53 protein-coding genes (1 of these 53 running past the window's edge) are annotated in these 55,186 nt (G+C 72.3%); 27 read left to right on the forward strand and 26 right to left on the reverse strand.

Translation table 11 applies throughout. From position 1 onward, the window contains the following. Both ACLJPY_RS40955 and ACLJPY_RS40960 read right to left on the reverse strand, forming a co-directional pair. Window positions 1-468: the 5' portion of an NAD-dependent epimerase/dehydratase family protein gene (locus ACLJPY_RS40955; RefSeq protein ID WP_410596352.1), read on the reverse strand. The gene continues 339 nt to the left of window position 1, outside the view; the window shows 468 of its 807 coding nt (coding positions 1-468); it begins with the start codon at window positions 466-468; the stop codon falls past the left edge of the window. Between the two features lie 41 nt (window positions 469-509). Further along, window positions 510-1,319: an IclR family transcriptional regulator gene (locus ACLJPY_RS40960; RefSeq protein ID WP_410596353.1), complete on the reverse strand. Its 810-nt coding sequence runs from the start codon at window positions 1,317-1,319 to the stop codon at window positions 510-512. Window positions 1,320-1,471: 152 nt separating this feature from the next. On the opposite strand from ACLJPY_RS40960, the gene ACLJPY_RS40965 reads away from it, so the two are divergent. The 7 genes from ACLJPY_RS40965 (at window position 1,472) to ACLJPY_RS40995 (ending at window position 12,018) form a co-directional block, all read left to right on the forward strand. Further along, window positions 1,472-2,983 (forward strand): sodium:solute symporter family protein, encoded by a 1,512-nt coding sequence (locus ACLJPY_RS40965; RefSeq protein ID WP_410596354.1) that lies wholly within the window; start codon window positions 1,472-1,474, stop codon window positions 2,981-2,983. A gap of 50 nt (window positions 2,984-3,033) precedes the next feature. Further along, the gene (locus ACLJPY_RS40970; protein WP_410596355.1) at window positions 3,034-3,969 is read left to right on the forward strand and encodes a 5-dehydro-4-deoxyglucarate dehydratase; all 936 of its coding nucleotides are present in this window, start codon (window positions 3,034-3,036) and stop codon (window positions 3,967-3,969) included. Further along, on the forward strand, window positions 3,969-5,225 hold the full coding sequence (locus ACLJPY_RS40975; protein ID WP_410596356.1) for a glucarate dehydratase family protein: 1,257 nt from the start codon (window positions 3,969-3,971) through the stop codon (window positions 5,223-5,225). The genes ACLJPY_RS40970 and ACLJPY_RS40975 overlap by 1 nt, the downstream gene beginning before the upstream one ends. A 4-nt stretch (window positions 5,226-5,229) precedes the next feature. Further along, window positions 5,230-6,357, forward strand: a complete 1,128-nt coding sequence (locus ACLJPY_RS40980) for a hypothetical protein (RefSeq protein WP_410596357.1) — start codon at window positions 5,230-5,232, stop codon at window positions 6,355-6,357. 15 nt (window positions 6,358-6,372) lie between these two features. Further along, window positions 6,373-7,818: an aldehyde dehydrogenase (NADP(+)) gene (locus ACLJPY_RS40985; protein ID WP_410596358.1), complete on the forward strand. Its 1,446-nt coding sequence runs from the start codon at window positions 6,373-6,375 to the stop codon at window positions 7,816-7,818. A gap of 275 nt (window positions 7,819-8,093) precedes the next feature. Beyond that, window positions 8,094-10,472 carry a polysaccharide lyase 8 family protein gene (locus ACLJPY_RS40990; RefSeq protein ID WP_410596359.1) on the forward strand — a complete coding sequence of 793 codons (2,379 nt, stop codon included), beginning with the start codon at window positions 8,094-8,096 and terminating at the stop codon, window positions 10,470-10,472. Window positions 10,473-10,542: 70 nt separating this feature from the next. Then, a complete protein-coding gene (locus ACLJPY_RS40995) occupies window positions 10,543-12,018 on the forward strand; it encodes a flavin-containing monooxygenase (protein WP_410596360.1) in 1,476 nt (491 codons plus the stop codon). A 7-nt stretch (window positions 12,019-12,025) separates the two neighbouring features. Here the strand turns inward: ACLJPY_RS40995 and ACLJPY_RS41000 are convergent, their stop codons facing one another. After that, window positions 12,026-12,661, reverse strand: a complete 636-nt coding sequence (locus ACLJPY_RS41000) for a winged helix-turn-helix transcriptional regulator (protein ID WP_410596361.1) — start codon at window positions 12,659-12,661, stop codon at window positions 12,026-12,028. 88 nt (window positions 12,662-12,749) lie between these two features. On the opposite strand from ACLJPY_RS41000, the gene ACLJPY_RS41005 reads away from it, so the two are divergent. Then, window positions 12,750-13,118: a VOC family protein gene (locus ACLJPY_RS41005; protein ID WP_410596362.1), complete on the forward strand. Its 369-nt coding sequence runs from the start codon at window positions 12,750-12,752 to the stop codon at window positions 13,116-13,118. Window positions 13,119-13,418: 300 nt separating this feature from the next. On the opposite strand, the gene ACLJPY_RS41010 is transcribed toward ACLJPY_RS41005, so the two are convergent. The 6 genes from ACLJPY_RS41010 to ACLJPY_RS41035 form a co-directional block, all read right to left on the reverse strand. Further along, window positions 13,419-13,541, reverse strand: a complete 123-nt coding sequence (locus tag ACLJPY_RS41010) for a 50S ribosomal protein L36 (RefSeq protein WP_410596363.1) — start codon at window positions 13,539-13,541, stop codon at window positions 13,419-13,421. Window positions 13,542-13,616: 75 nt separating this feature from the next. Next, entirely contained in the window at window positions 13,617-14,786 is a 1,170-nt protein-coding gene (locus ACLJPY_RS41015; protein WP_410596364.1) for a VWA domain-containing protein, read from the reverse strand. Beyond that, window positions 14,783-16,966: a DUF5682 family protein gene (locus ACLJPY_RS41020; protein WP_410596365.1), complete on the reverse strand. Its 2,184-nt coding sequence runs from the start codon at window positions 16,964-16,966 to the stop codon at window positions 14,783-14,785. The genes ACLJPY_RS41015 and ACLJPY_RS41020 overlap by 4 nt, the downstream gene beginning before the upstream one ends. Further along, on the reverse strand, window positions 16,963-18,048 hold the full coding sequence (locus tag ACLJPY_RS41025; RefSeq protein WP_410596366.1) for an ATP-binding protein: 1,086 nt from the start codon (window positions 18,046-18,048) through the stop codon (window positions 16,963-16,965). Before ACLJPY_RS41025 ends, ACLJPY_RS41020 begins: the two co-directional genes overlap by 4 nt. Beyond that, window positions 18,045-19,430, reverse strand: a complete 1,386-nt coding sequence (locus ACLJPY_RS41030) for a DUF5691 domain-containing protein (protein ID WP_410596367.1) — start codon at window positions 19,428-19,430, stop codon at window positions 18,045-18,047. The genes ACLJPY_RS41025 and ACLJPY_RS41030 overlap by 4 nt, the downstream gene beginning before the upstream one ends. 292 nt (window positions 19,431-19,722) lie before the next feature. Further along, window positions 19,723-21,030, reverse strand: coding sequence for an SWIM zinc finger family protein (locus ACLJPY_RS41035; protein ID WP_410596537.1), 1,308 nt, complete (start codon window positions 21,028-21,030; stop codon window positions 19,723-19,725). 103 nt (window positions 21,031-21,133) lie between these two features. Here ACLJPY_RS41035 and ACLJPY_RS41040 point away from each other — a divergent pair, with 103 nt between their 5' ends. Both ACLJPY_RS41040 and ACLJPY_RS41045 read left to right on the forward strand, forming a co-directional pair. After that, entirely contained in the window at window positions 21,134-21,643 is a 510-nt protein-coding gene (locus tag ACLJPY_RS41040; RefSeq protein WP_410596368.1) for a PadR family transcriptional regulator, read from the forward strand. Beyond that, window positions 21,643-22,242, forward strand: a complete 600-nt coding sequence (locus ACLJPY_RS41045) for a GyrI-like domain-containing protein (protein ID WP_410596369.1) — start codon at window positions 21,643-21,645, stop codon at window positions 22,240-22,242. The genes ACLJPY_RS41040 and ACLJPY_RS41045 overlap by 1 nt, the downstream gene beginning before the upstream one ends. Here ACLJPY_RS41045 and ACLJPY_RS41050 read toward each other — a convergent pair. The 3 genes from ACLJPY_RS41050 to ACLJPY_RS41060 form a co-directional block, all read right to left on the reverse strand. Continuing rightward, on the reverse strand, window positions 22,227-22,490 hold the full coding sequence (locus ACLJPY_RS41050) for a hypothetical protein (protein ID WP_410596370.1): 264 nt from the start codon (window positions 22,488-22,490) through the stop codon (window positions 22,227-22,229). The two genes, ACLJPY_RS41045 and ACLJPY_RS41050, sit on opposite strands and share 16 nt — an antisense overlap. Further along, window positions 22,490-24,556: an AMP-binding protein gene (locus tag ACLJPY_RS41055; RefSeq protein ID WP_410596371.1), complete on the reverse strand. Its 2,067-nt coding sequence runs from the start codon at window positions 24,554-24,556 to the stop codon at window positions 22,490-22,492. Before ACLJPY_RS41055 ends, ACLJPY_RS41050 begins: the two co-directional genes overlap by 1 nt. 304 nt (window positions 24,557-24,860) lie before the next feature. Beyond that, on the reverse strand, window positions 24,861-25,799 hold the full coding sequence (locus ACLJPY_RS41060) for a helix-turn-helix transcriptional regulator (protein WP_410596372.1): 939 nt from the start codon (window positions 25,797-25,799) through the stop codon (window positions 24,861-24,863). An 83-nt stretch (window positions 25,800-25,882) separates the two neighbouring features. Between ACLJPY_RS41060 and ACLJPY_RS41065 the strand changes: the two genes are divergently transcribed. Beyond that, complete coding sequence (locus tag ACLJPY_RS41065; protein ID WP_410596373.1) at window positions 25,883-26,275, forward strand: VOC family protein; 393 nt, start codon at window positions 25,883-25,885, stop codon at window positions 26,273-26,275. On the opposite strand, the gene ACLJPY_RS41070 is transcribed toward ACLJPY_RS41065, so the two are convergent. Continuing rightward, on the reverse strand, window positions 26,229-26,669 hold the full coding sequence (locus tag ACLJPY_RS41070; RefSeq protein ID WP_410596374.1) for a hypothetical protein: 441 nt from the start codon (window positions 26,667-26,669) through the stop codon (window positions 26,229-26,231). The two genes, ACLJPY_RS41065 and ACLJPY_RS41070, sit on opposite strands and share 47 nt — an antisense overlap. An 87-nt stretch (window positions 26,670-26,756) precedes the next feature. On the opposite strand from ACLJPY_RS41070, the gene ACLJPY_RS41075 reads away from it, so the two are divergent. From ACLJPY_RS41075 to ACLJPY_RS41095, 5 genes are read left to right on the forward strand one after another with little or no spacing between them, the layout of a single operon-like run. Next, a complete protein-coding gene (locus ACLJPY_RS41075; RefSeq protein ID WP_410596375.1) occupies window positions 26,757-27,602 on the forward strand; it encodes a helix-turn-helix domain-containing protein in 846 nt (281 codons plus the stop codon). After that, complete coding sequence (locus ACLJPY_RS41080) at window positions 27,599-27,787, forward strand: DUF397 domain-containing protein (protein ID WP_410596376.1); 189 nt, start codon at window positions 27,599-27,601, stop codon at window positions 27,785-27,787. The genes ACLJPY_RS41075 and ACLJPY_RS41080 overlap by 4 nt, the downstream gene beginning before the upstream one ends. Window positions 27,788-27,836: 49 nt before the next feature. Further along, window positions 27,837-28,586 (forward strand): 3-hydroxybutyrate dehydrogenase, encoded by a 750-nt coding sequence (locus ACLJPY_RS41085; protein ID WP_410596377.1) that lies wholly within the window; start codon window positions 27,837-27,839, stop codon window positions 28,584-28,586. A 46-nt stretch (window positions 28,587-28,632) separates the two neighbouring features. Next, complete coding sequence (locus tag ACLJPY_RS41090) at window positions 28,633-29,958, forward strand: MFS transporter (protein WP_410596378.1); 1,326 nt, start codon at window positions 28,633-28,635, stop codon at window positions 29,956-29,958. A gap of 1 nt (window position 29,959) precedes the next feature. Continuing rightward, on the forward strand, window positions 29,960-31,816 hold the full coding sequence (locus ACLJPY_RS41095) for a helix-turn-helix domain-containing protein (protein WP_410596379.1): 1,857 nt from the start codon (window positions 29,960-29,962) through the stop codon (window positions 31,814-31,816). 3 nt (window positions 31,817-31,819) lie between these two features. Here ACLJPY_RS41095 and ACLJPY_RS41100 read toward each other — a convergent pair whose 3' ends face one another. Together ACLJPY_RS41100 and ACLJPY_RS41105 are read right to left on the reverse strand one after the other, a co-directional pair. Beyond that, window positions 31,820-32,902 (reverse strand): hypothetical protein, encoded by a 1,083-nt coding sequence (locus ACLJPY_RS41100; protein ID WP_410596380.1) that lies wholly within the window; start codon window positions 32,900-32,902, stop codon window positions 31,820-31,822. Window positions 32,903-33,061: 159 nt separating this feature from the next. Beyond that, on the reverse strand, window positions 33,062-34,267 hold the full coding sequence (locus tag ACLJPY_RS41105) for an alpha/beta hydrolase family esterase (RefSeq protein ID WP_410596381.1): 1,206 nt from the start codon (window positions 34,265-34,267) through the stop codon (window positions 33,062-33,064). A gap of 192 nt (window positions 34,268-34,459) precedes the next feature. Here ACLJPY_RS41105 and ACLJPY_RS41110 point away from each other — a divergent pair, with 192 nt between their 5' ends. Continuing rightward, window positions 34,460-35,788, forward strand: coding sequence for a tannase/feruloyl esterase family alpha/beta hydrolase (locus tag ACLJPY_RS41110; RefSeq protein ID WP_410596538.1), 1,329 nt, complete (start codon window positions 34,460-34,462; stop codon window positions 35,786-35,788). A gap of 456 nt (window positions 35,789-36,244) precedes the next feature. Beyond that, a complete protein-coding gene (locus ACLJPY_RS41115) occupies window positions 36,245-36,649 on the forward strand; it encodes a hypothetical protein (RefSeq protein ID WP_410596382.1) in 405 nt (134 codons plus the stop codon). 21 nt (window positions 36,650-36,670) lie between these two features. Here ACLJPY_RS41115 and ACLJPY_RS41120 read toward each other — a convergent pair whose 3' ends face one another. From ACLJPY_RS41120 to ACLJPY_RS41135, 4 genes are read right to left on the reverse strand one after another with little or no spacing between them, the layout of a single operon-like run. After that, window positions 36,671-37,465 carry an aminotransferase class IV family protein gene (locus tag ACLJPY_RS41120; RefSeq protein WP_410596383.1) on the reverse strand — a complete coding sequence of 265 codons (795 nt, stop codon included), beginning with the start codon at window positions 37,463-37,465 and terminating at the stop codon, window positions 36,671-36,673. Between the two features lie 49 nt (window positions 37,466-37,514). Continuing rightward, on the reverse strand, window positions 37,515-38,489 hold the full coding sequence (locus ACLJPY_RS41125) for a TolB family protein (RefSeq protein ID WP_410596384.1): 975 nt from the start codon (window positions 38,487-38,489) through the stop codon (window positions 37,515-37,517). Further along, complete coding sequence (locus ACLJPY_RS41130) at window positions 38,486-39,733, reverse strand: MFS transporter (protein WP_410596385.1); 1,248 nt, start codon at window positions 39,731-39,733, stop codon at window positions 38,486-38,488. Before ACLJPY_RS41130 ends, ACLJPY_RS41125 begins: the two co-directional genes overlap by 4 nt. A gap of 4 nt (window positions 39,734-39,737) precedes the next feature. Then, window positions 39,738-40,613: an alkaline phosphatase family protein gene (locus ACLJPY_RS41135; protein WP_410596386.1), complete on the reverse strand. Its 876-nt coding sequence runs from the start codon at window positions 40,611-40,613 to the stop codon at window positions 39,738-39,740. Between the two features lie 223 nt (window positions 40,614-40,836). Here ACLJPY_RS41135 and ACLJPY_RS41140 point away from each other — a divergent pair, with 223 nt between their 5' ends. From ACLJPY_RS41140 to ACLJPY_RS41170, 7 genes are all read left to right on the forward strand, one after another. Then, on the forward strand, window positions 40,837-41,067 hold the full coding sequence (locus ACLJPY_RS41140; protein ID WP_410596387.1) for a hypothetical protein: 231 nt from the start codon (window positions 40,837-40,839) through the stop codon (window positions 41,065-41,067). After that, window positions 41,064-42,293, forward strand: coding sequence for an FAD:protein FMN transferase (locus ACLJPY_RS41145; RefSeq protein WP_410596388.1), 1,230 nt, complete (start codon window positions 41,064-41,066; stop codon window positions 42,291-42,293). The genes ACLJPY_RS41140 and ACLJPY_RS41145 overlap by 4 nt, the downstream gene beginning before the upstream one ends. Continuing rightward, the gene (locus ACLJPY_RS41150) at window positions 42,290-42,823 is read left to right on the forward strand and encodes a ferric reductase-like transmembrane domain-containing protein (RefSeq protein WP_410596389.1); all 534 of its coding nucleotides are present in this window, start codon (window positions 42,290-42,292) and stop codon (window positions 42,821-42,823) included. The genes ACLJPY_RS41145 and ACLJPY_RS41150 overlap by 4 nt, the downstream gene beginning before the upstream one ends. Continuing rightward, on the forward strand, window positions 42,820-43,950 hold the full coding sequence (locus tag ACLJPY_RS41155) for an NADH-ubiquinone oxidoreductase-F iron-sulfur binding region domain-containing protein (RefSeq protein WP_410596390.1): 1,131 nt from the start codon (window positions 42,820-42,822) through the stop codon (window positions 43,948-43,950). The genes ACLJPY_RS41150 and ACLJPY_RS41155 overlap by 4 nt, the downstream gene beginning before the upstream one ends. After that, entirely contained in the window at window positions 43,947-44,141 is a 195-nt protein-coding gene (locus ACLJPY_RS41160) for a ferredoxin (RefSeq protein WP_410596391.1), read from the forward strand. The genes ACLJPY_RS41155 and ACLJPY_RS41160 overlap by 4 nt, the downstream gene beginning before the upstream one ends. A 69-nt stretch (window positions 44,142-44,210) precedes the next feature. Then, window positions 44,211-44,963 carry an SIR2 family NAD-dependent protein deacylase gene (locus ACLJPY_RS41165; RefSeq protein ID WP_410596392.1) on the forward strand — a complete coding sequence of 251 codons (753 nt, stop codon included), beginning with the start codon at window positions 44,211-44,213 and terminating at the stop codon, window positions 44,961-44,963. After that, window positions 44,960-45,457: a GNAT family N-acetyltransferase gene (locus ACLJPY_RS41170; RefSeq protein WP_410596393.1), complete on the forward strand. Its 498-nt coding sequence runs from the start codon at window positions 44,960-44,962 to the stop codon at window positions 45,455-45,457. Before ACLJPY_RS41165 ends, ACLJPY_RS41170 begins: the two co-directional genes overlap by 4 nt. Before the next feature lie 10 nt (window positions 45,458-45,467). On the opposite strand, the gene ACLJPY_RS41175 is transcribed toward ACLJPY_RS41170, so the two are convergent. From ACLJPY_RS41175 to ACLJPY_RS41185, 3 genes are all read right to left on the reverse strand, one after another. Further along, complete coding sequence (locus ACLJPY_RS41175) at window positions 45,468-45,743, reverse strand: hypothetical protein (protein ID WP_410596394.1); 276 nt, start codon at window positions 45,741-45,743, stop codon at window positions 45,468-45,470. A 213-nt stretch (window positions 45,744-45,956) separates the two neighbouring features. Next, the gene (locus ACLJPY_RS41180) at window positions 45,957-47,942 is read right to left on the reverse strand and encodes a protein kinase domain-containing protein (RefSeq protein WP_410596395.1); all 1,986 of its coding nucleotides are present in this window, start codon (window positions 47,940-47,942) and stop codon (window positions 45,957-45,959) included. Between the two features lie 37 nt (window positions 47,943-47,979). Then, window positions 47,980-48,945, reverse strand: coding sequence for an SDR family NAD(P)-dependent oxidoreductase (locus tag ACLJPY_RS41185; protein ID WP_410596396.1), 966 nt, complete (start codon window positions 48,943-48,945; stop codon window positions 47,980-47,982). Window positions 48,946-49,064: 119 nt separating this feature from the next. Here ACLJPY_RS41185 and ACLJPY_RS41190 point away from each other — a divergent pair, with 119 nt between their 5' ends. Both ACLJPY_RS41190 and ACLJPY_RS41195 read left to right on the forward strand, forming a co-directional pair. Continuing rightward, window positions 49,065-49,613, forward strand: a complete 549-nt coding sequence (locus ACLJPY_RS41190) for a DUF6069 family protein (RefSeq protein ID WP_410596397.1) — start codon at window positions 49,065-49,067, stop codon at window positions 49,611-49,613. A gap of 2 nt (window positions 49,614-49,615) precedes the next feature. Next, window positions 49,616-50,032, forward strand: a complete 417-nt coding sequence (locus ACLJPY_RS41195) for a nitroreductase/quinone reductase family protein (RefSeq protein WP_410596539.1) — start codon at window positions 49,616-49,618, stop codon at window positions 50,030-50,032. A 20-nt stretch (window positions 50,033-50,052) separates the two neighbouring features. Here the strand turns inward: ACLJPY_RS41195 and ACLJPY_RS41200 are convergent, their stop codons facing one another. The 4 genes from ACLJPY_RS41200 to msrA all read right to left on the reverse strand — a co-directional run bounded on the left by ACLJPY_RS41200 (window position 50,053) and on the right by msrA (window position 55,096). Then, window positions 50,053-50,856, reverse strand: coding sequence for an ABC transporter permease (locus tag ACLJPY_RS41200; protein ID WP_410596398.1), 804 nt, complete (start codon window positions 50,854-50,856; stop codon window positions 50,053-50,055). Next, window positions 50,853-51,830, reverse strand: a complete 978-nt coding sequence (locus ACLJPY_RS41205; protein WP_410596399.1) for an ATP-binding cassette domain-containing protein — start codon at window positions 51,828-51,830, stop codon at window positions 50,853-50,855. The genes ACLJPY_RS41200 and ACLJPY_RS41205 overlap by 4 nt, the downstream gene beginning before the upstream one ends. A gap of 150 nt (window positions 51,831-51,980) precedes the next feature. Next, window positions 51,981-54,266: a M4 family metallopeptidase gene (locus ACLJPY_RS41210; protein ID WP_410596400.1), complete on the reverse strand. Its 2,286-nt coding sequence runs from the start codon at window positions 54,264-54,266 to the stop codon at window positions 51,981-51,983. Window positions 54,267-54,580: 314 nt separating this feature from the next. Beyond that, entirely contained in the window at window positions 54,581-55,096 is a 516-nt protein-coding gene (msrA, locus tag ACLJPY_RS41215) for a peptide-methionine (S)-S-oxide reductase MsrA (protein ID WP_410596401.1), read from the reverse strand. Between the last annotated feature and the right edge of the window lie 90 nt (window positions 55,097-55,186).

Here is a 55,186-nt window from a genome sequence, read left to right on the forward strand (position 1 = left end):
CATGCCGAAGCGGGAGTGGTACAGGCTGCCCAGTGCCTCGATCGCCGCCTTGCTGACGCCGTAGTACGTGTCCGGGCGCGGGGACGAGTCCGCCGGGAGGTCCTCGTCCACCCGGCGGAAGCCCACCGCGTGGTTGCTCGACGCCAGGATCACCCGCCGGATCCCCGCGGCCTGCGCCGCCGCCAGGACCGTCTGCGTCCCGTTGATGTTGACGTCCAGCGTCGCTTCCCACGTGTTCTCGCGGCTGTGGCCGCCCAAGTGGATCAGCGCGTCGACGCCTTCGCACGCTTTCGCCATCGCCGCCGGGTCGGTCACCGACGCCGTCACGATCTCTTCGGAGGCGTTCGACGCCGTCTGGGGGGCCAGGTCGAGCAGGCGCAGCAGCCGCCCGGGACGCTGCAGGCGGGGCCGCATCAGGGTGCCGACGACACCCGCCGACCCGGTGATGAGCACACGCTGGTCCGTCATGGAGGTCCTCTCCTAACAGGGAATGGCGGCGGACTGGGGTGTTACCGGATGCCGGCCCGGCGCAGCTGCTGGCCGAGCTCGGTGGTGGTCTCGGCGAGCAGCTCGCCGACGCGGCGGGCGTCGTCGTCACTCACCTGGGCGATCGGCATCGAGCAGCTGATCGCGTCGGTGCCGGGAATGCGGTACGGGATCACCGCGGCGACGCAGCGGACGCCGAGCGTGCCTTCTTCGACCTCCGCGGCGTACCCGCGCTCGCGCGTCGCGGCGCACTCGGCGTGCAGGCCTTCGAGCGTGGTGATGGTGTTCGGCGTCAACGCGGTCAGCGCCGACGGCATCAGCGCCTCGATCTCGTCGTGCGTGAGCTCGGCCAGCAGGGCCTTGCCCAGCGCGGTCGCGTGCGCGGGCAGCGTGCGCCCGACGCGCGAGACCAGGTGCGTCGAGCGCTGCGACTCCCGCGTCTCCAGGTAGACGACCTCGGTGCCGTTGCGGCGTGCGAAGTGCGCCGTGAAGCCGGTCTTCTCCCGGATGCGCTCCAGAGCTTCGGTGGCGAACGGGACGACGGCGTCGCGGTCCAGGTACGCCGTGCCGCAGATCAGCGCACGGACACCGAGGCGGTAGCGGGCGGTGTTCGTGTCCGCCTCCAGCCAGCCCGCCTCCAGCAGCGTCCGCAGCAGGCCGTGCAGGGACGAGCGCGGAAACCCCGTGCGCGCGTGCAGGTCCGACAGCGACAGCCAGACGTCGTTCGCCGCGAAGGTCTCGATGAGGTCGACGGCCCGGCGCGCGGACTTGACTCCCGAGCTCTCCGCGGGAGCGCCCTCGGCCGCTGCCGGGTTGTCCACCTTCTGCGGCATTTGCGTGCCTCCGTCCGGCCGTTGACTTGTGACCCCGGCCATATTAGCGTCCCGAACAACGTTCTTATGGATGAACATAATCACTATAACAGACTCCGTTCATAGATGTGAACAGTGACCCACATCGACGTGGACGCGGAAGGGAGCCTGCGGTGCACGCACTCGACTGGACGATGGTCTGCGCGTACTTCGCGCTGATGATCGTGATCGGCTGGTGGTCGCACAAGAGAGTCAGCGACGTGAAGGACTTCTTCACCGCGGGCGGCCGGATGCCGTGGTGGCTGGCCGGCATCTCGCACCACATGTCCGGCTACAGCGCCGTGCTCTTCGTCGCGTACGCGGGCGTGGCGTACACCACGGGCGTCACCGTCTACTTCTGGGGCTTCGCCAGCATCGGCATCGGCGTGGGCATCGGCAGCTGGCTGTTCGCCGCCCGCTGGAACCGGTTGCGCTCCAAGCTCGGCGTCGCTTCGCCGCTGGAGTACCTGGCCAAGCGCTACAACGTGCCGACGCAGCAGGCGCTGGCCTGGAGCGGCAGCCTGCTGAAGATCTTCGACATCGCGGCCAAGTGGTTCGCCGTCGCGACCCTGCTGCACGTCTTCGCCGGGCTGGACTACAACCTCGGCATCCTCATCACCGGCGCGGTCACCCTGGTCTACTGCACCATCGGCGGCCTGTGGGCCGACGCGCTCACCGACTTCGGCCAGTTCGTCATCCAGGCCATCGCCGCGGTCGTGATGATCGTCGTCGTCCTGGGCAAGCTGGGCGGGATCTCCGCGCTCTGGACGATGTGGGACAAGCTGCCCGAAGGGCACGTCGACCCGGTGACGTCCAAGTACACCACCATCTTCCTGCTCGTCTACGTGCTGGTGAAGACGCTGGAGTACAACGGAGGCATGTGGAACCTGGCGCAGCGGTACATGGCCGCGCCGAACACCCAGGAGGCCAAGCGGGGTGCGCGGCTTTCGTCCGCGCTGTACCTGGTGTGGCCCCTGGTGCTGATGTTCCCGATGTTCGCCGCGCCGCTGCTCATCCCCGGCGTCAAGGACCCGACGCAGTCCTACGCGATCATGACGACGACGTTCCTGCCGCCGGGCCTGATCGGGCTGGTGCTGGCCGGCATCTTCTCGCACACGATGGCGATGGTCTCCTCCGACGCCAACGCGATCTCCGCGGTGATCACCCGCGACATGATCCCGGCGATGTTCCGCCGCACCCGGCAGTGGACCGACGTCCAGGGCCTGAAGGCGGCCCGGATCACCACGGTGATCTTCGTCGCCCTCACCATGCTCGTGGCCACCCAGGCCCAGAACCTCGGCGGCGTCCTGCAGATCGTCGTCAACTGGGTCGCCGCGCTGATGGGCCCGATCTCGATCCCGCTGCTGCTGGGCATGCTGCCGTGGTTCCGCAAGTGCGGCCCGCGCGCGGCGCTGATCTCCTGGGCGGGCGGCCTGGTCGACTACGCGCTGGTGTACTACGTCTTCAAGGCGAACCAGACCGTGCTCGTCGCGACGCCGATCCTGGTCTCGCTCGCGCTCTACGTCGGTCTCGGGCTGCTCGCCCCCGAGCGCAGCGCGGCCGCCGATGAGATCGTCGACACCGTGAACACCGCCGACGGCGACGACGCCGACCGCACGCAGGAAGGCACGACCGTGCCCGCCTGACGCAGGCCACACCCGGCCGCAACCGAAGAAGGACGAGAGAGCGGAAACTGATGGCACAGAACGAGATCGAGCTGGACGGCCTGCTGGCGTTCCCCCTCACCCCGTTCACCGAGGACCTCGAGGTCAACCTCGACGCGCTCGCGGAGAACGTGGAGAGCCACATCGCGGCGGGCGCCGGTGCGCTGTTCGTCGCGTGCGGCACCGGCGAGTTCAGCTCGCTCTCGCCCGCCGAGGTCGCCTCGGTGCTCGCCCGGGCCCGGGAGGTGGCCGACGGCCGCGTCCCGGTCTGGGTGGGCGCCGGCGGCGGGGCGGCGGCGGCGCGGGCCGGGATCGCGGCGGCACAGGACGGCGGCGCGGACGGCGTCCTGCTGCTGCCGCCGTACCTGGTCACCGGGCCGTCGGCGGGGCTGGTCGACTTCGTGCGGTACGCCGTCGGGGACTCGTCGGTGCCGGTCATCGTCTACCACCGCGGCACCGGCGTGTACACCGCGCCAGCCGCGGCTTCGCTGCTGGACATCCCGTCGGTCGTCGGCCTCAAGGACGGCTACGGCGACGTCGAGGTGATGACCCGGATCGTCACCACGATCCGGTCGCTGGACACCGAGCGGGCGCGGAACTTCCTGTTCTTCAACGGCTTGCCGACCGCGGAGGTCTCGGCCAAGGCGTACGCCGCGATCGGCGTCGCCCGGTACTCCTCGGCGGTGCACTGCTTCGCCCCGGAGATCGCCCACCGCTTCCACCGCGCGCTCGGCGAAGGCGACACGCGGGTGATGGACGCGCTGCTGACCGGCTTCTACCTGCCGCTGGTGGCGCTGCGGGACGAGACGCCCGGCTTCGCCGTCTCGCTGGTCAAGGCCGCCGCCCGGCTGCGCGGGGACAAGGTCGGCCCGGTGCGGCCGCCGCTGGTCGAGCCGACGCCGGAGCAGGTCCACCGGCTCGAGAAGGTCGTGGAGGACGGCTTCGTGACGCTGAAGGGGCTCGGCTGATGCAGATCCTCGACGTGGTGCTGACCCCGGTCGCGTTCGCCGACCCGCCGCTGCTCAACGTCATGGGCGTGCACGAGCCGTTCGCCCTGCGCAGCGTCGTGCAGGTCAAGTGCGATGACGGCGTAGTCGGGCTCGGCGAGTCCTACGGCGACGAAGCGTTCCTGGGCGAGGTGCGCAAGGTGCTGCCGCGGCTGCGCGGCCACGACGTGTTCGACCTGCCCGGCCTGCGGCGGCTGGTCGCGGAGGCGCTGTCGGACACGGTGCTGACCGACGCGCACGGCCTGATCGGCGGGTTCTCGATCCGCAAGACCATCGCGAGCGTCTTCTCGCTGTTCGAGGTGGCCTGCCTGGACGCGCAGGGGCACTACCTGGGCCGTCCGGTGACCGACCTGCTCGGCGGCAAGGCGCGCGACGCCGTCGAGTTCTCCGCCTACCTGTTCTACAAGTACGGCAAGCACGTCGACGGCCGCGAGGACTCCTGGGGCGAGATCACCACGTCGGAAACCCTGGTGGGCTCGGCGAAGCGGATGATCGACGAGTACGGGTTCCGCTCGATCAAGCTCAAGGGCGGGGTCTACGAGCCCGCGCAGGAGGTCGACGGCGTCCGCGCGCTGGCCGAGGCGTTCCCCGGGCACCCGCTGCGGATCGACCCGAACGGCGCCTGGACGGTCGAGACGGGCATCCGCGTGGCCGGCGAGCTCGAAGGTGTCCTGGAGTACCTCGAAGACCCGACGCCGGGCATCGAGGGCATGGCGCGGGTGGCCGCGGAAGCGTCGATGCCCTTGGCCACCAACATGTGCGTGGTGAACCACGGCGACATCGAGCCGGGGTTCCGGGCACGCGCGATCGGCGTGCTGCTGTCGGACCACCACTTCTGGGGCGGCCTGCGCGCCACGCAGGCGTTGTCGGTGACGTGCGAGAGCTTCGGCGTCGGCCTGTCGATGCACTCCAACAGCCACCTCGGGATCAGCCTGGCCGCGATGGTGCAGGTCGCCGCGGCGACGCCGCACCTGACCTACGCGTGCGACACGCACTGGCCGTGGAAGGTCGAGGACGTCATCGAGCCGGGCGTGCTGGAATTCCGCGAAGGTGCCGTCGCGGTGCCGACGACACCGGGCCTCGGGATCACCCTCGACGAGGACGCGCTGGCCCGCCTGCACGAGAACTACGTCCGATGTGGACTGACGAAACGGGACGACGTGACCTACATGCGCCAGTACGTGCCCGGGTTCGAACCCAACACGGCGAGGTGGTGAGCCGGTGAAGGTGACCGGGTACGCCTACCCGTGGGACGTCCTGGAACCCGGTTTCGCCGCGCGGGTTCAGGCGCTCGGCGTGGACGAAGTGGCGGTGGCGCTGTCCTACCACAGCGCGCGGGCGGCGACGCCGTGGTCGCCGTCCCGGACGGCGGTCGTGGCGCGGCACGCGGCGTTCTACCGCCCGGTGTCCGGGGACTGGGGCGCGCTGCGTCCGTCCACTCCGGACTGGATGGCGGCTCCGGATGCCGGGGGCGACGCCGTCCGGCTGCTCAACGCGGCCGGCGTCCCGGCCGCCGCGTGGATCGTCCTGACCCACAACTCCCAGCTCGGGTACGAGCACCCCGGCGTCGTCGTGCGCAACTGCTTCGGCGAAACCTACCCGTGGGCGCTGTGCCCTTCGCGGCCCGAGGTGCGCGAGTACGCCGCCGCCGTGGTCGCGAATTCGGTCGCCGGGCTGGAGCTGTCGTCGGTGATCCTCGAGGCGTGCGGCCCGCTCGGCGCGGTGCACCAGCACCAGCACGAGAAGACCGACGGCGTGTGGGCGCCCGCGGTCGCGCGGCTGCTGTCCATCTGCTGCTGCGACGCCTGCGCCGCAGCCTGGGACATCGACGCGGAGACCGTCCGGGCGCAGCTCGTCGAAGAGGTCCGGCGGCTGATCGCCACCGCTGACCTCGGCGTCACCGGCGACCGGTTGCCGCCGGAGCTGACGCAAATGCTGCTGCGGGTCCGGCAGCGGGCGACCGACGAGCTGCGGGCCGCGGTTTTGGCCGTCCTGCCGCCGGGCACCCGGACCGTGCTGCACGGCGCGCTCGACCCGTGGGTCACCGGCGCGCTGCCCGGCCTGACGCCGTCGGCTCCCGACGACGTCGACGCGGTCGTATTGTTCGGGTGGGCCCCGGCCACGGGAGCCGAGGCCGTCGCGGCGGCCCGGGACGCCCTGCCCGAGCGGGTCGCGATCGGCAGTTACATCACGGCGGTCGCCGCCGCGCCGGTGCCGGACATCGCCGCGTACGTCGGCGAGCTGGCCAAGGCGGGGGCCGCCGAGCTGCACCTGTACCACCTCGGCTTGGCCGGTCCGGGTCGCTGGCCCGACCTGGAAACGGCCACCGCCGCCGCCCATGACAACTGAGGAGCTGTTCCACCGATGAGCCAGGCCACCGACGCTGCCACGCTCGAGAAGATCCTGGCGGGAGCCGCGGAAGCTGCCCGCCCCGCCGCCGAAGCGACCCCGGCCGAACGCGCCGGCTGGCTGACCGCCGTCGCCGACGCCCTCGACGCCGCCGCGGGCGAACTGGTCCCGCTGGCGCACGCCGAGACGCACCTGCCGGAGACGCCGCGGCTGGCGGGCGAGCTGAAGCGCACGACGTTCCAGCTGCGCCTGTTCGCGGAGGTCCTCGCGGACGGCGAGTACCTCGGGGCCACCGTCGACCACGCCGACCCGGACTGGCCGATGGGCCCGCGCCCCGACATCCGCCGCGTCAAGACCGCGATCGGGCCGGTGCTGGTGTTCGCGGCCAGCAACTTCCCGTTCGCGTTCAGCGTCGCGGGCGGCGACACGGCGTCCGCGCTGGCCGCGGGCTGCCCGGTGGTCCTCAAGGCCCACCCCGGCCACCCGGAGCTGTCCGCGCAGACCGGGTCGATCGTGCGGGAGGCGCTGATCAAGGCGGGCGCGCCGGCGGCGCTGTTCAACGTGATCTTCGGCCAGGACGAAGGCGTCACGGCACTGAAGGACCCGCGGATCGCGGCGGCGTCGTTCACCGGCTCGATCCCCGGCGGCCGGGCGCTGTTCGACATCGCGAACGCGCGGCCGCGGCCGATCCCGTTCTACGGCGAGCTGGGCAGCGTCAACCCGGTCGTGGTGACCGAGGCCGCGATCGCCGCGCGCGGGGAGGCCGTGGCGAAGGGCTACGCCGGGTCGTTCTCCCTCGGTGCGGGCCAGTTCTGCACCAAGCCGGGCCTGCTGTTCCTGCCGTCGGACCACGGCCTGACGGACGCACTGCGGGCGGCGTTGGCCGGGGCACCGGCCCAGCCGATGCTGAACGACCGCATCGCCTCCGGGTACACCTCGCGGTTGTCCGAGCTGCGCAAGGTCGCGGGCGTGGAGGTGGTGTCTTCGGCGGATTCCCCGTTCGCCCCGACTCTGCTGGCGACCACGGGCAAGCAGTTCCTCGAGGGCGGTGACACCGTGCGCGAGGAGTGCTTCGGCCCGGCGTCGCTGATCGTCACGTACACCGACCAGGCCGAGCTGCTGCGCCTGCTGGAGGCGATCGAACCGGGGCTGACGGCCACGATCCACGGCGAGGAGTCCGACGCGGACTGGCTCCGCCCGGTGCTGCCGGCGCTGGCCCGCATCGCCGGCCGCCTGCTGTGGAACGACTGGCCGACGGGCGTGACGGTGAGCTGGGCCCAGCAGCACGGCGGCCCGTACCCGGCCACCACGGCCCCGACGACGACGTCGGTCGGCACCGCGGCGATCGAGCGGTTCCTGCGGCCGATCGCCTGGCAGGGTTTCCCGGACGCGTTGTTGCCGGAGCCGTTGCAGGAAGCCAACCCCTGGCGGCTGCCCCGGCGCACCGACGGCGCCCGCTGATGCGCTGAGCCGCTGACCCGCCCGCGGGGGCGCCCCCCGAATTCCACTCTACCGTTCGGCACCGACAGTTTCCGGCGCCACGACGTTGACGCCACGGACCCGCGGGGGCGCCCCCCCGGTTCCAGTTTATCGCTCGGCACCGACAATTCCGGGGCCGTGAGCCGCGCGGGTCACCTACAGGGCCACTCCTGTAGGTGACCCCCGGACAACTGAATCCGCCGCCGCACAACTGAATTCCCCCGTAAGCCGAGGATGTCTTCCTGGGAGGCATTGCCATGCCCGTGAACCGGAGAAATGCCCTGCGCGGCGGTGCCCTGGCGGCCGCTTCCACCGTGCTCCTGACCCGACCCGCCTTCGCCGCCGCCGGCGGAGCGACCGCCCGCGCGGCAACAGCCGCGAGCCCAGTGCCCGCCGCGACCGCGCCGATCGTCGCCGCGTACCGGCAGCTGCAGACCGGCATCAACCGGCCGTCGCCGGAACGGACCAAGGCGCTGGCCAACCTCGGCCGCGTTGCCAAGGCCTACAACGCAAGCCTGTCCGTCGCCGGCGGCGGCGCTCCACTGTGGACGGACCTCCCGCTCGGGCCGGGCAGTGACTACACCACGTCGATGTACGCGCGGCTGCGCGCGATCGCCGTCGACTGGGGCACCCCGGGCGGGGCGCTCTCCGGCGACGCGAACGTCCTCGACCGCATCAAAGCCGCCCTGGAACTGATTTACGCCAGCCAGTACAACGAGAACGTCGGCGAGATCGGCAACTGGTACACCTACGAAATCGGCATCCCGTACTACCTGCTGCACACGCTGTCCGTGGTCGCCGACCGGCTGACCGCCGAGCAGCTCGCGCGGTACCTCAAGCCGGTCAAGCGGTTCGTCGGCAACCCGAACCTGCGCGCCAACAACGCGTCCGTGGTCGAAACCGGCGCCAACCGCGCGGACAAGGCGCTCATCTCGATCGTCGCCGGGGCGATGCTCGGCGACACCGCCTGGATCAAAACCGGCATCGACGCGCTCACCGACGTCGCCGGTGGGGGCGCGGCGAGCGTCGTCGCGAAGCTGGATCGCGCGGCGGGCGACGGCTTCCACGTCGACGGCTCCTTCATCCAGCACGACACCATCCCGTACCCCGGCCACTACGGCACCGTGCTGCTGACCGCGCTCGCCGGCGCCATCCACGTCACGCAGGGCACCGAGTTCGCGCTTCCGCAGCCGCTCAAGGACAAGATCTACGCGCTGGTCGCGGACAGCTTCGCGCCGTTCGTCTACGCGGGCGCGCTGATGGAGCCCGTGCGCGGCCGGATGCTGTCGCGGCAGGGCGAAACCGGGCACGACATCGGCCACCAGCTCACCGTCGCGACGCTGGTGCTGGCCCGGACGGCGGCCGGCAAGACGAAGACCGACCTCAACGCCCTCGCCGCCAAGTGGCTCAAGGAGGGCACCTACCTGCCGTTCCTCGAGATCCCGGACCCCGAACGGTTCGCGCCCGGCCCGGACCTGGTGGCGACGCCGGGCATCGAGTTCGCGCAGGACATGCTGGCCTCGGGGGCGCGCCCGGCCCGGGTCGAAGCCACCCACCGCGTGTTCGGCCAGCAGGACCGGCTGGTGCACGTCACCGAGGGCTGGTCGGCGTCCCTGGGCGTCAGCTCGACGCGGATTTCGCGCTACGAAGCCATCAACGGCCAGAACCTCAAGGGCTACCACGTCGGCGACGGCGTGCTCTACACGTTCCTGCCGAACGCCAAGGGCCACTACACCGACGCCTACTGGCCGACCGTCGACCCGCTGCTGCTGCCCGGCACGACCGAGCACGACGGCCCGGTCGACCCCAAGTTCGGCGGGGTGCCGGTCGGCCCGAACCCGCACACGGGCGGAGTTCGCTGGGACGCGCGCCACGGCGCTTACGCGTTCGACTTCAAGAACTGGGACGGCTCGCTGGTCGCGAAGAAGTCGTGGTTCTTCACCCCGGCCGGGATCGTCTGCCTGGGCGCGGGGATCACCGGCACGGCCGAGCACGCGGTGCGCACGACGATCGAGAACCGCAACCTCGGCGAGGGCGGCCGCGGCACGCTGCTGGCCGACGGCCGCCGAGTGGCCACCGACCCCGGGAAGGCCGCCGTGCTGCAGCGGCCGCGCTGGGCGCACCTGGCGGACGTCGGTGGGTACGTGCTCCTCGACGACGCTTCCGTGACGGCCCTGCGCGAGGACCGGACGGGTGCGTGGCGCGACATCGACACGGGCGCCAACACCAAGGGCACCACGACGCCGAACACGCGCCGCTACCAGAAGCTGATCCTGGAGCACGGGGTCAAGCCGACGAACGCGAAGTACGCGTACGCGGTGCTGCCGGGCGCGTCGGTGATCGACACGCTGACCGCGTCCTGGGCGTGGCGGGTGCTGGCGAACACGCCGGTGGTGCAGGCGATCCGGGTGGCCGGCGGCACGGTGCTGGCGAACTTCTTCGCCGCGGGTTCGGTCGGCGACGTCACCGTGTCGGGTCCGGCGTCGGTCGCGGTCGGTCGCTGCGGGGCGCGGACCCAGCTCGCGGTGTCGGATCCGACGCAGCTGCAGGACAGCATCACGGTGACGGTCCGCGGCCGGTCGGTCAAGGTGCCGTTGAAGGGCACGTTCGGCGCCACGAAGGTGGTCGCGTTGTAGGCAGGCTTCCTCGCCGGGCCGGTGCCCCGACCCGGTCCGGCGGGGTCCCCACCTCGGTAGGCTGCCGGACATGACTGCCGCCGAGCACGTGGACGTCCTGATCGTGGGCGCCGGCCTGTCCGGTGTCGGCGCGGCCTGCCGGCTGCAGGAGCGCTTGCCCGGCAAGACGTACGCCGTGCTGGAGGCGCGTGACACGATCGGCGGAACGTGGGACCTCTTCCGGTACCCGGGCATCCGGTCGGATTCGGACATGTTCACCGTCGGTTACCCGTTCCGGCCGTGGAAGGACCCGAAGGCGATCGCCGACGGGCCGTCGATCCTGAGCTACATCCGCTCGACGGCCGAGACCTTCGGGGTGACCGAACACATCCGGTTCGGCCACCGGGTGGCGCAGGCGTCCTGGTCGTCGCCGGACGCGCGGTGGACGGTCTCGACCGCGCACGGGGCGACCTTCACCTGCCGGTTCCTTTACCTGTGCAGTGGTTACTACTCGTACGAGTCGGGGCACGTCGTCGACTTCCCGGGCCGGGACGAGTTCGCCGGCGAGATCGTGCACCCGCAGCACTGGCCGGATTCGCTTGACTACACGGGCCGGCGGGTCGTGGTGATCGGCAGCGGTGCGACGGCGGTGACGCTGGTCCCGGCCCTCGCCGCCCGCGCTTCGCACGTGACGATGCTGCAGCGGTCGCCGTCGTACATCGTGGCGCGGCCGGGCCGGGACGCGCTCGCCGACCGGATCCGCGCGCGCCTGCCCGAGAAGCTCGCGCACCGCGTGGTCCGCGGCAAGAACGTCGTGCTCGGGACGCTGTTCTTCCAGCTGATGCGGCGGCTGCCGCGCCGGGCGGCACTGGTGTTGCGAAAGCGCGTGGCGGCGCAGCTGCCGGCGTCGATCCCGGTGGACCCGCACTTCGTGCCGTCGTACGACCCGTGGGACCAGCGGTTGTGCCTGGTCCCGGACGCGGACCTGTTCCAGGCGCTGCGGTCCGGCAAAGCGGACATCGTGACGGACCGGATCACGCGGTTCACGCCGTCCGGTGTGGCGCTGGAATCGGGTCGCTCGCTCCCGGCGGACCTCATCGTGACGGCGACGGGCCTGCGCCTGGTGGCGTTCGGCGGGATTTCGCTGACGGTCGACGGCCGGGCGATCGAGCCGGGGGAGCAGCGCGCGTACAAGGGCACGATGTTCGGCGGGGTGCCGAACCTGGCGTGGTGCGTGGGGTACACGAACAGTTCGTGGACGCTGCGGGCGGACCTGGCGTCGCAGTACGTCTGCCGCCTGCTGGCGCACCTGGACCGCAACGGCTACGCGTATTGCATGCCGGACCCGGCCTCGGCGGCGGGCGCGGGCCGGCCGCGGCCCATCGTGGACCTGCAGTCGGGGTACATCAAGCGGGCCGCGGCGGGCCTGCCGAAGCAGGGCGGGCGGCGGCCCTGGATGATGCGGCAGAACTATCTGTTGGACCTGGCGGACATGCGGTTCAGCCGCGTGGATGACGGCGTGCTGCGGTTCGGCCGCGCGGAGGACCGGGCACCCGCGGCTGGCTGAGTCGCGGTCAGCTCTCGCTTTCGCGTTCGCGCAGCAGGCGGCCGATGGTGACCCGGTCGCCGTCGACCGTGACCCGGCCGTTCTCGATGGCGTCGGCGAGGTGGGCCGGGCGGTCGAGCAGGGCGTTCAACGTCGCCGGATCGGTGCGGATCGTGGCGTCCGGGGCGGCGGGCTCGCCCGGTTCGACAGTGAGGCGGCCCGGCTCGGTGCGGACCGTCCACACGCGAGGGTCGAGTTCGACGTGGTAGCAGGCGGTGCCGCGCGGGCGGGCGGATCCGCGGAGGAACAGCAGCACGGACGTGACACTGAGCGACGCGGGCCGGGGACGCGGGACCCGCGCGCCCCACGCACCCAGCGCCAGCACGACCGGTTCCAGCTCGCGGCCCCATTCGGTGAGCTCGTAGACGGTCGACGCGGCCGGCGGCGGCAGCTTCCGGCGCGTGACGACGCCGTGGTTTTCGAGCTCGCGGAGCCGGTCGGTGACCAGGTTCGAGCTGGCGCCCGGCAGCGCGCGGCGGACGTCGGAGAACCGCTGCGGCCCGAGCAGCAGCTCGCGCACGACGAGCAGGGCCCACCGTTCCCCGACGACGTCCAGTGCGCGGGCGATCGTGCAGGCGTCCCCGTAGCTGCGGCTCGTCGGCATGGTCTGAATGTACAACTTCGTGGTTGTTTTTAACAACTGTCGGCGCGTACGGTGGGCCGCATCCGGACGTCGAGCGGAAGGAACGGTCATGGGCCGACCGGTCGTGCACTTCGAAATCATCGGCACCGACCCGGCGCGCCTGCGCGGGTACTACGGCGAGCTGTTCGGCTGGCGGTTCGACACGTCGGGCCCGGTGTCGGACCAGGTGTCGGAGCCGGGCGAGTACGGCTTCACGGAGCCCGGCGGCATCCCGGGCGGTGTCGGCGGCGGCGCGGGTCATGAGAGCCACGTGGTGTTCTACGTGGGTGTTCCGGACGTCGCGGCGGCGTTGGCGGAGGCCGAGCGCCTCGGCGGAACCCGCCGGATGGGCCCGGACCGCGCCCCGGGCCGGGACCTGGTGGTCGCCCACTTCACGGACCCGGAAGGCAACCTGGTCGGCCTCGCCGGCCCAGCCTGATCGCCCGCCCGCACCTCAAGCGCCGCCGAGGGGTATCACCCGTGATCAGGAAGGCATCTCGCGTGATTGAAGAGGCATCTCGCGTGATCCGGCAGGCATCACGCGTGATTGGAGGGGCATCAGGACGATGCCCCTCCAATCACGGGTGATGCCCCGCTAATCACACGAGATGCCCGGTCAATCACGGGTGATGCCCTCCTAATCACGGGTGATACCCCGGCGATCACGGTGATGCCCGCCGATCACGGGCGGGCCCCGGAACCGCTGCTGGGTTCCGGGGCCCGGTTGGTCTGTTGCGCGTCAGCCTTGGCGGGCCTTCGAGCGCGGGTTGTTCCTGTTGATCACCAGCACCTTCGTCCCGCGGCGGATGACCTGGGCACCCGGCTGGCGGGCGAGCGAGCGGAGCGAGCTGCGGACCTTCATGGCGAGCCGTCCTTCCTGCGGGACCTGCCGTCCCACACCCCTCTCAACCGCCGATCGGTCAGTTCATTCCGCAACTCAGCTGCTCTCGCGGGCCACCCAGCCCTGGAGGTCGTCGCCGCGGATGGCTGCGGCCATCAGGTCCGGGAACTGGTCCGGGGTGCACGCGAAGGCCGGGATGCCCAGCTCGGCCAGGGCCGCCGCGTTCTCGTGGTCGTACGAGGGCGCGCCCGAGTCCGAAAGCGCCAGCAGCGTCACCACCTGGACCCCCGCGCCGGCCAGCTCCGCCATCCGGTGCAGCAGCTCCTCTTCGTCGCCGCCCTCGTAGAGGTCGCTGATCAGCACCAGCAGCGTCCGCTCCGGGCGCTCGACCAGGCCCTGGCAGTACGCGATCGCGCGGTTGATGTCCGTGCCGCCGCCGAGCTGGGTGCCGAACAGGACGTCGACCGGGTCGGCGAGGTGCTCGGTGAGGTCCGCGACCTCCGTGTCGAACGCCACGAACGACGTCTTCAACGCCCGCATCGACGCCAGCACCGCGCCGAACAGCCCCGAGTACACCACCGACTCCGCCATCGAGCCCGACTGGTCGACGGCCAGGATCACGTCCCGCTGCACCGCCTGCTGCCGCCGTCCGAAGCCGATCAGCCTCTCCGGGACGATCGTGCGCAGGTCGGGGGAGTAGTGCTTGAGGTTGGCGTGGATCGTGCGTGCCCAGTCGACGTCGCCCGGGCGCGGCCGGTGCGTGCGCGACGCCTTGTCCAGCGCGCCCCGGATCGCCGCGCGGGTGCGCTCGGCGAGCCGTTCCTCCAGCTCGGTGACGACCTTGCGGACGACCTCGCGCGCGGTCTCCTTCGTCTCCTCCGGCAGCACGCCGTTCAGCGACAGCAGCGTGCCGACCAGGTGGACGTCCGGCTCGACCGCCGACAGCAGCTCCTTCTCCAGCAGCATCCGGGTGAGCCCGAGCCGGTCGACGGCGTCGCGCTGCATCACCTGCACGACGGTGCTCGGGAAGTACCGCCGGATGTCGCCCAGCCAGCGCGCGACCCGCGGCGCGGACGCGCCCAGGTTCGCACTGCGCGGCCCGCCCGTGGCTTCTTCGTCGGGTTTGTCGTAGAGGGCGGCCAGCACCGCGTCCACCCCACTGTCCTCATCGGACAGCTGAGCGTCCTCCAGCCCCGAGCCGGGCCCGGCGCCGTCGCCGCCCAGCACGAGCCGCCAGCGCCGCACCCGGTCGGTATCGGCAGTCACACTCCCACCCCCAGCAGCGTCGCCAGGACCGGGAGCACGCGCTCGGCCCGGTCCTCGTCCAGTTCGTCGGCCACCGCCACCACTCGCGCGGCGCCGGGGAGCCCGGCCGCGCGCTGCCCGATCGCCCGCTTCTCGGGCCCGCTGAACGCGCCGAAAGTGCGGCGTAACAACGGAAGCACCTCGGTGAAGACGTCGGCGGGGATCGCCGCCAGCCACGCGTCGATCACCCGCAGCAGGCCCTCGTCGTGCACCAGCAGCAGTGCACCGCCGTCGAAGAAGCCCTCGACGTACGCCGCGCCCGCGGACGGGACGACGCCCGGCGTGAGCGCCCGGCCCAGCCGCAGTTCGATGTCGAGCGCGTCGAACAGCCCGGCGTCGTGCAGGATCCGGGTGAGCCGCCCGGCCAGCAGCGGGGGCAGCGACGGCCGTTCCGCCAGCCGGGCCAGCGCCGCCAGCCAGCGTTCCTTCGGCTCGTCGCCGAGCAGGGAGGTCGCGTCGTGCACGCCGTCGACGAGCTGGGCCAGCCGGGCCGCGGCGTCGTCGTCGATGCCGTGGGCGGCCGGGGGCAGGCCGGCGCAGATCCGGTCCAGCATCCGGTCGGCGACCGCCCGCAGCGCCCCGGTGTCGGTGCCGCGGACGTTCCCGTACCGCGTCGCCCTGGCCAGCGCGGGCAGCGCGGACATCAGCCGCGCGACGTCCGCGTCCGCCGCCGCCCGGGCGTCGAGCGCCGCGAGCGCCTCCGGCAACGCCTCGGGCAGGTCGGCGAGCAGGCAGTTTTCGACCGCCGTGGTGACCTCGTCCAGCGGCGGTGTGCCCTCGACGGTGCCGCGCACCGCGGCCGTGGCCGCCGACGGCACGGTGGTGCCGTACACCGCCGCCGCGACCAGGTCGACCTCGAACGACGGCTCCCACGCCAGCGCCCACGTCTCGCGGAAGGTGCCCTTGTTCCGCCGCGCCGACCCCTCCCGGCTGCCCCACTCGATGCCGAGGATCCGCAGCCGGTGCAGCAGCTTCGACCGGTCGAGCCCGCCCGGCGTCCGCAGGTCGAGGTCGAGTTCCTTGACGACCGGGTCCTTCTTGAGCCGCAGGCGTTTCGCCGTCGCGGTCAGGTCCGCGGCCAGCGGCGGCTGCGGGACGCTGTCCGGGACCTCGCCGAGCCGCTCGCCGACCACCAGCCGCCGGGTGACGAGCTCGACCTGCACCTCGTCCCCGCCGCACAGCACCGATCGGGTCGCCTCGGTGACCTCGGCGAGCCCCGCCGACGAGCGGCCGCGCAGCGTCGCGAGGGTTTCGGCGAGGCGGACCGCCTCGATGACGTGCGCGGTCGAGACCGGCAGGTCCTCTTCCCGCAGCACCGCGGCGACCTGGGTCAGCCAGCGCGCGGTGACGTCGCCGGCCGTCGTGAAGAGGTGGTGGTACCAGCCGGGCGACCGGACGCCGGCCCCGTAGCCGCTGGCCGTCGCGAGCCGTCCGTGCGTCCACGGCACCCAGGTGCACACGACCTTCCGCTTCGGCAGTCCTTTGAGGACGGCCTGGTCGTGCGACGCCGGCGGCAGCGGGTCGGCCAGCGCGGGCACGTGCCAGGCGCCGCAGACGACGGCGATGTTCTCGAAACCGTCCTTGCGGGTGCGGCGCAGCACCGACCGCATGTACGCCTCGCGGCGGGCTTCGTTGCCCTGCGGCGGTTTTTCGTCCTCGCGCACCGCCGTCATCGCCTCGGCGATCACCTCGAACGGGCTTTCGGCGTCCCGCCGCGACTCGACGACGTCGTCCCACCAGCGTTCCGGGTCGTCGTAACCGCCTGCCGAGGCTAGCAGCGCCAGCGGATCGACCGGCGGCCCGGTGTGCTCGTCCGGCGGGGCGGCGAACGTGTGCGCGGCCGGGAGGTCGCAGAACCGCACCGGAATCCCGGCCTCGCGGGCGTAGGTGAGGGCCTGCCACTCCGGGCTGAAGACGGCGAACGGCCAGAACGCGGCGCGCGAGACGTCGTCGGTCGCGTACGCCAGCAGCGCGACCGGAGGCTGCATCGCCGGGTCTTCGGTCAGCTCGACCAGGGCGTCGGCTTCCGGTGGACCTTCGATCAGCACGACGTCCGGTTCGAGTTCGGCGAGCCGCGTCGCCACGGCCCGGGCGGACCCCGGGCCGTGGTGGCGGATGCCGAGCAGGTGGGTGGCCGTCACGAGATCTCCTGGCCCGCCCGGTAGAAGTCGGCCCAGCCGTTGCGCTCGCGCACCACGGTCTCGAGGTATTCGAGCCAGATCGCGCGGTCGGCCACCGGGTCCTTGACCACCGCGCCGTGGATGCCCGCCGCGACGTCGTGCGGGCGCAGCACGCCGTCACCGAAGTGGGCGGCCAGGGCGAGCCCGCCGGTGAGCACGCTGATCGCCTCGGCGGTCGACAGCGTGCCGGACGGCGACTTCACCGCCGTGCGGCCGTCTTCGGTGCGGCCCGAGCGCAGCTCGCGGAACACCGTGACGACGCGGCGGATCTCGGCCAGCTCCGCGGCTTCGGCGGGCAGCTCCAGCGACGCGCCGAGCTCGGCGACCCGCCTGCTGACGATCTCCACTTCGGCCTCGGCGCTGTCCGGCAGCGGCAGCACGACCGTGTTGAACCGCCGCCGCAGCGCGCTCGACAGCTCGTTGACGCCCTTGTCGCGGTTGTTCGCCGTCGCGATCAGGTTGAAGCCGGGCCGCGCCTGCACCTCGGTGCCCAGCTCCGGGATTGGCAGGGTCTTCTCGGAGAGGATGGTGATCAGCGAGTCCTGGACGTCGGCCGGGATGCGGGTCAGCTCTTCGAGGCGGGCCAGCTTGCCGTCGCGCATCGCGCGCAGCACCGGGCTTTCGACGAGCGCGGCGGCGCTCGGGCCCTCGGCGATCAGGCGGGCGTAGTTCCAGCCGTAGCGGATCGACTCCTCGGACGTACCCGCGGTGCCCTGCACCAGCAACGTCGAATCCCCGCTGATGGCGGCCGAGAGGTGTTCCGAGACCCACGTCTTCGCCGTGCCGGGCACGCCGAGCAGCAGCAGCGCGCGATCGGTCGCCAGCGTGGCGACGGCGACCTCGATCAACCGTCGCGGGCCGACGTACTTCGGGGTGATCACGGTGCCGTCGGGCAGGGTGCCGCCGAGCAGGTACTCGACGACGGCCCACGGCGAGAGGTTCCAGTTCGGCGGCTTGGCCCGCTCGTCGGCGGCGGCCAGCGCGGCGAGCTCGGCGGCGTGGTCCTGTTCGGCGTGCGGCCGGAGGACGGTGGGGGCGGTCATGCGAGCTCCTCGTACATTTCGCGGCGGAAGTTCAGCGTTTCGGTGAGCGCCCGGCGCCACGGACCGGCGTCCATGGTCAGGCGGGTGGTGGCGAGCGGGTGGCGGAGGCACGCGGCGGGGACCGCGCGGGCGATCACGACGGCGGCGTGCGAGACCAGCCGGTGGTCGTCCTGGCGGGCGATCCAGTCGAGCAGGGCGGTGCCGAGCTCCTTCGTCCACGGCCGGGGCAGTTCGTGCACCAGCCGGGCGAAGGATTCGACGGGCAGCCTGCCGATCAGGTGCCCGACGGTGGCGGCCTGGCTCCCCGGGCTCAGCACACCGAGCAGCGGTGGCGTGGTGCGCCCGCCGGGGTCGGCGCCGATGAGGGCCTGCGCCCAGGTTTCGTCGCGCTGCCGCAGGGCCGCGGTGGCCCAGGAGTCCCGCAGCACGGCGGCCGGGCAGCCTTCGACGGTCATCCGCACGACCTCGGCCGGCGGGCCGAACTCGGCCCAGAAGGACAGCGGCGCGGCCGCGACGAGCGTGCGCAGCCGGACCGTGCCGTCGCCGCGTTCGCCGGCCGGCAGGGCGACGGTGAGGACCCGGTTCCGGCGGTGGACCAGTGGCCGAAGGCGTTCGGCCATGCTTTCGCCGTAGCGCGTGCCCGGCAGCCGGCCGAGCAGCTCGGCGGCCTGTTCGCGCACGGCGGCGGCCCGGTCGGTGAGGGCGGCTTCGAGGAAGGCTTCGTCCTGGGGCCGCACGTGCCCGGCGAGTACGCCGAGGAAGTCGGCCCGGACGTCAGCGGGTTCGGTCTTCCAGGAGGCGGCGAGGGCTTCCCGGGCGGCCTCGGGGTCTTCGGCGAGTTTGCCGGCGAGCCAGCGGCGGCGCTGGGCGAGGCTGCCGTACTGCCAGACGTCCCCGGCTTCGTTCGCGGGCGCGGCGAGGAAGGCCCAGTCCGGGTTCCGCTGCCCGAGCCAGGCCCCGACCGGCCCGGCGACGGCGACGAGCGGCCCCCGCAGCGCGGCCTTGGTGCGCGCGGCTTCGGCGAGCAGCGGCAGGGCTTCGGGCGGGACGCGGTACTCGGTGCCGGCGACGATGCCCAGCCACTCGAGCAGGAGATCGGGGTGACTGGCGGCGAGCAGCCGCCCGAGCCGTTCCCGCGCGAGCGGAGGAACGAAGGCGCGTTCATCGGCGGCGGCGACGGGAAGTGGCCGCACGTCGTGCAGCGGCTGCCGTCCGGCCCGCCGGTAGGTGGCGAGCACGGCCGCGGCGGCGAGCAGCTGCTCGGCGGGTTCGGCCCGATCGGCGATGAGGTCCCGGACGGCGGGTGGCTGGGCCGCGGGGTCGAGGGTGCGCCGCCGGGTGCCGAGGAGGGCGGTGCCGACGAGATCTTCCCAGGCTTTCACGGCTTCACCGCCTTCCTGAGTGGGTGGACGGAGGGCGGAACGGTGGTGCGGAGTCGGCTGGAGAAGGCGGGTCGGTGGGGCCGGGTTGCGCGAGCGGTGGTTGAGAGAGCGGTCGCGCGCTGGGGCGGCTGCGCATGGATCGGCGGGGCGCTCCTGCGGCCTCGGCTGATGGGTGGCTGGGTGTGTGGATTGAGTTGGCTGGGCCCGGGTCGACGGACGTGCACCGGCGCGGGCTCTCCTGCCACACCCTCCGGCCTCGGGCCCTCGGGGCGGCCGTGCATCGAGGCGTGGTTCACAGGCGCACCGCCCGGCCTTCGTGCCAGCACGTCAACGGCCGCAAGCCCGCCGCGCTCCACTCGCCCGCCACCGTCAACGGGCGGCCTGCCGACAGGGCCAGCAGCGACCACGGGAACGCGTACGGGACCAGCGGCATCGCCGTTCCGTCCTTTTCGGACAGACACCAGCCGCCCGCGTGCTCCGCCGGGGTCACGCCCGACAGCAGCACCGGCCAGCGCTCCAGCCACGGGTCCGCCGCCATCGCCTGCGAAAACCTCGCCAGCGCCTCCGAAATCGAGCCGCCCTCGGTCGTCGGGGCCGCCAGGGGGATGCCGCGCTCGGCCACCAGGGCTCGCAGCGGGGCCGCACCCGGGTAGAACGCCAGTTCCGCCGTCAACCGGTGGCCCGGCGGCAACGATCCGTCCAGGGGACGGCCCGGTGGCGCGAACGACAGCACCAGCGCCTCCCGGCCCGTCGCGAGGCCGCGCAGCCACGTGCGGCGGGTGAGCAGCCGGTCGTTCTCCTCGTCCGCCGCGCCCGTGATCAGCCAGTCGTCCGCGACGCGCTCGCCGCTCTCCAGCACGCGGGCCGTCTCCACCGAGAACCCCAGCCGCGTGCGCACCGTCTCCGCCAGCGCCGGCGGCAGCGACTCCAGGCGCGTGGCCGCGTCCGCGAGCAAGTACAGCTGGGAGAGCTCGGCCAGCAGCGTCTCCGGCCAGTCGCGGCGGCCGACGACGCCCGCGGCTCGGCGCAGGCCGCCCGCGAGGCCCGGTGCCTGGGCGTCGACCATCCGGGCGGCCACCGTGCGCAGTTCCTCGTCGCCGGTGCGCTCGAAGCCCGCGAACCCGGCGCCGATCCGGTCGGTGAGCCAGGCCTTCAGCTCCGCGACGCCGCCTTCGACGCGCGCCGCCCGCTCGGCAGCGCGCCGCGCGGCCGCCTCCTCGTCCTTCGGGCCGGCCGCCTCCGCGCGTTTCTCCGCGCGACGGGCCCGGTCGGCTCGCTCGGCCAGCCACGTGTGCACCCATTCGGGTGCCTCGGCCGGGGAAACGCGCCCCGCCGCCCACAGCAACAGCAGCCCCAGTGCGTGCTTGCACGGGAACTTCCGGCTGGGACAGGAACACCGGAACGCGGGCTCGGCGAGCTCGACGCACGTCTGGTACGGCTTCTTGCCACTGCCCTGGCAGAAGCCCCACACGGCGTCTTCGGACGCACCCGCGCCCGACCACCTCGCCGGCGCGGCCAGCGCCCGGCCCGCCTTCTCCGAAGCGGGATCCGGCGCCAGCCCGGCCACGCGTTCCGCGGTCCACGGCACCGCCGTCACCACCTGTCCCCCCACTGTTCTCCCTCGCTTTCCGGTTCGAGGTGAAGCATGCCAGCACCCACCGACAATTTCCGGAAGCCGAGTATTCTAGTGCTAGAGTACGAGCGTGCTGACCGACGCGGAACTGACGGTGCTGGGCCTGGTGGCCGAGCGGCCGAGGCACGGCTACGAGCTGGACGAGGTCGTCTCGGAGCGCGGCATGCGCGACTGGACGGCGCTCGGCTTCAGCTCGATCTACTACGTCCTGGGCAAACTCCGCGACCGCGGGCTGGTCGCCGAGGTCGAGGGGGAGCGGGCGCACGCCAAGGCCAAGAAGACGTTCACGGCCACCGAAGCGGGCCGCCAAGCGTGTGCGGCGGCTGCGGAAGTGGCCATCGCCCAGTTGCGGCCGATGCACCAACCGGTGCTGGTCGGGCTGGCCAACAGCCCGGCCATTTCACCCGAACGGCTGGCGGCGGCGCTGGCCCAGCGCGCCGAAGCGGTCGCGGAACGGCTGGCCGAGGTCCGGCAGGCCGCCGAGGCCCAGAAGCACGCCCCGCCGTTCGTCCGGGCGATCTTCGACTACTCCATCGCGCAGCTCGAGGCGGAAGCCCGGTGGCTGGAAGGGATGATCTGATGCCGTACGACATCAAGAAGGAACTGAAGGAGCTCTACGCCCCGAAGAACCGGGACTGGGCGCTGATCGACGTGCCCGAGCAGCGGTTCCTCGCCATCGACGGCCGCGGCAACCCGAACACGGCGGAGAGCTACAAGAAAGCCGTCGAAGCGCTCTACGCCTTCGCGTACACGATCAAGTTCGCGGCGAAGGAACGCGGTGAGGACTTCGTCGTGGGTCCGTTGGAAGGGCTGTGGTGGGCGGACGACTACACGGCCTTCACCGTGCGCGCCAAGGATTCCTGGCAGTGGACGATGCTCATCGCGCAGCCGCCGTGGATCGGCGAGGACGCGGTCGAGGAAGCCCGGGAAACCGTGCGGCGCAAGAAGAAACTCGACGCACCGGTGCGGTTGGAGAAGCTGCACGAGGGCCGGTGCGCGCAGGCGCTCCACATCGGCTCGTACGACGACGAGGGGCCGATCCTCGCCCGCCTGCACGACGAATACGTTGTGGCGCAAGGGCTGAAGCTGACCGGCCTGCACCACGAGGTCTACTTGGGCGACCCGAGGCGGACCGAACCGGCCAAGCTCAAGACCGTACTGCGTCAGCCGGTCGGCTGATCCAGCTCGGCGAGGCCGCGTTCCCACCGCGCCCGGCGTTGGGCGGACGACTGCTCCCACCAGGGCTCACCGCGTTCGCCCAACGCCACCTTCGCGATCTGGGTGCGCGCCCGGTCCTGCACGCGCCGAGCGGCCATCAGGTGCTTCTGCAGGCGGTCTCGGACGTCGTCGGGGATTTCGGGGTCCGTCGCGCGCCAGCGGCGGCCCTTCACGATGATGTACCGGCCGTCCGGGGTGTGCTCGGGCATCAGTACTCGCTGGTCGCCGGCCAGGTGTCGTCGTGCAGGAGGCGCTTGAGGATCTTGCCCGTCGCGTTCCGCGGGAGGTCGGGGACGAAATACACGTCCCGCGGCACCGCGAACCGGGCCAGGCGCTGGTGGATGTACTGGCGGATGTCCTCCGCGTGCAGGGACGCGCCCCGGCGCGGGACGACGTACGCCGCCAGGCGCTGACCCCATTCCGCGTCCGCCACGCCGACCACCGCCGCGTCGTGCACTCCCGGCAGCGCGACCAGCGCCTCCTCGACCGGCCGCGGGAACACGTTTTCGCCGCCCGAGACGATCATCTCGTCGGCCCGGCCGGTGACGAACAGGCGGCCCGCCGCGTCCAGGTAGCCGACGTCGCCGCTGGCCATCATGTCCGCCGCGCGGGCCGGGTCGGTGCCGCTCGTGTAGCCCTCGAACAGCATGTCGTTGCCGACGAAGATCTGGCCTTCGCCGCCCGGCGGGACCGGCTTGCGGTCCTCGTCCAGGATCGCCAGCCGGGTGCCGAGCGGGCAGCGGCCGGCCGTCGTCGGGGCCGCGCGCAGGTCGGCCGGGTCCGCGATGCTCGCCCAGGACACCTCGGTCGAGCCGTAGAAGTTGTAGAGGACGTCGCCGAAGGTGTCCATGAACGACGTCACGAACGACCCGGACATCGCCGAGCCGCTGCTGGCCACGATCCGCAGCGACGACAGGTCGTAGCGCGAGCGGATCCGCTCGGGCAGGTCCATGATCCGCTGCAGCATGATCGGCACGGCGAACAGCGCGTCGCACCTCTGCTCGGCGATCGTCCGCAACGTCTCTTCGGCGTCGAACTTGCGGGTCAGCGCGAGCGACGCCCGCAGCGCCATGCCGATCTGCATCGCGGCGAGACCCCACGTGTGGAACAGCGGCGCCGCGACCAGCAGCCGGTCGCCGGCGCGCAGCGGGATCCGGTCGAGGATCGCCGCGGCCGTGCCGAGACCCTTCGGCGTGGGACGGCGGGCGCCCTTCGGCGTCCCGGTGGTGCCGGAGGTCAGCACGATCAGCCGGCCGGGCCGCTCGACCGGCTTCGGGCGGTCGGCGGGTGCGGCGGCGATCAGCTCGTCGACGGTCGGGTATCCGGCGTCGGCGTCCGGCCAGGTGCTGATCCGCGCGAAGTCGCCGGGCACGTTCGCGATGGTCTGCGCGAACTCGTCGTCGGCCAGCACGGCGGACGGCTGGTGCTCGGCGAGGACGTCCTTGACCGAGGCGGCGGACAGGCCGGTGTTCAGCAGGATGACGTCGGCCCCGAGCTTGCTGGCGGCGACGAACGACTCGATCATCGCCGCGTGGTTGCGGCACATCAGCGCGATCCGGTCGCGTTCGACGACGCCGAGCTCGCTCAGCGCGTTGGCGAGCCGGTCACTGCGCTCCTGGACCTGGCGGAAGGTGCGGAGGTTGCGCTCGTCGTGCAGGGCGGGCTCGTCCGGGACGCGGGCCGCCGCGGCCTGGTAGCCGCCCGCGACCGTGGCGCCCCACTGCGCGAGGGAGTTCAGCTGGCGCGCCAGCTTGTCCGGCCGCCCGGCGCTCAGCACACCGGCGCGCAGCAGGATGCTCGTGGTGCGCAGCTTGGTGGCCTTGCTGGCTTCGCCGTCGGCGTCGGGGTCGGCTTTCCCGGCCAGGTGCAGGTCGAGGCGCCGGGCGAGGGCGCGGACGTCCTTCTTGATCGACGAGACCAGGTCCAGGTGCGCCGGCGGCAGCATCATCCGCACGAACAGCTCGGTCTTGCCGCCCGCCAGCGGTCTCAGTTCCAGCGAGACCCAGGTGCCCTCGTCGGGGACCCCGCACCACACGACGTGCTCGCCCGGCCGGTGGACGACGGCCTGCATCTGCGTCTCCAGCATCGGTCCCCGCGCGGGGACGATCCGGATCGCGCCCTTCGGGCCGCGCCCGCGCGCGGCCGGCTCCTGGATCTCGCACCAGCTGATCTCCGGCACGAACCGCGAATACCACTCCGGCGATCCGACGATCTGCCAGACCACGTCCGGCGGGTGCCCGACCACGGCACTCGCTTCGACCACATCGTCACGCATTGTCTGCCCTCACCGAAGTGTCACCGAACGCACGTTCAGGTCACGGAGGCGTCACAATAGCAGCAAACGGGTGATTAAGGATACTCCGAACGGCCAGATACCGGTGGGTAACGGACACTCCGAGTAGGTCCACGGAGAGTCCACTGTAGACTGATCAACGGCGTTGATCAGGCATTGTGGCGAGCGGGTCGTTCGACGCGATCGACCGGGGAGTTGTGCAGGGCGCGTCGTCGGAGCCGGCCACGCCGGGCCGCCGGATGGGGCATTTGCGACAAAAGGTGTCAAGCGAGCGCGCGGTTGATGATCACGTTCCGTAGCGAGCGACCAGCTCCGCGCCGAGCCGGGCCAGCTCGGCCCGCACCGGCTCCGGGCCCTCCACCTCGACCAGCGCACCCCAGCCGGCCAGCTCCTGGGCGATCATGACCGGCGCCGGCGCGGCGACCCGCGCGCGAACCCGGTTCCCGGGCAGTTCGGCGAGCAGTTCGCAGTGCCGGCCGAACCGGTCGCGGAGCACCCCGAAGTGCCGTCGGTCGAGCACGACGACCGCGCTGAGCAGCGAGCGGCGCTTCTCCACCTCCTCGACGACGTCCTGCCACACCGCCGCGAGTTCGAGGTCCGACGGCCGGTCCGCGGGCTCGCCGGTCGGGGTGGCCGAGACGATCCGGTCGACGCGGAACGTGCGACGCCCCTTCGCCGTCCCCGCGACCAGGTACCAGACGTCGTCTTTGTCGACCAGGCCCCACGGGTCCACGAGCCGCTCGGACTGCTCGCGCCCGGAGTAGGTGAGGCGTACCCGCTGCCGCGCGATGACGGCATCCCGCAGCAAGGAGACCATCGGCGGCTGCGCCTTCGGGCGCTCACCCCAGCCCGTCTGGTCGACGACGACCGCGTCCGCCGCCGCCTCGGCGTCCGCCCGGAACGTGCCGGGCAGCGCACCCATCAGCTTCCGCAGGGCCGACTTGACCTCCGGCGCGCCCGCCGCGGCTGGGCCCGCCAGGAGGAAGAGCGCCTGGGCTTCGCGGGCGCTCAGGCCGGAGAGGTCGGTGCGCGCGCCGCCGACGAGCTGCCAGCCGCCGCCGCGCCCCGGCTGCGGGTAGACCGGCACCCCGGCGGCCGAGAGCGCTTCGAGGTCACGGCGGGCCGTGGCGACGGAGATTTCCAGCTCGGCCGCCAGTTCGGCCGCCGTGACGCGGCCGCGCGTCTGCATCAGCAGGAGGGTGGCCACGAGACGGTCGGCGCGCATGGGGCCAGTGTCGCAAACAAAGTAGTCACTGGATGAGCACTTTTCCTCCGCATGCTGAGCCCACCCGTTGAGAGGAGCAGGACATGCTGCGAGGAATGGCCACCGTCACCTACTACGCCGAGGACCACGCCGCCGCGAAGGCCTGGTACACCGCGTTCCTCGGCCTGGAGCCGTACTTCGACGTGCCGGGGTACTCGGAGTTCCGGATCGGCGACTACCGGCACGAACTGGGCATCATCGACCGTCAGTACGCCCCCGCGGCGCCGGACGGGCCGGGCGGCGAGATCGTCTTCTGGCACGTCGACGACCTCGAAGCGACTTTCGCGCGCCTGCTGGAGCTGGGCGCGAAGGAGTACGAGCCGATCACCGAGCGGGGGCCGGGGTTCGTGACGGCGTCGGTCGTCGATCCGTTCGGGAACGTCTTCGGGATCATGACGAACGCGCACTATCTCGCGGTGCTGGCGGAACGCTCATGAGCCGGTACGCCTCCTCGACGCACTTCTCGCACCGCTCGTGCCGCTCGGTCTTGCCCGCGGGATCGGTGCCGTAGAAGGGAAAGCAGCCCGCGCCGCAGCTCGCGAAGTAGATCAGGCCGAGGCGCACCTCGCCGCGGCCGACGTAGTGGGTGAGCCGGCGGCGGGGCTCCGGGCCGCACTCGGGGATCCAGCCGTGGGCGGGCAGGCGGGCGGCGGCGATCTCGTCGAGGACGCCCGCGCGGCTGATCAGGTCCGCGCCGAGGCAGCTCAGGCGCTCGCCGAGGTCGCGCAGGCCGTCCGCGCGCAGGGGCGGGCCGGTCAGCCAGGCGAGGTCGCCCGGGAGGGTTTCGGCGAGGTCGCGAAGACGGGTCAAAAGGGCGTGGTCCGGGTCCATGACCAGCAGCGAACCTGACGCGGATCCGCGACACCAGCGGGCGGGCGGGGCGGCGGAATTGTCGGACCCCGGTGACACAATGCGCTCATGGCAACACCCTTCGCGACACCCCGGGCCCGCGCGCTCGGGTTCGGGCTGCGCACCTGCCGGGAGGCGCGGAACCTCGGCGTGCGGCAGCTGGCCCGGAAGATCGGCGTGCATGCGCAGGAACTGTCCAACTGGGAGTACGGGAAGCGGATCCCCAAGGTGGAGCAGGTGGCGCTGCTGATGGGGGCGCTGGTCGTGGAGCCGGAGGAGCGGAAACGGTTGCTAGACCTGGCCCGCTCGGCCCACGAGGTGAGCTGGCTGGAGAAGCGGGTGCCCGGTGTGGCGCGGAGTGTTTCGAGCTACGCCGAGCACGAGCGCGCGGCAACCGCGATCTTCGATTGGGAACCCGCGGTGATCCCGGGACTTTTCCAGACCCCGGACTACATCCGGGCGTTGCTGAGTGACCAGGAGCAGCCTGATCAGGTCGACCGGGTCGTGCATGCGCGGATGGCGCGGCGGGAAGTGCTGGGGAGGTACCACCCGCTCGATTACCACGTGGTGGTCGGCGAGGGCGCTCTGCGAGCGGCGGTTGGCGGTGCGTCGGTGATGGCGGAGCAGCTTCAGCACCTCCTGCACGTTTCGATGCGGCGGAACATCCGGCTTCAGGTGCTCCCCGTGCGGGCCAGCGCGCAGGTGATCGCCCACAACTTCGGTGTGCTCGAGTTCGATGCGCTCCCGGCCATTGTCTTCGTGGAGCTCTACCGGGCGAGCGCCTACCTCTACGATGACGATCAGGTGGCCAGTTACCGCGCGGCGGCGAAGAACACGGCGGCGCTGGCGATGGACGAGCACGAGAGCGGCGAGTTCATCCGGGAGGTGATCGCCGACTTGGGAGAGGCAGTATGAACTGGCGGAAGTCCAGCTACAGCGCGACTCAAGACAAGTGCGTCGAGGTGGCGCTCGGACCTGCGGCAAAAGTCCGCGACACCAAGGACCGCTCCGGCGGCACCCTCGAAATCTCCACCCGATCGTGGGATGCCCTCCTCTCGGTCCTATGTCACCCGAACACACTGGATCTTCCTGAGGTGTAGCTTCCGCACACATAGCTAGCGACCGGCGTCACGCTTACCGTTCCCGTCCATGACCAGCGATCTGGACGGGCGTACCGCCCTCGTCACCGGGGGTGCGAGCGGCATCGGCCTCGCCTGCGTCCGCGCCCTCGCCGCGGCCGGGGCCAAGGTGCACGTCGTCGACATCGACGAACACCGCACCGAAGCCGCCGCCGGCGAGGTCGGGGGCTGGGCGCACGTTGCCGACCTCAGCGATCCCGCCGCCATCGACGCCCTGCCCGCCGAAGTCGACGTCCTGGTCAACAACGCCGGCGTCCAGCACGTCGCGGCCATCCAGGACTTCCCGCCGGAGCGGTTCACCCACATCCAGTCCCTGATGGTGACCGCTCCCTTCCTGCTCATCCGGCACACGCTGCCCGCCATGTACGCCCGGGGGTGGGGGCGGATCGTCAACATGTCGAGCGTCCACGGGCTGCGCGCCTCCGCCTTCAAATCCGCTTATGTCGCCGCGAAGCACGGGCTCGAAGGCCTTTCGAAGGTCGCCGCGCTCGAAGGGGCCGAGCACGGCGTCACCAGCAACTGCGTGAACCCGGGTTACGTCCGCACGCCGCTCGTCGACGGCCAGATCGACGCCCAGGCCGCCGAGCACGACATCCCGCGTGAGGACGTCGTCGCCGAGGTGCTCCTCAAGCGGGCCGCGATCAAGAAGCTCATCGAACCCGAAGACGTCGCTTCCCTGGTGGTGTGGCTGTGCTCGCCGCACGCCGGCCACATCACCGGGGCCTCCATCCCGCTCGACGGCGGCTGGACCGCCGCCTAACCACCCGCCGAACCCGCCGCACAACCACAAGGAAGTGGAGCCCGCAGTGAGCCAACCCCACCGGTCGGCGATCGCCAAGATCGTCGGCGCGAGCCTGATCGGCACCACCATCGAGTGGTACGACTTCTTCCTCTACACCTCCGCCGCCGCCCTCGTCTTCAACAAGCTGTTCTTCCCGACGGCGGATCCGCTCACCGGCACGCTGCTGGCGTTCCTGACCTACGCCGTCGGGTTCCTCGCCCGCCCGATCGGCGGTCTCGTCTTCGGCCACTTCGGTGACCGGCTCGGCCGGAAGAAGCTGCTGGTCGTCAGCCTCGTCCTGATGGGCGGCTCGACGTGCCTGATGGGCGTCCTGCCGACGTACGCGAGCGCCGGCGTCGCGGCACCGCTGCTGCTCACGCTGCTGCGCCTCATCCAGGGCTTCGCGCTCGGCGGGGAGTGGGGCGGGGCCGTCCTGATCGTCTCCGAACACGGCGACGACCGCCGTCGCGGCTACTGGGCGAGCTGGCCGCAGTGCGGCGCGCCCGGCGGCAACCTCCTGGCCACCGCCGTCCTCGCGATCCTGTCGGCGACGCAGTCGGACGCGGCCTTCCTGTCCTGGGGCTGGCGCGTCCCGTTCCTGCTCTCGGGCGTGCTGCTGCTGATCGGGCTGTGGATCCGGCTGGCCGTCGCCGAATCGCCGGTGTTCCTCGCCGCCCAGCGGCAGGCCGAAGCGCGGGCCGAAAAGCACGTCCCGGTCGTCGACGTCTTCCGCAACAGCTGGCGCCAGGTGCTCGTCACGATCGGCGCGCGGATGGCCGAGAACGTCTCGTACTACGTGATCACCGCGTTCATCCTGGTGTACGTCACGACCGGGCTGCACTTGCCGAAGGGCGTCGGCCTGACCGCGGTGCTCATCGGCTCGGCCGTGCACTTCGTGACGATCCCGCTGTGGGGCGCGCTGTCCGACCGCGTCGGACGGCGTCCGGTCTACCTGTTCGGCGCGATCGGGATGGCGCTGTGGGGCTTCGCGTTCTTCGCCCTGCTGGACACGAAGTCGTCGCCGGTGATCGTGCTGGCCGCGACCGTCGGGCTGGTGCTGCACGGCGCGATGTACGGCCCGCAGGCCGCCTTCTTCGCCGAGCAGTTCCCGACCCGGGTGCGCTACACCGGCCTTTCGGTCGGCGGGCAGCTGTCGTCCATCGCGGCCGGGGCCGTCGCGCCGCTGATCGCCGTCGCGTTGTTCTCGGCGTGGCACAGCACCGTACCGGTCTCCCTGTACGTCGCCGCGATGTGCGTGATCACCGTGGTCGCGCTGCTGTCCGCCCGCGAAACCCGCGGCGAATCGCTGCACGACGACGTCGAGGCGGAAGCGGCGACCGTTTCGCCCTAGCATGACCGCCGTGACCGCACCCTCGGACGCGCTGCGCCGGCTGCTCGACCTGCTCGCCTCCGGGGCGAGCACCGAGCAGCTGGCGCACGTCGTCGTGGCCGCCCGCGCCGAAGGCGCCCTCGGCCCGGCCGACCTGGCCGCGCTGGCCAGCGCGGGCGAGCTGGCCCTGCGGATCCGCGAGACCCTGGCCGAGCACCGGCGGCGGGAAGCCCAGCTCACCGCGTTGTTCGAGACCGCGAGCGAGCTCGCCGGGCTGTCCGACCCGGACACCGTGCTGCGGTCGATCGTCCGGCGGGCGCGGGCGCTGCTCGGCGTCGACGTCTCCTACCTGAGCCTCAACAACGAGGCCGAAGGCAAGACCTACATCCGGGTCAGCGACGGGTCGGTTTCGGCGGAGTTCCAGCAGATCGTGCTGGGCATGGGGGAGGGCCTCGGCGGGCTGGTCGCGCAGACCGCGCGGCCGTACGCGACCTCGGACTACTTCCACGACGACCGGTTCAAGCACACGCGCCACATCGACTCCGGGGTCGAAGACGAAGGCCTGACGGCCATCCTCGGCGTCCCGCTCGCCATCGGCCCGAAGGTGCTCGGCGTGCTGTTCGCGTCCGACCGCTCGGCCCGGGAGTTCTCCGCCGACGAGGTGGCGCTGTTGTCGTCGCTGGCCGACCACGCGGCGATCGCCCTGGACAGCGCGAACCTGCTCGACCAGACCCGCCGCGCGGTCGCCGAGCTCAACGAGGCCAACGCGACGATGGAACGCGCCGAGGACGCCCACGATCGGCTGACCGACCTCGTCCTGCGCGGCGGCGACCTCCCGGACGTCGCCGACGCGGTGGCGGCCGTGCTGCACGGCGACCTCACGGTGTACGACGCGGACGGCACGCTCCTGGCGAGTTCGTCGGCACCGGTGGCGCTCGACCCGGACGCGCTCGCCGCGGCCCGCGCCGGCGGGCGGGCGGTGTCCACATCGGACAGCTGGGTGTGCGCGGTGCAGGCCGGCCCGGAACTGCTCGGCAGCCTGGTGCTGGCCGGCCGGGCGGGGCTCAGCGAGCCCGACCGGCGGCTGTTCGAACGCGCCGGCGTCGTGACGGCGTTGCTGCTGATGCTGCGGCGATCGGTGGTGCGCGCGGAGGACGAGGTCCGCGGCGAGCTGCTGACCGACCTGCTCACCGCGCCCGGCCGCAACCCACGCGCACTCCTGGCGCGCGGGCGCCGGCTGGGGATCGACCTGTCGGCCCCGCACGCGGTCCTGGTCGCCCACGCGGACGGCGGCTCGCGCCGGCGCGTGGCGAGCGCGGCCGCCCGGCACGCGACGCTGGTGGGTGTGCACGCCGAGGAGGTCGTCCTGCTGGCGACGGGCGACCCGGACGAGCTGGCCCGCCGCGTCGCGGCCGACCTCGGCTCGGCCACCGGCCGCCCGGTCACGGTGGGCGCGGCGGGCCCGGCGAGCGGCCCGTCGGCGATCGCGGACGCCCACGCGGAAGCGGCCCGCTGCGTCCGGGCGCTGCTGGCGCTGGGCCGCACCGGCGAGGGTGCGGCGATGGCGGGGCTGGGTTTCCTGGGCCAGCTGCTCGGCGACCGCGCGGACCTGGACGCGTTCGTCCGCCAGACCCTGGGCCCGGTCCTGGACTACGACGAGCGCCGCGGCACCGAGCTGGTGGCCACGCTCCGGGCGTACTTCGCGAACGGTTCGCAGCTCGCGCGCACGAAGGACGTGCTGCACGTCCACGTGAACACGGTGGTGCAACGGCTGGAGCGGGTGGCGTCGCTGCTGGGGGAGGACTGGCAGGCGCCGGACCGCGCGCTGGAGATCCAGCTGGCCCTGCGGCTGCACCGGCTCGGCACACCGCGCGGGTAGCGGTCAGCTCCAGCGTTCGGCCAGCGGCCTGCTGTCGTCCGGGTCCTGGTTCGGCCGCCAGTAGCCGACGGCCCGGCACACGGTGGTGGCCGGGCAGCTGACCCCGGTGAAGACGGTGAGGGTGCTGCCGGACGGCACGGGGGCGGCGGTCGCGGTCCAGCTGCTGCCGTCCCACCGGTAGGCGACCGGCGTGAGCGGGCTGTTCTGCGTCGAGCCGACGGCCATGCAGTTCGTCGCGCTGACGCAGGAGACGCCGTCCAGCCGGAAGTACTGGCCGGTGAACGAAGTGGCCCAGGCGGTGCCGTTCCAGGTTTCGATGTCGGCGCCGAGGTACGAGGACACGAAGTACCCGGCCGCGACGCAGAAGGTGGCCGAGGTGCAGGAGACCCGGCTGAGCCCGTCGTTGCTGTGCGCGCCCGGCTGGGCGGTCCAGGTGCCGCCGCCGCTCCAGCGTTCGATCAGGGGTTGCGACGCGGCGTTGCGGCCGACGGCGGTACAGGCGCCGCGCTGGGTGCACGACACGCCGGTCAGCTGGTCACCGGCGGCGGTGCCGGGCACGGTCGTCGGCGCCCACGTGGTGCCGTTCCACAGCAGAGCCACGGCACCGGCGGTGGACCGGCCGACACCCAGGCACCAGGTGAAGCCGGCGACGCAGGACACCCCGTACAGCTCGCCGCCGGCGATCACCGGCAGGGTCTGGCGCGCCCACGCGGTGCCGTCCCAGCGCATGGCCAGCGGGGTGGCTGCCCCGCCGGCAACGGCGTAGCCGACCGCCGTGCAGGCGGTGGCCGACGTGCAGGAAACATCGCTCAGGTGGGTGTCTCCGGCGACGTTCGGCAGCGGCGACAACAGCCAGCTGCCGCCGGTGTACACCTCGGCGAGACCGGCGACCTGCCCTTCCTGCTTCTTGCCGACCGCCATGCAGAAATCGGCCGAGACGCACGAAACCGCGCCGAGTGCGGAGCCCGTGGGGTCGGCGGGCAGTGCCGTCGGCTCGATGTGCCACTGCAGCGACGCCCACGCCGGCGTCCCCGGTACCAGCAGCGCGGCCATGACGACGACCAGGAACGCGACCGTTCTCCGCACGACCACAACCCTTCCCCAGTGGATCTTCCTTGCTGCACCGGCAAAATTCGTGCTCCGGGCAGTGGCACGGTACAGAACGGCGAGCGCGCGGCAAAGTCCCGGCGCCGCGCGGCCCAGCACCGTTGGGCCGCGCGGCTGTCCAGGCATCCCCTGAAGGTCCTAACACTGCCCGTCGGCCAGGACCCAGTAGCCCGGGGACGTCTCCCGCAGTGCGTGGACCGTGAACGTGTTCCACAGCCCCATCGCCTGGTTCGAACCGTTCGCGTACGTCTGCCCGCCGCTCTGGTGCGCGCGGCCGGCCTGCGTGTGGGCGTAGTTGCTCGCGCTCACGCACGTCCCGGCCGGTGTCGTGGTCGTGGACGTCGTTGTAGTGCTGGTCGGCGGCGGTGTGGTCGTGGTGCCCGATCCCTTGTCCAGTCCGAAGAACACGCCCGTGTAGTAGCTGGAGCAGATCCCGGCGAGGAAGTACGCACCGGTGCTGCCGCACTGCGTCGTGCCGGTGCCCGGGTCGACCGCGGTGCCGTGGCCCATGCCCGCGATGGAGTACAGCTGCACCCGGTCGGCGTAGCTGGTCAGCGTCGTGCCGCCGGGCAGGGACTGCGTGCTCGTCGGCGTCTGGGAGACGCCGTTCACCGCGGTCCACTGGTCGCGCAGTTCGGTGCCGTTGACCGGGTAGACCGTGTAGTCGGCGGTGCCCTGCCAGATCGCCACCCGCGGCCACGGGCCGCCGTAGCCGGGGTACTGCGCCTTGACCTTCGCCGCCCACTGCGCCGGGGTCAGGTGCTGGTCGTTCTGCTGGCAGTTCGTCGCCTCGACGATGCTCGTCGCGCACTGGGCGGGCAGCCCGGAGTCGATCCCGCCCGCGGCGAAGACGTCCGGGTAGGCCGCGAGCAGGTCGGCGGTCATGGCGCCACCGGCCGACAACCCGGTGACGAACACCCGGGAGCGGTCCGAGCCGTGGTCGCCGACCGCCTTGTCCACCATGGACTTGACGGACGCCGCTTCGCCGTTGCCGCGGGTGTCGTCGGCGGTGGAGAACCAGTTGAAGCACTTCGACGAGTTGTTCGCGGTCGACTGCTGCGGGAACACGACCTCGAACCGCCAGCGGTCGGCCAGTTCGGGCCAGCCGGAGTGGGCGTAGTAGTCCGCGGCGCTCTGCGTGCAGCCGTGCAGCGCGACGACCACCGGGCGGCCGGTCTCGAGCCCGGCGGGGGTGTAGGTGTACATCGCCAGGGCACCGGGATTGGCGCCGAAGGACGAAATCTGCACGAGGGACGAAGGCGGCGGGTCGGCGGCGGCCACCCCGACGGTGGTCAGCACGGCGGCGGTGATCGCGGCGAGGCCGGCGAAGGCGAGCTTGCGCATGGTGAGTTCCTTCTCGTCGTTGAGAGGGTCCCCAGTGACGCTAAGACGGCCGCCCGGCCGGAGACCATGTGGCCGCGCACCACATCGGCCCGCCGATTAGTGGTGGCCACCGGGATGGCTTCCGCCGGGCGCACGCGCTTGGGTTCGGTCCATCGAAGAAGGTGGAGGTGAACCGTGCGGAGTTGGCTGGTTCTGGTTCTGGCGGGAGCGCTCGCGGCGGCGCTGCCCGCGTCGGCGTCGGCTTCGGCCGGGCGCTGCACCGCGAACGTGCCCGGTGCCGAGAAGTCCGTGGCCGTGTGCCTGGACGACCTGACGACGACCGGCACGCTCGCGTCCGGGCACACCGTCGAGGCGGACTGGGCCGGGCTGACGTCGGCGGGGCTGCCGACGTTCGGCGCGGTGCCCGGCGTGCAGGTCGACGGCTACTTCCCGGACACGTCGACGGCGAACGCGAACAACGGCTGGAACCACGACGCCCAGTTCGTGCTGCGCCTGCCGGACCGGTGGAACGGCGGCCTGGTCGTCTCCGGCTCGCCCGGCGTCCGGCGCCAGTACGCGAACGACCGCGCGATCGGGGACCAGGCGCTCGCGGAGGGCTACGCGTTCGCCGCGACCGACAAGGGCAACACCGGCGCGGCCTTCTACACCGACGGCGTCCGGCCGGGCGACGCGCCGGCGGAGTGGAACTCGCGCGTCACGCAGCTGACGCTCGCCGCGCGGGCCGCGGCGGCCCGGCACTACGGCCGTCCGGTCACGAAGACCCTCGCGGCCGGGCTGTCCAACGGCGGGTACCTCGTGCGGTGGCAGCTGGAGAACCGGCCGTGGCTCTACGACGGCGGCGTCGACTGGGAGGGCACGCTGTGGCGGGCCGACGGGCCGAACCTGCTGACCTTCCTGCCGCCGGCGCTGCGCGCTTACCCGGCGTACGCGGCCGGATCGGCGGCCGCCCACCAGTCCATTTTGGACGCGGGCTTCGCGCCGGGCTCGGAATTCCTGTGGGACTACCACTACCGCGTGTACTGGGACCTGACCCAGCGGATCTACCGCGAGGAGCTCGACCCGGCGTTCGACGGTGCGCTCGAGGCCGGAACGCCGTTCTGCGCCTCGGGAACGCCGTCGTGTGACGCGGACTACGCGTATGCCGCCCGGCCTGCTTCGGTGGCTCGGGCGGTCGAGCGGATCTCGCTGACCGGGCGGATCGGCAAGCCGCTGCTGACCCTGCACGGCACGCTCGACACGCTGCTGCCGATCACCCGCGACTCCGACGTCTACGACCGGATGATCACGGCCGCGGGCCGCGGGGCGCTGCACCGGTACTACCGGGTCGAGGGCGGCAACCACGTCGACGGGCTCGTCGACGCCTTCCCGGACCGCCTCCGCCCGCTGGGCCCGTGCTTCCGGACGGCGTTCGACACGCTGGCGGGCTGGCTGCACGGGGTGCGGCCCCCGGTTTCGGCGACGATCGCGCGGCCCGCCGGGGCGACCCCGGCGGAGCTGGCGAGGTCGTGCTCGCTGGGCTGACCTTCGCAAGCGCCCCAAGGCGGCCTTCGGTGCGTGAGACGCACCGAAGGCCGCCTTGGGTGCGTTGAACCAGCACTGCGGCGCGAAGCGCCTCCGTTGAGGGTGGTGGCGGGGGCATGGATGGAGCAACCAAGGCCGCCTTGGGTGCGTGTGACGCACCGAAGGCCACATTGGTTCGCTCGGGCCTGAGAATGGGCGGGAAATTGCGGTGAACCGGATCGAACCCACGTCCGTATCACTAGGTGAGAGGTGCGGTCTACCCGCGCTGAGCTGCTGTTTCACCGCCCGGACGGACGACCCCGTTCGGCCGCTTGCGGGAGCGTCGGCCGTCATTCATGATGGCTTCGGGGTCCGCAAGATTCGTTGAATTCGAATATCCAGGTGTCGGCCATGCTGCGGAAGAACCGTCCGTCCGGAAGTGATCGTCATGCTCCTACCTGTGCCCGGGGCCGCCTGATGGCCGTCGACCTGCCGGGTCTCGCGATCGTCGCCGGGCTGCTGCTGCCCGCCTTCGCCGCGGCGGCCTGGGCGATCGCCCTGGAGCGGCGGCCGCGCCGGGCCGGAGCCGTGGCCGACTCGGAACCGGACTTCACCGTGGCCGGCATCCAGTCGCGCCTGCGCCGCGAGCTGGCGGCGCGGAAGCTGGCGGACGCGGGCACGGTCGCCCTGCCGACCCTGCCGATCCCGGCGCAGACGCGGCGCGAACCGGCCCCGCCGCCCCGGCTGCCGTGCCGCGTGGCGGGCATCCTGCCGCCACCGGCCCCGGCGACCGCCGGGTTCCCGGCGCCGCGGTTCGCCTTCGCGCCCCCGGACACGGACCTGATGCGCCGCATCCTGGACGGCTTGCGCCACCTGGACTGAGCCGCCCGGCTCCACCGCGCCTCACGGTGCGGTGAGCGGCTCCTCCTCGTACGCCCGGTGCAGCAGCTCCAGGAACGACGGCGCCTCGGGCAGCTCCACGGAACCGATCCGCCGCACCGCCACCCCCGGCGTCCACGAGTTCAGCACCACACCACCCGCCAGGTCCGCCACGTCGGCCACGGTGACTTCCCGGACGTGCTGGGGCACGCCGAGGCGGTCGAGCTGCCGGCGCACGATGCCCATCGTCACCCCGGGCAGCATCGGCGCGTCGGGCCAGACCACCGCGGTGCCGTCCCAGAACGCGATGTTCCAGATGGTCGCTTCGGTGAACCGGCCCCGGCGGTCGACGAACACCGCGTCGTCCGCGCCCTCGGCCACCGCCCGGTGGAGCAGGTAGGTCTTGGCCACCTCGCCGACGTGCTTGCGCGCCGGGAGGAACCGTTCGTACTCGCTGATCGCCAGCGACAGCGGTCCCGGCGGCCCGGCAGCCGGCGGTCCGGTGCGGACCAGCACCTCCGGTTCCGCTTCCGCGGCAGGCTCCACGGCCAGGGAAAACACCGTCGCGGTCAGCGAGACGTCGGCGGGGCCGGCGGCGAGCGCCGTCCGCAGCAACGAGCGCACCCGGTCGTCGGGCAGCGCGCGGCCGAACATCTCCAGCGAGGCCGACCGCAGCCGGGCCAGGTGCAGGTCGAGGCCGCGCACCCGGCCGCCGCGCACCTGCATGGCGGTGAAGTGGGCGTAGCCGGCGAACGCGAGCGGCGCCAGGTCCTCGGCCGTCGCCGTCCGGCCGTTCCGTTGCACCACGAAGAACGTCATCCGGCCACCGTAGGATCTCCCGCCGGGTGAGTTCCCAGCGGACCGCCGATCACAGCGCCGCCGGGGACTCCGCGTCCGGGATGAGCAGCCGGGGCGCGCCCGAGCCGTCGGCGGGGACCGACCAGACGTCCGCATGGCCCGGGCCGCGGGGCAGGCCGTAGCCGATCGTGCGGTCGTCGAGCCAGGCCGGCTGGTCGTCGGCGCTGCGGGTCTCCGCCAGCGGTGTCACCTTCGACGTCGCCAGGTCCAGGACGGACAGCCGCCACCCGCGCGCCGGGTCGCCGTCCACGGCGGACTTGAACGCCACCCGCGTCCCGTCCGGGGACAGCGACGGGCACTCGACGTTCTCGTGCAGCGTGCGGACGGTGTGGGCGGCGAAGTCGCCCGCGACCAGGTAGCGGCGGCCGGCCGTCGACATCGTCGCGTAGAAGTGGCGGTCGTCGCGGGTGAACGTCACGCCCCAGAAGTTGAGGTCGGCGGCCTGGTAGGGCCGGCCGTCGAGCGTCACCGCGTAGTCCTCCAGCGTGCCGGCGAGGTCGCCGGTCGCCGTGTCGAGGATGCCGGCGCGGGTGGAGAACAGGCCGCCGTTGTAGGAATCGCCGGTGACGAACACCGTCCACGCGACCATCCGGCCGCTCGCCGACACCCGCGCCCGGTTCGGCAGCCCGACCAGCGGGATCTCCCGCTGCACGCCCAGCCCGCGGTCGAGCACCGCCAGCTGGTAGGTGGTGAGGTCGCCGTCCTGGCGCAGGCAGAGCCCGGTGCCGCCGGCGGCGTACACCCGCGCGCACGACAGCGGCGACACCGTCCGCGGGCCGCCGGGGTCGGTGACCGGCACCGTGGCGACGTGCCCGCGGTCGGCGTCGGCGGTGCTGCGGAACAGCAGCCGCGGGCCGGGCGCGAGGCTCACCGCGCCGGTCGCGGCGACGTCGTGGCTGCGCGCGCTCGCGAACCCGACGTAGGCGACCGCGGCCCCGGCGAGCACGAGCACGCCGACGACCGCGACGATGATCCGGGTCTTCACGCCGCCGCCTTCCGCAATACCGCGAATGTCGCGGCGATCGCGACCACGGCGCCGCCCGCGGCGACCGCGATGGCGAGGTCCGCGCCCCAGAACTGCCACGCCAGTCCGAAGAGGACGGACGAGGCGAAGTAGGCGAGCGCCTGCGCGGTCTGCACGAGCGAGATTCCCGTGGTGCGCAACGACTCCGGCACCAGCGGCCCGGCGAGGGCCATGAGGACGCCGTCGGTCGCCGCGTAGAACCCGCCGTACAACGCCAGCGCGGCCACCAGCAGCGGCCAGCCGGACACCGGCCCGGCGAGCAGCAGGTAGACCAGCGCGAGCGCGCCGTAGCCGCCGAGCACCACCGGCAGCCGCCCGACCCGGTCGGCGAGTGCGCCCAGCGGCGCGGCCAGCAGCAGGTAGCTGAGGTTCGTGCCGACCGCGAGCAGCGGGAACCAGCCGGTCGCGATGTCCTCCTTGTGCTGCAGGAGCAGGTAGACGAACCCGTCGCCCACCGTGGCCAGACCGAGCACGCTCGCGGCCACCAGCAGCCGGCGCACGCCGCGGCCGTGCAGCAACGCCACCGCAGCGCGGGGCGAGACCGGGTTCGCGGTGGTTTTCGGCGTCCGCCGGTCGCGGACGAACAGCACCAGCAGCAGCACGCCGATGGCGGCGATGCAGAAGCTGACGACGAACACGGCGTCGAAGGCTTCGGGGTCGGCGGCCCCGAAGGCGGCGAGGACAGCGAGCGCGACCAGCGGGCCGGCGAAGGCGCCCACGCTGTCCATCGCGCGGTGCACGCCGAAGGCGCGCCCGAGCAGCGGCTCGGGGGCCGAGAGCGTGATCAGCGCGTCGCGCGGCGCCGTCCGCAGGCCCTTGCCGGTGCGGTCGAGCGTGATGACCGCGCCGATCGCGGCCGCCGACGCCCCGGCCGCGAGCAGGCCGAGCTTCGCCACCGCGGACAGCGCGTAGCCGGCGCCGGCCACGACCTTGCGCCGCCGGACGCGGTCGGCGACGTACCCGCCGACGATCCGCAGCAGGGCCGTCGCGCCGGTGTAGAGGCCGTCGACCAGGCCGTAGGCGGCCGGCCCGAGGTGCAGGCCGAGCACCAGGTAGACCGGCAGGACCGCGGTGACCATCTCCGAGGAGACGTCGGTGACCAGGCTGACGGCACCCAGCGCGAAGACGTTCGCGCCGACCGCCGAGAGCTTGCGCCGGGACACCGTCCCAGCATGCTCTCGGCGGCCGATGGTGGACAGGTACACGCGGTTACTGCCAGACGTCGGTGATCGGCGACTTGCTCGCGGCGTTGCCGATGCCGGCCAGGCCGTAGGACGCCTCGATCGTGCGCAGCACGGTGTAGTGGTTGATCGACTCGCTGTAGCTGCCGACCTTGACGCCCGCGCCGGTGAACGTCGTGAAGATCTGGTTGACCGAGGTGCCGCTGTCCTCGTCGAAGGTGACGATCAGCAGGCTGTTGTGCGTCTTGGCCCACTGGGCGTAGGCGTCGAGGTTCTTCTTCAGCCAGGTGTCGCCGGTGCCGATGCTGCAGTCGTGCATGTCGTTGCACATGTCCGGAGTCACGAAGGCGACGGTCGGCAGCTGGGTGAAGTCGCTCGGGAAGCTCGAGAACCGCACGTTGCTCGCGGCCGGGACGTTCGAAAAGTCCACCCAGCTGTTGTGCTTGCGCCGGTAGGTGCCGCTGGAGCAGCCGGTGTAGCCGTCCGACGGCATGGCTTCGGAGTAGCCCTTGAAGGTCTTGCCGGCGTCGATCAGCTGACGGCCGAGGTTGGCCTTGGCGCCGAGGTCGGCCGGGCAGGTGTCGTCGGTGACGCCCTGCGTCGCGCCCGAGAAGAGGGCGACGTAGTTCGGCTGGCTCGGGTGGGTGATCGCGAAGGAGTTCGTGAACTTCGCGCTCTGGGAGGCGAGGGTGTTGAGGTAGGGCGCGCTGGAGCTGCCGTTGATCGAGGAGTACTTCTTGTTCTCGAACATCACCAGGACGATGTGGTCGAACGACGGCACGGTCGACGCGGTCGGCCGGATCGCGGCCGGCTCGGCCGTTCCGGTGACGACGGCCGCGGCGACGACACCGGCGGTGACCAGGGTGGCGGCGGCGAACGCGGCGAAGATCCGCTTGCGGATCATGGGTCCTCCAACGGTGGCGGGTGAGGGCGCCTCATGATGTCCACGGCAGGGAGCCGGGACGTGCCGTGTCGTGGTCCGGCTCGTGAACACCAGGAAACCTCCGGCGGACAACGGAAAGAGTGGGTGAACGCCTTTCCGGTGTCAACCTCCTTTGGTTGGTGCGCCAGGGGTTTGACAGGTCGCTCCCAGCTCCTTCAAAGGAACGAAGCCGACACTCGACCCCATGGAACCCACCACCCCGGCCGGACCCGCCCGCCGCGCACAGGGACGCCGCCGGGCCGCACTGGCCACGGCGACCGCCGCGGTCCTGGGCGCGGCGGCCGTCGGCGCCATCGGCTTCGGCCTGTCGACGGCCTCGGCTACTTCGAGTGATTCCGGAGACCAGCTGCAGGCGCCGGACAGCGGCTTGACCAGCGGATCCGGCCACGCCCACACCGGCTCGGGCGCGTCGTGACCACGGCGTTCCCGGCGCTGGGCACGACGGCGGAGCTGCTGCTGACGGACCCCACCCGCCTGGGGGAGGCGACCGCGGTCCTGCGCGAGGAACTGGCGGCGATCGATTCGGCGTGCAGCCGGTTCCGCGAGGATTCGGAGATCTCGCGGCTGAATGCGGCGGCGGGTCGGCAGGTCCGGGTGGGGTCGTTGCTGGCGGAGGCGTTGGCCGTGGCGCTGCGCGCGGCCCGGCTGACGGAGGGCCTGGTCGATCCGACGGTGGGCGCGGCGGTGCGGGAGCTGGGGTACGACCGTGATTTCGCTTTGCTGGCCGGTGATCGGGACACGGCAGCCGCTCCTCCTGCGGAGAGCGACCCCGGTCCGGCGGCGTTCCGTGGCGAGGCTGCCGCTCGTCCGCACCACGCAACCGCTCCTCCGGCGGAGGGGGAGTCCGGTCGGACTGCTCTCGATTCGGCGGGTGTGCCGGTCACCGGCGCAGCCGGTGAGCGTCCCGGTCCGGCGGCGTTCTGCGGCGAGGCTGCCGCTCGCCCGCACCACGCAACCGCTCCTCCGGCGAAGAGCAACCCTGGCCGGACTGTCCCCGATCCGGCGGGTGTGCCGGTCACCGGCGCAGCCGGTGACCGAGGCGACCCGGCCGGTGCAGCGATCCGCGAGGCCGCACCCGGCTGGCACCGCGTCCTGTTCGACCCCGTCCAACGGCTCGTCGTCCTCCCTCGCGGTGTCCACCTCGATCTCGGCGCGACCGCCAAGGCCCTCGCCGCCGACCGGGGCGCCCGGCGGATCCACGCCGCCTTCGGTTGTGGGGTCCTCGTGAACCTCGGCGGCGATCTCCGGGCCGCCGGGCCGCCGCCGTCCGGCGGGTGGCTCGTTGCGCTCGGTGATGACCACGCCGAGGCCGTCGCCCATCCCGCTACCACCGTTGCGCTCCACCGGGACGGGGCGCTCGCCACCTCCGGCACCACCCGGCGGCGGTGGCGCCACGGCGGCCGGGTCGTCCACCACATCGTCGACCCGCGCACCGGGGACGTGCCCGAACCGCGCTGGCGCACCGTCACCGTCGCCGCCAAGTCCACTGTGGACGCCAACACCGCGAGCACCGCGGCGGTCGTCCTCGGGGCGGCCGCACCCGGCTGGCTCGAGCGGCGGCACCTGCCCGCGCGGCTCGTCGGCGTCGACGGCGACGTCGTCACCACGCCGGGCTGGCCCGGAGAACGGAAAGCGGCATGATCTGGTACTTCAGCCGCGCGAGCGGGCTCGTCTCACTGGTGCTCTTCACCGGCGTCGTCGTCCTCGGCGCGCTCGGCGCCGGCCGGTTCGCCACGCGCGAGTGGCCGCGGTTCGCCGTTGCCGCCGTGCACCGCAACCTCGCGCTGACCAGCCTTGCGTTCCTCGCGGCGCACATCGCCTCGGCGGTCCTCGACGGTTACGTTCCGCTCGGCTGGCTCGACGTCGTCGTCCCGTTCGGCGCCGGCTACCGGCCGCTGTGGGTCGGGCTCGGCGCCGTCGCGATCGACCTGCTGCTCGCGATCGTCGTCACCAGCCTCGTGCGCACCCGCCTGCCGGCACGGGCGTGGCGCGCCGTCCACTGGCTGGCGTACCTGTGCTGGCCGGTCGCGTTGGTGCACGGCTTCGGCATGGCCGAGAACGACTCCGCGTACGGCTGGATCGTCGCGCTCGACGTGGTGTGCGTGCTGGCGGTGCTCGGCTCCGTCGGGTACCGCACCTCGAAATCCGCTGCCCTGGGAGGCATCCGATGAGCATCCTGCCCCCGCACCGGCTCGACCTGGCCGGCCACCGGCGTCACAACGGCGTCCTGCCGTGGGTCGCCTACCACGGCGACGACGGCCGCGACCGGCTGATCGAGGCCGTCGAGGCGGCGGACCTGCGCGGCCGCGGCGGTGCGGGCTTCCCGGCGGCGGTGAAGCTGCGCGCGGCGCGGTCGAAACGCTCGATCGCCGTCGCGAACGGGTGTGAAGGCGATCCGCTCAGCCGGAAAGACGTTGCACTCCTCACGCTTTCGCCGCACCTCGTGCTCGACGGCCTGCAACTGGCCGCGCACGCCACCGGCGCCGCCGAGGCCGTCCTCTGCGTGCACGCGGGCAGCCCGGCGCTGCCGAGCGTCGCCGCGGCCCTGGCCGAGCGCGACGACCGGGTGCCGGTGCGGATCGCGGAGGTGCCGCGCCGGTACGTCGCCAGTGAGGAGACCGCGCTCGTCCGGTACCTCACGTCGGGGGACGCGCGACCGCGCGGCAAACGGCCCCGGCCCGCCGAACGCGGCGTGCGCGGCCGCCCCACCCTCGTGTCCAATGTGGAGACACTGGCGCAGCTGGCGTCGGTGGTCCTGCTGGGCCCGCACCACTACCGCGCGTCCCGGACGGAGCTGGTCACGGTGACCGGCGCGGTCCGGCGCCCCGGCGTCGTCGAGGTGGCCGCGGGAACGCCGGTGGCCGGGATCCTCGCCGCGGCGGGCGGCGAAGCGGAGCCGGTGCAGGCGGTGCTCGCCGGCGGCTACGGCGGGACGTGGACGGCGGACTTCGACGGTGGCGTAACCGGAATCGCGGCCGTGTACGCGCTTCCGGCGCGAGCTTGCGGGCTCGAGTACACGGCCCGGGTGCTGGCGTTCCTGGCGGCCGAGTCGGCCCGGCAGTGCGGGCCGTGCACGTTCGGCCTGCCCGCGATCGCGGCGGACTTCGCCGAGCTGCTCCGCGGCGGCCCCGCCTCGGCCCGGCTGGCCCGCCGCCTCCCGCTGCTGACCGGCCGCGGCGCGTGCGCCCACCCCGACGGCGCGGCCCGCCTGGCGGCGAGCGCGGTGCAGGTCTTCGGCGCCGACGTCCGAGCGCACCAGGCCGCCGGCCGGTGCCGGGTCCCGGCGGGTGTGGCATGAAGGTGACGGTCGACCCGATCGGGTGCCGCGCGCACGGGCTGTGCGCGGATTTGCTGCCGGAACTGGTCCGGCTGGACGAGTGGGGCTACCCGGTGGTGGCCTCGGGTCCGGTGCCCGCGGAGCTGCTGGCGGAGGCCCGCGGCGCGGCGGCGGCGTGCCCGGCACTGGCGCTGCGGCTGCGGAGGGAGTGAGCGGACAGCCTCCGGTGATCACCGAAATCCGATCGTGCCACCGGCACCGAACCACTACCCTCCGCCGGTATGGACGGCAAGCTCATCGACCGGATCCGCGGTGCCCGGCGGATCGCCGCGCTGACCGGTGCGGGCATCTCCACCGCGTCCGGCATTCCCGACTACCGCGGCCCCGAAGGCGTCTGGACGCGCACGCCGGGCGCCGCGAACGCCTTCACGCGCAAGAACTTCCTGGCCGACGCGGCGGTGCGCCGTCAGTTCTGGCGCACCTACGCGGGCCACGCGGCCTGGCGGGCCGAACCCAACGCCGCCCACCGCGCGCTGGCCGGGCTGGACGGCGCGGGGGTCGCCGTCCGGGTGCTCACCCAGAACGTCGACGGCCTGCACCAGCGGGCCGGGCTGGCCGCGCGGAAGGTCCTCGAACTGCACGGCACCATGCGCACCACGCGGTGCACCGGCTGCCCGGCCCGGTTCCCGACGCCCGAGGTGCTCTCGCGCGTCGAGAACGGCGACGACGACCCGGCGTGCCCCCACTGCGGCGGGATCCTCCAGCTCGACGTCGTCCTCTTCGGACAGATGCTGGACGGCGAAGTCCTCGGCCACGCGAGGAACATCGAGGCGGCGAGCGGGCTCTTCGTCGCCATCGGCAGTTCGCTGCAGGTCGAACCGGCGGCGTCGCTGTGCACGGTCGCCGTGCGGGCCGGGGTGACGCTGGTCGTCGTCAACCGCGAACCGACGCCGTACGACGAGGACGCCGCTTTCGTGCTGCGGGAAGACATCGAGACCGTCGTGCCGGAACTCTGCGCGGCGATGGCCGGGTGACGGCCCCGGTGATCCGCGAAGCCCGCGACGGCGACTGGACGGCGATCTGGCCGATCATCCACGACGTCGGCACCGAGCAGCGGACGTTCCCGTACGACCCGGCGATGACCGAGCGCGCCGCCCGCGGGATGTGGCTGCTCGCTCCGCCGGCCCGGGTGGTCGTCGCCGTCGACGGCGACCGGGTGACGGGCACGGCGAACATGTACGCCAACCGGCCGGGGCCGGGCAGCCACGTCGCCTCGGGCAGCCTGATGGTGGCGAGGGAGGCGCGCGGCACGGGCGTGGGCCGGGCACTCGCGAAGGACCTGATCGGCTGGGCCCGGCGGAGCGGTTTCGCGGCGATCCAGTTCAACGCGGTCGTCGACGTGAACACGCCCGCGATCCGCCTCTACGAGAGTTTGGGATTCGTGACGCTGGGCACGGCGCCCGGCGCGTTCCGCCACCCGGTGGCCGGCGACGTCGGGTTGCGGATCATGTGGCTCGATTTGCGGTGACGCGTCCCGCTCAGATCTCCGGCAGTTCTTCGGCGAGGATCGTGTCGATCTTCGAGCTCGCGGCCCGCAGTTTCGCGACACCGGCCACGATCAGCGCGAACGCCGCGGCGGGCACGGCCAGCAGCACCGGCGACCACCCGAGAGCGAAGACGGCGACGGCGCAGATCACGGCGGCGGCGAGGAAAACTGCCCGGCCGGCGACCCGCGGCCACGCGGGACGCGGCTTGGCGTGCCGTCCGCTCGACGTGCGGAAAACCGGCCGCGCGAGGGCAGCTTGGACACTCATCCAGACCTCCGGGGAATGTTCGCCGGACCGTCCGGGAGGGGATTCCCGGCGGCCGCACCGTGGAGGGAGTCGGGCCGAACGCCGCTGCGGTTACCTGTCGTTATTGGTTCGAGTCCGGATTCACTGAATCGAATTACCCGCTGTTTCGGGCCGTTTTCCGCACCAGGGCCATTGGGCCCGGTTTCGCGCGCCGGAGGTCCCGCGTGCCCCGGCTCAGGTGGTCTGGCCGGAGCCCTTGCCCTTGGTCTGGCCGGGCGGGGTGGTCTTCTCGGGCTTGCCCGGCTTCGACGGCTGTCCGGCGTCCGACGGCTGGCCGCCGTCCGAAGGCTGGGTGGCCTCGGACGACGGGGCGCCGGAGGTCGGCCCGGCGACGGTCGCCGGGGTTCCGCTGGTGACGGCGGCCGGCTCGAGCGAGGCGGGTGCGCTGGTACCCGGCTGCGGACCCGCGCCGCCGGAGCCGGGGTGCGGTAACCGGTTCCCGTTTTCGGCGAGCGGGGTCGAAGCGGCGGGTGTCGAGGAAGCGGCGGGCGAGTTCGCGCCGGGTAGCTGGGACGGCGTGCCGGTCCCGGATCCGGGCTGGACCAGCAGCACCGCGGCAACGACAGCCGCGGCGGCGGCGGTCAGCCCGCCCGCAACGGCCAGCCGCCGACGCCGCCGGCTGTCGGCAGGGGCCGGCGGGACGTCGTGGACGCGGGTCGGCGTGTTGCCGAGGGGCTGCGTGTGGCCGATGGGCCTGGCGGCGGTCCAGCCGTGGTTGGCGGGGTGGGAGGCCGAAGCGTTGTCGGCAGCCGAAGTGGCCCCGGATGCGGGCCGACTGCGGTCGGCTTGGCCGGCGCCCGGTGCCGTGCCGGGCCGATCATGCTCTGTGGGCGCTGCGGCGGCCGCTGCGCCGGCGCCCGGGACCGCTCCTGCGGGCCAACCCTGGTCGGCTTGGTCGGCGACCGGCGTCGCACCGGCGGCGGGCCATTCGTATCCCGCTGAGTCTGCGCCCGATGCCATAGCGGCAGCGGCGGCCGCACCGGCGGCCGGCACCGCCTCCGCGGGCCCACCGTGGTCGGTCTGGTCGGCGATCGGCGTCGCACCGGCGGCGGGCCAGCTATTCCCCGCCGAGTCCGCGGCCACCGCCTCCGCGGCCCCACCAGACTCCGCCGAGCCCGCGACCGCCCCCACACCGCCCGCAGCCACCGCACCCGCAGCCGAACGGCGGCGCCACCGGGGGCTGCGCTCCGTCCGGGTCCACGGCGACGCCGGCGGGGGAGCGTGCAACATGTCCAACGCCTTCGCGGCCGTCGGGCGGTCGGCCGGTTCACGTTGCGTCATCCGGCGCAACGTGTAGCCCAGGGCCGCCGGTGCGTCCTCCGGGATGCGGGGTGGTCTCGTCAGCCGGGCCATCGCCGCCTCGACCATCGTTCCCTGGTACTCCCGTTGGCCCGTCAGGCATTCCAGCAGGATCAGGCCCAGCGCGTACACGTCCGCCGGCGGGCCCGCGGGTTCGCCCGACACCTGCTCCGGTGCCAGGTACGCCGCCGTGCCCGGGATCAGGCCCGTGCCCGTGATGTGGGTCGTGTCGAGGGCGTGGGCGATGCCGAAGTCGCCGATCAGGGGACCGTCCGCGGACAGGAACACGTTGGCCGGCTTGAGGTCGCGGTGCACGATCCGCTGCGCGTGGACGTGGGCCAGCGCCTCGGCGAGCCCGTCGGCCAGCGCCGTCACGTCCGCCGCGGGCATCGGGCCGCCCAGCAGGCGCTCCGCGAGGTTCTCGCCCTCGACGAGCTGCATCACCAGGTACGTCCGGCCGTGTTCGGTGCCGCTGTCCAGCAGCGCCACCACGCCCGGGTGGCTGATGCTGCCCTGGATCGTCATCTCGCGCAGGCGGCGCCGCTGGTCGAGCGCGACCGCGTCGCGGTCGTAGATCTTGACGGCGACCTCGCGGTTCAGCCGCACGTCGTAGGAACGGTAGACGCGGGCGGTGCCGCCGCTGCCGATCAGCCTGCCGACCTCGTAGCGGCCGCCCAGCAGACCCGGGGGCCGCTCGTCGTCGAGGGCGCTGCGCGGGGTGATGGTGAACTCGCCCAGTGCGTAGCGGCCACGGGTGACCTCCGCCCCGTCGTCAGTCGGCGGGCGCCCCGTTCTCCCGGCTTCGTCGGCCACGGGCGCCAGGTACCCCGGACCCGTGCTCGGCAAACGTCGGAAGATCACGGGAAAAGTATCGTCCGGGGGCCCGCCGGCGTGACAATCAGGGCCGCGCGAACGCGTCCACGCCGGTGAGCTGCGCCGAGAGCGTCCACAGGCGCGCGGCCTGCTCGCGGTCGACGGCGTACCGGCGGACACCCGACGCGGCGAGGCCCTCGGCGTCGTCCGGCGCGAGCTCGGCGACGTCGCAGTCCTCCAGGTACAGCCCGCCGAGCCCGGCCAGCTGCGGCGAGGTCGCGGCCCAGACCGTCGTCGCGGCGCCCTGCTCGGGCGTCTTGAACTTCACCAGGTAGTTCCCGGCCTCGTCGATCCAGCCGCGTTCGATCATCTCCTCCCGCGGCAGGTGCCGCTGCAGCGGCGTCATGATGCCGCCCGGGTGCAGCGCGAACGCGTGGACGTCCTTTTCGGCGCCGAGCTCGTCGAGCCGGACGGCGAAGAGGACGTTGGCCGTCTTCGCCTGCCCGTAGGCCTGCCACTTCTCGTAACCGGTTTCGAACTGGACGTCGTCCCAGCGGATCGGCGAGTAGTGGTGGCCGCGTGAGGACAGCGAGACCACGCGGGCACCCTCGGCGACGGCCGGCCACAGCCGGTTGACCAGCGCGAAGTGGCCGAGGTGGTTGGTGGCGAACTGGGCCTCCCAGCCCGGGCCGACGCGGGTCTCGGGGCAGGCCATGACGCCGGCGTTGGCGATGAGGAGGTCGATCCGCCGTCCGGTCGCCAGGAAGCGCTCGGCGAAGGCGCGGACGCTGTCGAGGTCGCCCAGGTCCAGCTCGTCGACCTCGGTGCTCGCGATCCCGGCGAGCGCTTCCTCGGCGATCTCGCGGCGGCGGGCCGGGACGACGACGTGGGCGCCGGCGCCGGCCAGCGCGCGGGTGGTTTCCAGGCCGATCCCGGAGTAACCGCCGGTGACGACGGCGAGCTTCCCGGTGAGGTCGACGCCTGCGACGGCTTCGGCGGCCGTGGTGGTGGCGCCGAAGCCCGAACCGATCTTGTGCTGTGCGGTGGTCATGCCTCCGACGCTACGAGCTGGAGTGCGCTCCAGCGCAAATCGCGGACGGGGCCGAAACAGGGGACAATCGGGGGGAGAGGCGCAGCCGACCCAGGAAGGCCGACCCAGGAAAGGCACTGATGTCCGACTACTACGGGAACCAGCCCCAGGACGTCCGCCCGGGGATCGACGCGCGCCGCCTGTGGGCGGGCGGCGTGGCGACGGCGGTGGTGGCGGCCCTGCTGGCGGTCGTCGGGTTGTTGATCGCACGCGGGATCTTCGAGGTCGAAGTGCTCGCCCCAAAAGGCGAAGGCGTCTGGGGCAACGCGAGCACCACGACGTACGCGCTGGTCGCCGCCGCGGTGGCCCTGCTCGCCACCGGGCTGATGCACCTGCTGAGCGTGGCGACGCCGGCGCCGTCCCAGTTCTTCGGCTGGATCATGGTGCTGGTGACGTTGATCGCGGTGGTGCTGCCGCTGACGCTCACGGTGACGCCGAGCGCGAAGATCGCCACGGCGGTGATCAACCTGGTGATCGGCCTGGTGATCGCGGCGGTGGTGAACAGCATGGCGGCCAGCGCCCGCACCCTGCACCGGCGTCGCACGCAGCAGACCAACGCGGCGGCGCCGCCGCCGACCCGCCGGCAGTGGACCCAGCAGGACCCGCCGACCCGCTACTACGACCGGTGACCATGGACATCCGGGAGACCAATCGCCGGGTGATCCAGCAGTTCCGCGCGGGCGGCGAAGTGGAGGGCATGCACCGGGAGCGCCTGGCCCTGCTGACGACGACGGGCCGCACGTCCGGCGAGCCACGCACGGTCCCGTTGATGGTCCACCGCGACGGGCCGCGGTGGCTGGTGGTGGCGTCCAACATCGGCGCGCCCCGCCACCCGGACTGGTACCTGAACCTCGACGCCGACTCGCGGGTGCACGTCGAGGTCGACGGCCACGAGTTCGACGCGGAGGCGTTGCCCCTGCTCGGGGCGGACTACGTGCGGACCTGGACGGAGCTGGAGGAGGAGTACCCGTTCCTGGCCGACCACCAGGCCAAGGCGCGGCAGGCGAAGCGGGTGATCCCGATCGTGGAGCTGTCCGAAGAGGACTGAACCAGTCCTCTTCGGACTGCCTACTTGCTCGCCACCCGGCGGTACTTCGCCGTGGCCAGCGGGGCGAAGACCGCGATGATCGCCACGCAGCACACGATCGCGTACAGCGCCGCGTGCTCCGCCGGCCAGCCCGTCTGCTGCGGCCCGAACCGGTTGCCGAACAGGTCCCGCGTCGCGTTGATCACCGCCGTGAACGGGTTCCAGTCCGCGATCGCCTTCAGGAACGGCGGCAGGGTCCCCGTCGGGACGAACGCCGAGGAGATGAAGCTCAGCGGGAACATCCAGATCAGCCCCAGGCTCTGCGCCACCTCCACGCTGCGCGCCGCCAGGCCGATTAGCGCGCCGACCCAGGACAGGGCCCACGCGAACATCAGCATCACCAGGTAGCCGAGCAGCGCGTCCCAGACGCTGCCGCGGATCCGCCAGCCCACCAGCAGCCCGCACAGCGACATCACCACCAGCGCCACCACGCTCACGACCAGGTCCGACGTCGTGCGGCCCAGCACCACCGCGATGCGGGACATCGGCAGCGAACGGAACCGGTCGATGATGCCCTTCTGCAGGTCGTTGGCGAACCCGATCACCGTGAACGCCGAGTTGAACGCCACCGTCTGGGCGAAGATCCCGGCGATCAGGAACTCGCGGTACGCCGCGCCGCCCGCTTCGCCGCCGATCGCGTTGCCGAAGACGTACGCGAACAGCAGGACGAACATGATCGGCTGCAGGGTCGCCGCCATCAGCCAGTCGGGGTTGCGGCGGACGTTCATCAGGTTGCGCCACGTGACGATCCCGCCGTCGGAGATGCCCTTCGCCAGCGCGTTCATTTCGCAACCTCCTCGGCCGCGGAAGTGCCGTGGCCGGTCAGGGACAGGAAGACGTCGTCGAGCGTCGGGCGGTGCAGCCCGACGTCCTGGACCGTGATGCCCTGGGCGTCGAGCCGCCGCAGGGCCTCGATCAGCGCCTTCGGCCCGGTGTCGACCAGGATTTCGGCCCGGCGCGTGTGGTCGTCGCCCGCCGGCTCGCCGGTGCCGACCTCGCGCAGCACGGCCAGCGTCGCCGGCAGGTCCGCGGCCGAGGCGACGACCAGCTCCAGCCGCTCGCCGCCGGTCTGGGCCTTGAGCTCGTCCGCCGTGCCGCGGGCGATCACCCGGCCGTGGTCGATCACCACGATCGAGTCGGCGAGCTGGTCGGCTTCTTCGAGGTATTGGGTGGTCAGCAGCACCGTCGTGCCGTCGGCCACGAGCTCCTTGATCACCGCCCACGTGTCGAGGCGCCCGCCCGGGTCGAGGCCGGTGGTCGGCTCGTCGAGGATGACGACGGCCGGCTCGGCGACCAGCGCGCCGGCCAGGTCGAGCCGCCGGCGCATGCCCCCGGAATAGCCCTTCGCCGGCCGGTCGGCGGCCTCTTCGAGCCGGAACCGCGTCAGCAGCTCCCGGGCGCGCGAGCGGGCCGCGGCCTTCTTGCGGCCGTAGAGCCGCCCGACCATGTAGAGGTTCTCGAACCCGGTCAGGTTCTCGTCGACGGCCGCGTACTGGCCGGACAGCCCGATCCGCTGCCGCACGGCGTCCGGCTCGGCGAGCACGTCGTGGCCCGCCACCCACGCCTCGCCGGAGTCCGGCCGCAGCAGCGTGGTCAGGATCCGCACGGTCGTGGTCTTCCCGGCCCCGTTCGGGCCGAGCAGGCCGAGCACCTGCCCGGCCGGGATGTCGAGGTCGACGCCGTCGAGCGCGCGCGTCGATCCGTAGGTCTTCACGAGCCCGCGTACCCGGACGGCGAGGCCCGGTTCCGGTGCCGGCATGTCGGCTCCCCCCTTCAGGTGACCACCGACAAGCTAGGCCACGCTGCCCGGTCTGTCCTCCGGGTTTATCCCTGAGCCGCCGAGCGCCCTCCGGGAAACGCAGCAGCGGGGAGACCGGTTTCCCGGCCTCCCCGCCTCAGTGCGCTAGCTTCAGCTCAGGGTGACGGCCACGTCGTCGACGACGAACGAGGTCTGCAGCGAGCTGTCTTCGGTGCCGCTGAACTTGAGCGCCAGGGTGCCGCCGGCCGCCGACGAGACGTCGATGGTCTTGAGGGCGTACCCGGTGTTCTTGTTCAGGTTGGAGTAGCTGCCCAGCGTCGTGCTGCCGTTGGAGACGGTCAGCTTGTCGTAGGCGGTCGTGGTGGTGGTTTCCGCGGTGTCGATGTGCAGGTAGAACGTCAGGCTGGCGTGGCAGCCCGCCGGGATGCTCACCGACTGGGCGACGGCCTCGGTGTGGGTCGAGCCGTAGCCGTCGAGGTAGGCGCTGTAGGTGCCGCCGTGCGCCGCCTCACCCGAGGACGCCCACTGGCCGATGCTGCCGGTGTCGCCGGTCCAGCTGGTGGCACCCGACTCGAAGCCGCCGTTGGCGACCTTCTGGCCGGAGCAGCCGCCGGTGGTGCCGACGGTCCAGGTGAACGACGCCGTGCCGGTCTTGCCGGCCGAGTCCTTCGCCGTCACCGTGACGTTCGAGGTGCCCGCGGTGGTCGCGGTGCCCGAGATCGTGCCGGTGGAGGCGTTGATCGACAGGCCGGCCGGGAGGCCGGAGGCGGACCAGGTGTAGGGCGCGGTGCCGCCGGAAGCCGACAGCGGCAGGTTCACCGAAGCGCCGGTCACGGTGTTCTGGTTGCCCGGGTTGGACACGGTGACCGTGCCGGTCGCCGAGCACGTCGGGTCGGCCGACTGGGCCGGCACGCTGATCGCGTCCCACGCCGCCTTGACGGTGTTGAACTCGGTGCAGCTGCCCGGGAACAGGTTCTTCGCCGCGGTCAGCGTCCAGGTGCGGTACTTCAGGTACGAGCTGCCGGAGGTCTTGAGCAGCATCGCGTTGTAGAAGATCTTGACCGCGTTCTGCACGCCGAGGCCGGTGATCGACGAGCTGTTGCACGTCGTGCTGGTCGGCTGGCCGTTGCTCGGGTTGGTGCCTTCGGCCAGCAGGTAGAACCAGTGGTTGCCCGGGCCGGCGGCCGCGTGCACCTCACCGTTGGGGACGGAGCTGTCGTAGCAGTTCTTGTCGCCCAGCGCCGACGGGTTGTACATGTTGCGGATCGGGCCGGAGCCGACCAGGTTGATCTGCTCGCCGACGAGGAAGTCCGGAACGTCGTAGGGAGCGGGCTCGTTCGCGAACCACTCGGTCGAGGCGCCGAAGACGTCCGCGACGAACTCCTGGGTGCCGTTGCCGGAGATGCCGCCCGGGGTGTGGTCGTCGATGCCGTGGCCGTGCTCGTGCGCGACGACGTCGATCGAGCCGATCCACTGGTTCTGCGAGTTGTGGCCGATCTGGACCTGCGTGCCGTCGTAGTAGGCGTTCTCGTCGGCCAGGCCGACGCGGATCGGCCAGCCGCCGCCGTTGCCGTCGAAGCTGTTGCGGCCCAGCCACTGCGAGAGCATCTTGTTCTCGGTCTGGGCGGCGAACAGCGCGTCGACGCAACCGGTTTCGCGGCTGGTGGCGTTGCCGTTGCCCCAGCTGTCGGTCGTCTTGCTGAACGTGGTGTTGTTGGCCGCGTCCTGGCAGGACGTGTTGGTGATGGTCGGGTCCTTCAGCGAGTACGTGCTGCCCGAGTGCGTGGTGTCGAGGTGCACCGGGTTCGGGCCGTTCCAGGCCGAGGTGCCGTCACCGTGCAGGACGTGCTCCTGCGTGTGGAGGACCTTGCCGGTGGCGGCGTCGACGATGACGTCGAGCCGGCTCGGGCCGTCGGCGTCGCGGCCGACGACCGTGCTCTTCCAGGCCAGCGTCGGCGCGCCGAGGGCGAAGACGACCTGCTCGGCCGGGCTCACGCTGTCCACGGCGGACAGCTGCTGCCGCGCGGTGGCTTCGGCGGCGGCCTTCGTCACCTTGGCGCCGGTGGTGGCGAGGTTGATGGTCTGGTCCTGCGCGACGGAGGTCCCGAGCACCTGGCCGGTCGAGTTGGTCGCGACCACGAAGTCGCCGCCCACGACGGGGAGGCCCTTGTAGCTGCGCTCGTAGGGGATGTACTGGAGCCCGTTGGTGGCGGAAATCGCCTTCTGAGCCAGGAAAACGTCGTCCGCGCTGGCGTGCAGCGCGGCCGGCCTGCTCGCCACGAGCCCGGCGGCCGCGGACACGGCCTGGGCCTGGGCGCTGGGGACGGCGTTCGGGGCGGCGTTCGGGGTGGGTTGGGCCTGTGCGGTGCCGGTGATGCACAGCGCGCCGACGAGGACGCCGGTTGCTGCCAAGACGACAGGACGTCTCAGATCCATCGAGGATTCCCTCCGGGCAGGGTGAACCAGACCCGGGTTCGTGGCCGGGTCTGAACAAGGGGACGAGAGATGTTGCCGTGGAACGAAAATCAGGATCCGGTGCCGAAGCCTCGTGAACAAGCGACTAACGTACGGTCTTATCTACCGGACGCAATAACTCCCAAAAAGGACAATGTTCATCATTGGGATTCGATTGCGCGATCGTCCATACTGGACTCGAGGTGGATCACCGCCGTTCGGGTGATCTTGGCTTGGGCTGAGACGACGAAGGCCCCCTCGCCGAGCGCGGCGAAGGGGCCTTCGGTGGAACGGGGTCAGGCGGTCGTCTCACGCTTCGGGAGCTTCCAGCCCGGGCGCACGAAGTGGCACGTGTACCCGTTCGGGATGCGCTGCAGGTAGTCCTGGTGCTCCGGCTCGGCCTCCCAGAAGTCGCCCACCGGGCTGACCTCGGTGACGACCTTGCCCGGCCACAGCCCGGAGGCGTCGACGTCGGCGATCGTGTCCTCGGCGACCCGCTTCTGCTCGTCGTTTTCGAAGAAGATCGCCGAGCGGTAGCTCAGGCCGATGTCGTTGCCCTGGCGGTTCTTCGTCGTGGGGTCGTGCACCTGGAAGAAGAACTCGAGCAGGTCGCGGAACGTGGTCTGCGCGGGGTCGTACACCACCTCGATGGCCTCGGCGTGCGTGCCGTGGTTGCGGTAAGTGGCGTTCGGGACGTCGCCGCCGCTGTAACCGACCCGGGTCGAGATCACCCCGGGCTGACGGCGGAAGAGCTCCTGCAGGCCCCAGAAGCAGCCGCCGGCCAGGACGGCCCTTTCGGTTGACGTGGTCACGGCGTCACTCCTTCTCCTCGTGCGGTGCTACCGCCTGGTACAACTGCCGCCGGCGTCCCATGATTCCACGCGGGTATTACGGAAGCCTGA

The organism is Amycolatopsis sp. lyj-23 (assembly GCF_046549135.1).
Taxonomy (GTDB): domain Bacteria; phylum Actinomycetota; class Actinomycetes; order Mycobacteriales; family Pseudonocardiaceae; genus Amycolatopsis.

What these genes read in the sequence shown, in the direction of transcription:
- ACLJPY_RS41200 (WP_410596398.1), bottom strand. Translation starts at nt 50,856, where the DNA reads ATGAACGCGCTGGCGAAGGGCATCTCCGACGGCGGGATCGTCACGTGG.
- ACLJPY_RS41075 (WP_410596375.1), top strand. Translation starts at nt 26,757, where the DNA reads ATGGCAACACCCTTCGCGACACCCCGGGCCCGCGCGCTCGGGTTCGGG.
- ACLJPY_RS41050 (WP_410596370.1), bottom strand. Translation starts at nt 22,490, where the DNA reads ATGCCCGAGCACACCCCGGACGGCCGGTACATCATCGTGAAGGGCCGC.
- ACLJPY_RS41210 (WP_410596400.1), bottom strand. Translation starts at nt 54,266, where the DNA reads ATGGATCTGAGACGTCCTGTCGTCTTGGCAGCAACCGGCGTCCTCGTC.
- ACLJPY_RS41085 (WP_410596377.1), top strand. Translation starts at nt 27,837, where the DNA reads ATGACCAGCGATCTGGACGGGCGTACCGCCCTCGTCACCGGGGGTGCG.
- ACLJPY_RS41080 (WP_410596376.1), top strand. Translation starts at nt 27,599, where the DNA reads ATGAACTGGCGGAAGTCCAGCTACAGCGCGACTCAAGACAAGTGCGTC.
- ACLJPY_RS41095 (WP_410596379.1), top strand. Translation starts at nt 29,960, where the DNA reads ATGACCGCCGTGACCGCACCCTCGGACGCGCTGCGCCGGCTGCTCGAC.
- ACLJPY_RS40960 (WP_410596353.1), bottom strand. Translation starts at nt 1,319, where the DNA reads ATGCCGCAGAAGGTGGACAACCCGGCAGCGGCCGAGGGCGCTCCCGCG.
- ACLJPY_RS40975 (WP_410596356.1), top strand. Translation starts at nt 3,969, where the DNA reads ATGCAGATCCTCGACGTGGTGCTGACCCCGGTCGCGTTCGCCGACCCG.
- ACLJPY_RS41165 (WP_410596392.1), top strand. Translation starts at nt 44,211, where the DNA reads ATGGACGGCAAGCTCATCGACCGGATCCGCGGTGCCCGGCGGATCGCC.
- ACLJPY_RS41060 (WP_410596372.1), bottom strand. Translation starts at nt 25,799, where the DNA reads ATGCGCGCCGACCGTCTCGTGGCCACCCTCCTGCTGATGCAGACGCGC.
- ACLJPY_RS41185 (WP_410596396.1), bottom strand. Translation starts at nt 48,945, where the DNA reads ATGACCACCGCACAGCACAAGATCGGTTCGGGCTTCGGCGCCACCACC.
- ACLJPY_RS40985 (WP_410596358.1), top strand. Translation starts at nt 6,373, where the DNA reads ATGAGCCAGGCCACCGACGCTGCCACGCTCGAGAAGATCCTGGCGGGA.
- ACLJPY_RS41045 (WP_410596369.1), top strand. Translation starts at nt 21,643, where the DNA reads ATGCCGTACGACATCAAGAAGGAACTGAAGGAGCTCTACGCCCCGAAG.
- ACLJPY_RS41055 (WP_410596371.1), bottom strand. Translation starts at nt 24,556, where the DNA reads ATGCGTGACGATGTGGTCGAAGCGAGTGCCGTGGTCGGGCACCCGCCG.
- ACLJPY_RS41205 (WP_410596399.1), bottom strand. Translation starts at nt 51,830, where the DNA reads ATGCCGGCACCGGAACCGGGCCTCGCCGTCCGGGTACGCGGGCTCGTG.
- ACLJPY_RS40970 (WP_410596355.1), top strand. Translation starts at nt 3,034, where the DNA reads ATGGCACAGAACGAGATCGAGCTGGACGGCCTGCTGGCGTTCCCCCTC.
- ACLJPY_RS41150 (WP_410596389.1), top strand. Translation starts at nt 42,290, where the DNA reads ATGATCTGGTACTTCAGCCGCGCGAGCGGGCTCGTCTCACTGGTGCTC.
- ACLJPY_RS41010 (WP_410596363.1), bottom strand. Translation starts at nt 13,541, where the DNA reads ATGAAGGTCCGCAGCTCGCTCCGCTCGCTCGCCCGCCAGCCGGGTGCC.
- ACLJPY_RS41115 (WP_410596382.1), top strand. Translation starts at nt 36,245, where the DNA reads ATGGCCGTCGACCTGCCGGGTCTCGCGATCGTCGCCGGGCTGCTGCTG.
- ACLJPY_RS41175 (WP_410596394.1), bottom strand. Translation starts at nt 45,743, where the DNA reads ATGAGTGTCCAAGCTGCCCTCGCGCGGCCGGTTTTCCGCACGTCGAGC.
- ACLJPY_RS41155 (WP_410596390.1), top strand. Translation starts at nt 42,820, where the DNA reads ATGAGCATCCTGCCCCCGCACCGGCTCGACCTGGCCGGCCACCGGCGT.
- ACLJPY_RS41140 (WP_410596387.1), top strand. Translation starts at nt 40,837, where the DNA reads ATGGAACCCACCACCCCGGCCGGACCCGCCCGCCGCGCACAGGGACGC.
- ACLJPY_RS41000 (WP_410596361.1), bottom strand. Translation starts at nt 12,661, where the DNA reads ATGCCGACGAGCCGCAGCTACGGGGACGCCTGCACGATCGCCCGCGCA.
- ACLJPY_RS41135 (WP_410596386.1), bottom strand. Translation starts at nt 40,613, where the DNA reads ATGATCCGCAAGCGGATCTTCGCCGCGTTCGCCGCCGCCACCCTGGTC.
- ACLJPY_RS41025 (WP_410596366.1), bottom strand. Translation starts at nt 18,048, where the DNA reads ATGACCGCCCCCACCGTCCTCCGGCCGCACGCCGAACAGGACCACGCC.
- ACLJPY_RS40995 (WP_410596360.1), top strand. Translation starts at nt 10,543, where the DNA reads ATGACTGCCGCCGAGCACGTGGACGTCCTGATCGTGGGCGCCGGCCTG.
- ACLJPY_RS41070 (WP_410596374.1), bottom strand. Translation starts at nt 26,669, where the DNA reads ATGGACCCGGACCACGCCCTTTTGACCCGTCTTCGCGACCTCGCCGAA.
- ACLJPY_RS41065 (WP_410596373.1), top strand. Translation starts at nt 25,883, where the DNA reads ATGCTGCGAGGAATGGCCACCGTCACCTACTACGCCGAGGACCACGCC.
- ACLJPY_RS40990 (WP_410596359.1), top strand. Translation starts at nt 8,094, where the DNA reads ATGCCCGTGAACCGGAGAAATGCCCTGCGCGGCGGTGCCCTGGCGGCC.
- ACLJPY_RS41160 (WP_410596391.1), top strand. Translation starts at nt 43,947, where the DNA reads ATGAAGGTGACGGTCGACCCGATCGGGTGCCGCGCGCACGGGCTGTGC.
- ACLJPY_RS41105 (WP_410596381.1), bottom strand. Translation starts at nt 34,267, where the DNA reads ATGCGCAAGCTCGCCTTCGCCGGCCTCGCCGCGATCACCGCCGCCGTG.
- ACLJPY_RS41005 (WP_410596362.1), top strand. Translation starts at nt 12,750, where the DNA reads ATGGGCCGACCGGTCGTGCACTTCGAAATCATCGGCACCGACCCGGCG.
- ACLJPY_RS41190 (WP_410596397.1), top strand. Translation starts at nt 49,065, where the DNA reads ATGTCCGACTACTACGGGAACCAGCCCCAGGACGTCCGCCCGGGGATC.
- ACLJPY_RS41120 (WP_410596383.1), bottom strand. Translation starts at nt 37,465, where the DNA reads ATGACGTTCTTCGTGGTGCAACGGAACGGCCGGACGGCGACGGCCGAG.
- ACLJPY_RS41195 (WP_410596539.1), top strand. Translation starts at nt 49,616, where the DNA reads ATGGACATCCGGGAGACCAATCGCCGGGTGATCCAGCAGTTCCGCGCG.